We start from the raw sequence: 57,671 nt of genomic DNA, 5'->3' as shown, positions 1-57,671 counted from the left end.
CAAGACCCTGGCCAAGCTGGCCAACCACGCGGCCAAGCGCTGGGCCGTTCACAGCGGCGGGGTGGTCGACCTGCGCGTTGCGTCGCATTGCGAGTGGGTGCTGAAGAAGTGCGACGTGTCCGAAGTCTGGGGCATCGGCAAACGCCTCACCGCGCACCTGCAGGGCATGGGCATCCGCACGGCCTGGGACCTGTCCCGCGCCGCACCGGGCTTGTTGCGCAAGGCGTTCAGCGTGGTGGTGGAAAAGACCGCACGCGAACTGGCGGGTAGCCCGTGCCTGCAACTGCACGACATCGAGCCGCCACGCCAGGAAATCTGCTGCAGCCGTATGTTCGGCAAGCGCCTGACCGAGCAGGCACCGATCAAGGAAGCGGTGGCCACCTACGTGATGCGTGCCGCGGAGAAGCTGCGTGGCCAGCGTTCACTGGCGAGCAAGATGCGTGTCAGCATCCGTACCGGCATGTTCAACCCGGACGAGGTTGCCGAGGGCTGCTTTTCAGCCCATCGCCGACAACCCAGCTCAGGTCCAGCCCGGATTTATCGGCCCTGCAGAACCTCGCGGAATACGTCTGGACGAGACGCTGCGATATGCAGGAGAGATCGGGCGGCGCCAGATGGGATGCGACGGCCTTGTTCCCACTCTTGAAGTGTTCGCACCGAGACGCCCAGCAACTGCGCAAACTTGAGCTGTGACAGCCCGGTTCTGTTCCGGGCTTCGGCTGCTTCGGTCACTTCCACCTGGCGTACAGCGCCGTAGCGGCCAGCCTTCACATCCCGGATGGATTCCAGTAGTTCTTCGCCGATGTTGCGAGTGGCATCGCGCAACATCAGCTCTTTTTCAGTCAGGGGCATAGGTAAGCTCCTTTGCAATCTGCATCCCCACGTCTTTGACGTAGGGATTTTGCTTGGCTTGGTCGAGATGAAGAAGCGTGAGGTTGTATCAGTTGGTTGTTGATGAAGCAGCCCCAAGCATTATCAAATACTCAACCGCACCGCCAAAGCCGCCAACGTCACCAGCAACACCGGCACCGTCAGCAGCACCCCAACCTTGAAGTAGTACCCCCAGCCGATGCTGACCCCTTTACGCGCCAGCACATGCAGCCACAACAGCGTTGCCAGGCTACCGATCGGGGTGATCTTGGGCCCCAGGTCACAGCCAATGACGTTGGCATAGATCATCGCTTCGCGCACTACACCCTGCGCCTCGCTGGCATGAATCGACAGCGCACCGATCAGCACGCTGGGCAGGTTGTTCATCACCGACGACAACAGCGCGGCAATCAGGCCGGTACCCAACGAAGCCGCCCACACGCCATGCCCGGCCAGCCAGTTCAGCACACTGCCGAGCGAGTCGGTCAAGCCGGCATTGCGCAACCCGTAGACCACCAGATACATCCCCAGTGAAAACACCACAATCTGCCACGGCGCTTCACGCAGCACGCGGCGTGTGGAAATCACATGACCACGGGCGGCGACGGCGAACAGAACGGCCGCGCAGGCCGCAGCCACGGCACTGACCGGGATGCCCAAAGGCTCGAGCACGAACAGGCTGGCCAGTAACGCCAGCAGCACAACCCAACCGACACGGAAGGTAGCGCGGTCGCGGATCGCCAGGGCCGGCATCTTGAGCTCGTCAGTGGCGTAGCGCAGCGGGATGTCGCGGCCGAAGTACAGCCGCAAGACCAACAGCGTGGCCGCTACCGCCACCAGGTTCACCGGCACCATGACCGAGGCATAGGCATTGAAACCCAGGTCGAAGTAGTCCGCCGAGACAATGTTCACCAGGTTCGACACCACCAGTGGCAGGCTGGCGGTGTCGGCGATGAAGCCCGCGCCCATGACGAAGGCCAGGGTCGCGGCAGGCGAGAAGCGCAGCGCCAGCAGCATCGACATGACGATCGGAGTGAGGATCAATGCCGCACCGTCATTGGCGAACAGCGCCGACACGGCTGCCCCCAGTAACACCATGAAGGCGAACAGGCGGCGCCCGTCACCCCGCGCCCAGCGCGCCACATGCAGCGCCGCCCACTCGAAGAAGCCGGCCTCGTCCAGCAGCAGGCTGATGATGATGAGGGCTATGAACGTGGCCGTGGCGTTCCAGATGATGGCCCAGACCGTGGGGATGTCGTGCAGCGATACCACCCCGCACAGCAGGGCGAGCACAGCACCGAAAGTGGCGCTCCAGCCAACGCCCAGGCCTTTGGGCTGCCAGATGACCAGGGTGAGGGTAAACAGGAAAATCAATGCGGCTGGGAGCATGAACACAGGGTCTCGAAGTGGCAAACAAGCCGCGACAGAGTAGGGCACGCGCGGGCGTTTCAGCAAAGTTCCGTTACAAACATGTAAGTTTCGTAAATAAGATTTAAACTCATTTGAGAATCACTATATTTACCAACCCTATTGGCCCCACTTTGTGTTTGTGAGGCCGGTGGGCGAGGGCTCTCCGGCTTCCTGGCAGGGATGTGCCTTTTTGCTCATGAATCGCAGGAGATGTACCGATGCAATCCAGAACTTCACCCAACAGCCTGGCCCTGGCGTTCGTCGCGCTGGCGTCGCCGGCCATGGTCGCGACCGCCGCTCAGGCCGAAGAGCCACGCGCGGGTGAAATGCTGGAAGTGGCTGCGCCTGAAAAGGCCCTGGTCATCCAGAACACCCTCGTCACCGCCGAGCGCGAAGCGCGGCAGGCCCTGGGTTCGTCGATCATCACCGAAGAAGACATCAAGCGTCATCCCCCAGCCAATGACCTGTCTGAACTGATCCGTCGCGAGCCCGGGGTCAACCTGACCGGCAACAGTGCCAGCGGCGCACGCGGCAACAACCGGCAGATCGACCTGCGCGGCATGGGGCCGGAAAACACCTTGATCCTCATCGACGGCAAGCCCTCCAGCGCACGTAACGCCGTGCGCTACGGCTGGAACGGCGACCGCGACACCCGTGGTGAAACCAACTGGGTGCCGGCCGAAGCGGTCGAGCGCATCGAGATCCTGCGTGGCCCTGCCGCCGCACGCTACGGCTCAGGTGCCATGGGGGGGGTGGTCAACATCATCACCAAGCGCCCGACCGATGAACTCAAAGGCAGCGTCAGCCTGTACACGCAGATGCCCGAAGACAGCGCCGAGGGCGCCAGCCGCCGTGCCAACTTCAACCTTGGCGGCGGCCTCACCGAAAACCTGGGGTTCCGCTTGTACGGTGGCCTGGCCAAGACCGACGCCGACGACCTGGACATCAACGCCAGCCATGCCAACAGTGCCCTGTCGGCCGGCCGCGAAGGCGTGCGCAACAAGGACATCAACGGCCTGTTGAGCTGGAAGCTCAATGACGAGCACCGCCTCGAAGCCAGCGCCGGCTACAGCCGCCAAGGCAACATTTATGCTGGCGACACCATGAACAGCAACGGTGGCAGCAATGTCGATCTGATCTCCAGCCTGTATGGCCACGAGACCAACGTGATGCAGCGCAACACCTACGACCTGACCCACCTGGGTGATTTCGCCTGGGGCACCAGCAAGACCACGCTGGCCTATGAATACGTGCGCAACTGGCGCCTTAACGAAGGCCTGGCCGGTGGCCCGGAAGGCGCGATCAACGATAGCGGCGCGGCCATGTCGCGGCTGCGCAATACCCGCCTGAGCAGCGAAGTGAACCTGCCATTCGCCATGGGCAGCACCGAACATGTGCTGACCCTGGGCGGTGAATACCTGTACGAGTCGCTCAATGATCAGGGCTCGTTCCGCCCGCAGAGCTTCGACCCGAGCGGCGGTGGCAATGACGCGATCAGTGGCTTTGACCGCAGCAACTCGAAGATGACCGCCAAGAGCTACGCGCTGTTCGTCGAAGACAACATCATTGTCGGTGACACCACTGTCACCCCGGGCCTGCGCTTTGACCACCACGAGACGTTCGGTGACAACTTCAGCCCTAGCTTGAACCTGTCGCACAAGCTGACCGATGCGTTGTCGGTCAAGGGCGGTATCGCTCGGGCCTACAAGGTGCCGAACCTGTACCAGTCCAACCCCAATTACCTGCTCTACAGCCGTGGTAACGGGTGCAGCGTGCAGCAGGGCAACTCCGGTGGTTGCTACCTGCAGGGTAACGCCGACCTCAAGCCTGAAATCAGCGTCAACAAAGAGATCGGGCTGCTGTACGACCGTGGCACCTGGCGTACCAGCGCCACCTACTTCCGCAACGATTACAAGAACAAGATCATCGGCGACACCGATGTGCTCTACACCATCAACAGCGGCCGCCGCGTGACCCAGTGGGAGAACGCTGGCGAAGCACGTGTGGAAGGTATCGAGGGCAACTTCTTCATCGAGCTGACCCCAACCCTGGACTGGAACACCAACCTGACCTGGATGCTCGACAACGACAGCCGCGAGACAGGCGAGCCGCTGTCGGTGATCCCGGAGTACACGGTCAATACCACCCTCGATTGGCGCGCCACCGACAAGCTGTCGTTCCAGGTGGCAGGCACTTATTTCGGCAAGCAGAAGTCGCCGACCTACAACTACCGCACCCAGCAAAACTACGACCAGGATGCGCAGCAGGACGTGGAAGCCTACGGCCTGGTGGACGTGAGCACGGGCTACAAGTTCAACGCCAACTATGACGTGCGGGTGGGTGTGAACAACGTGTTCGACAAGCAGATCCTGCGCGGTGGCAATGCCAGCAGCTCGGGGGCCAACACCTACAACCAGCCGGGTCGTGCGGTGTTTGCTTCCTTGAACATTTCCTTCTGAGTATTGGGGCTGCACAGCAGCCCCAACCATGATCCTTGAGGGATACCCGATGATCCAAGCCCCCGCCTGGCTGCAGATCCTCTCCCGCAGCACGGCCGCACTGCTCGGCGGCTACGCGTTCAGCTACGCCGCCAGTGCCTGCCTGGCGCGGCTGTTGCCGCTGTCGCCCGCCGACGCGGTGATCGTCGCGACCCTGCCAGCCTTCATCTTCTACACCGGCGCAATCCTCTGGGCCTTTGCCAGCCGAGACGCCGTGCGCGCCTGGGCGCCGCTGGCCCTCGCCGCACCGCTGGCATTGATCGGTTTCTGGCCGCAGGCACTGGGGTGGCTGGCATGAAGAACACCTTCACCCAATCGATGTCCTGGCTGCACACCTGGGGCGGGCTGATTTTCGGCTGGCTGCTGTTCGCGATCTTCGTCACCGGTACCCTGGCAGTGTTCGACAAGGAACTCGATCACTGGATGCAGCCGGAGATCCCGGCAACAGAGGTGTCTCAGGCCGATGCCGCGCGCCGGGCCGTTGCCTACCTGCAGGCCCACGAACCGCAGGCCGGCAACTGGGGCATCAGCCTGCCCACCGAGCGCTCGCCAGGCTTGCGCGTGTCCACCGGCGAGCGTCGCCATGGCGGTGGCGTGCAGCTCGACCCACGCACCGGCGAGGCCATCGAGGTGCGTGACAGCGTCGGCGGCAACTTCTTTTTCCGCTTCCATTTCACCCTCGACCTGCCGCGCAACTGGGGCATCTTCGTGGTCGGTGCGCTGGCGCTGGTGATGCTGGCTGCACTGGTCACCGGCATCGTGATTCACAAGAAGATCTTCAAGGAGTTCTTTACCTTCAGGCCCAACAAGGGCCAGCGCTCGTGGCTGGACTTTCACAATGCCAGCGCCGTGCTGTTGCTGCCGTTCCACCTGATGATCACTTACACCGGGCTGGTGATTTTCATGCTCATCTACATCCCGGCAGGGGTCGATGCGTTGTTCGAGGGCGACACCCGCGCTTACTTCCAGGCGCAAGGCAATGCCCGCCTGGAGCAGCCACGGCACCAGGCCAGGCAACCGGGCGAGCTGGTGGATGTGGCACCGCTGCTGGCCCAGGCCGAGGCCCGGCTGGGGCCGCTTGGCGGCCTCAACATCCGCAACCCCAACACGGCCGGTGCGCGCATCGAGATCCGCCCCGAGCTGGGTAACCGTATCGCCCTCGCCAAGGGCCAGGCGATGGTCTTCGACGGCGTCAGCGGTGAGCTGCTCAGCGATGTACCGCAATGGCGTGCGGCCCCTCTGACCCAGCGGGTAATGGTCGGCCTGCACTTTGCCCAGTTCGGCGGTTACCCGATGCGCTGGTTGTACTTCATCTGCGGGCTGGTCAGCTGCGTGATGATTGCCAGCGGGCTGGTGCTGTTTTGCGTCAAGCGCGGGCGCAAGTATGCCAGCGCCACGACCCAGGTTTCGGCGCGGCGGTGGTTCCGGGTGGCCGAAGTGTGCAACGTCGGCTTCATCAGCGGATTGCTGCTGGCCTGCGTAGGCCTGCTGTGGGCCAGCCGCGTGCTGCCGGTTGAACTGGTGCAACGAGAAAGCTGGGAAGTGCGCGCGTTCTTCGGGGTGTGGTTGTTGGCGTTGTTGCACGCTGGCGTCAGGCCGGCGAAGCGGGCCTGGGTCGAGCAACTGGTAATGGCGGCGATGCTGTGCATTGGCTTGGGAGCGCTTGGCAGCGTGGGGGATGCGATGCGCCTGGGGGTTGTGGTCAGCGCCCTGGTACTGGGCATGCTGTTGGGGCTGGTGGCGTGGCGAGTGCACCAAGCGGTGCCGGCGCCCGTCAAGGTCAAGGCGGGGCGTAACCTGGAGGCGGGCGCATGATGATGTGGATGACAGGTGGCGTAGTGTTCGCCTACCTCGGCATGCTCGGCCTGTGCCAGGGGCTGGAAAGGCATTACAAGCAGGTATGGCAGCGGGCCTGTCCACGTGCATTGCGCGTGGGGTTGCGTGGCATGGGGTGGCTCGCGTTGCTGGCCAGCCTGCTGCTGTGCGCGCAAGCCTGGGGTTGGGCCATGGGGCCGGTGGCCTGGTTGGGCGTGATGTCGTTGTCGGGGATGCTATTGGTGATGCTGCTGCCTTACTGGCCGCGGCTGGCGGTCGGATTGGCGACGGCGGTGCCTGTTTGGGGGGTGGTGTACGTCTTTGTGTGATTCGCGGTGCTGATGCGTTGTCAGGCCCAAAAGCCGAACAGCACCAATGCAGCCATGCCAAGGCCCACTGCAATCGAACACCCACCTAACGACAGCGCCGCGCGACCTTGCCGGTACCAACCGTCCTGACCCAGCTGCCGTGCTGGCGCCAGCAGGCTACGCCAAAGCAGTTCGGTGTCGTGAAACGCCAGCAAGTTGGCTTGGTCCGCATCCAGCCAGCGGCGAAAGTCGATGCGCTCGCAGGCGGTCACCTGGGGGCTCTGCAGGCGTACGTACCATTGCCCGGCAATACTCGCCAGCACATCCCGGCGCGAGCGGCCTGCTTGCAGCGCCTGGTTCATATGGCGCTCAATGCTCGCCAATGGCAGGTCGAGCCGGGCAGCGATACCGGCAAAATCCAGTTGGTCGAGGCGATTGAGCAGAAACACTTGCTGGACGCGCCGGGGCAGCCGTTTCAGGTCATGTAACAGGGCGGTGTCAGCATCGTGCTCGGTGGTTGGCGATGGGTGCTCAAGGGGCAGCAGCAGACGTGTCATGGACAGCTCCTTGCTCAAAAGGGGAGGTGTGGGGGCATCTTCCTTGATGCGTCATCAGCGTAGGCGAAACGAGATTGATTCTCAAGTGCTGATTCCGCAAAGTTTTGTAATGAGCGTTCACGGTCTGACACACTTTTGCTATCATGCCGGCCATTCACGATCTTCATTAGCCTGAAGAGCCAAAAAAAAGACCCGGCAAAAAGCCGGGTCAAAAACCGTGATTAGCCTGATGAGGAGATAATCTGAGAGCGACCTAAGCTCCAGGTTATCCAGCAGATCTCGCGATCAGCTGAGTGCAATAATAATCGTTATCATTTGCCAGTCAAATGAATTTTCGCTAATTCGGTAAAAAAGTTCTACCGATGCGCTTCCTTGTCCCGGCAATCGGGGCCTTTGCCGTTACCCGGCCGTCACGTCTCTCCCTTCGTTTTTACCTACACCCCGTCTACACGGGGCGCTTGTGCTCCAGCAGGGCGCGCGCCATGTCCATCATGTGCATCAATGCGAAGGTCAGCTCGCGCTGGGTGCCTTGCTGATGGACGGCGGTTTCCTGTGCGGTGGCGGCGGCGCAGCGGAGCAGGGCGATGGCGTGTTCCTGGGCTTGCTCACCGCTTACGCCTTCGTGGAGGGTCCAGATCTTGTTCTCGATGCTGGGGCGCGGGGGGTTGGGGTTGAGGTAGTAGTCGAGGGCGCGGCGGGCCGCTTCGCTGTCGAGATCTGTTTCGTCATTTGTCGGTGGTTTCATCCTGATACCTGCGAATGCCAATAGGGAAAAGGTTCAGGCCGATACTAATACCTAAAGTATTTTCACGCTTTCTGATAAATAATACAGAATGTTTATTGAGCGCCTGAAGGCAGTCCGTATCGTGCCAGCGATGAATATGGATAAATGGATTGCCCTCGTCCGTGACCGGATGGAGGAGCTTGGGCTCACTCAAGAACAACTTGCCGAACGCGTTGGCGTGTCTCAGGGCAGCGTAGGGCATTGGGTGAACAAGCGGCGTCAGCCGAAGATCGAGTCGATGAACCGCACGTTCGTCGAGCTTGGCATGCCCCACTACAACGTCAGCTTGCAATTGCGCATTCTGGGTCAGGTCGGTGAGGAGCGCGGCAGCTATGAAGTGGATGACACCGATGATGACCTGGACCTCATGCAATACATCGTGTGTTTCCGCTACCCGGTGCTGGGTTGGGGGGAGCTAGAAGCAGCAGAGACTGGCGTATTTGAGCAGACGGACTACATGGCCAAGGGCAAGGCGTTCTGGCTGACTGTTGAAAACGATGCGATGAGTGCAGTCAGTGGCCGCAGTGTGCCGCAGGGTATGCGGATGCTGGTCGACCCAGGCGTGGAGGTTGAGCCGGGGCGTTTGGTTATCGCTCGTCAGCCGGGCAAACCGGCGATTTTCCGTGAGTTGGCTGAGGAAGGTGGGCAGCGGTATCTGAAGGCCTTGAACAGCAACTACCCTGCATTGCTGTGTGAAGACGGCTGCGAATTTCTGGGGGTGGTTGTGCGGGTGCATGGGTCCTTCTAGATTGTTGGGGCCGCAGTGCGGCCCCAGTTACCTCACTCTACCAGCTCGACCAGCACCGTCCCTTCGCTGACCATATCCCCTTCCTGGCAGAACAACACCTTCACCGTCCCGGCATGTGGCGCGCGAATGCTGTGCTCCATCTTCATGGCCTCCAGCACCACCAGCGCCGTACCCGCCTCAACCACCTGGCCCGGCTCGACCAGCACCCGCACGATACTGCCGTTCATGGGCGCGCCCAGGCCACCTTGGTGGCTGTGGCTGGCCTCGGCTTCGGCAATTGGGTCGAAGGCTTGGATGGCGTGCATTTCGCCATCCCAGCGCAGGTACAGCGTGCCGCCGCGGCGTAGCGCCAGGTGCTGACGGCGCACGCCAGCCTGATCGTGCACCAGGTGCTCGCCATCAAGCTGCCAGGTGGACGGCGCGCTGCGTTCGAGGGCCACCGCCTGATCCTGCCCGGCACTGGCCAGATGCAGGCTGCTGCGCGCCGGCAGGCCCAGGCGCAGGCCGTTGCGCTCAGCCCACGGCGAGCGGTTGTCGTCGTCCCGTTGCTGGCCCGCCTGGCCCTGCAGCCAGGCTTCGGCCGCCGCCTCCCAGAAGGGCGCTGGCAGCGGTTGTGAAGCGGGCAGCAAAACGGCCTGATGACGCGGGATGAACCCGGTGTCGAGCTCGGCATCGGCAAACGCGGGGTGGGCGAGGATGCGCCGCAAGAAGCCAATGTTGGTCTTCAAACCGCCGATGGCGAATTCATCGAGCATCGCCAACAGGCGCAGGCGCGCCTGCTCGCGGTCTTCGCCCCAGGCAATCAGCTTGCCCAGCATCGGGTCGTAGAACGGCGACACCACATCCCCCTCGCTGACCCCGCTGTCGACCCGGCGCCCTTCACCCGGCGCCGACTCGCGGTACAGTGTCAGCGTGCCAGTGGCCGGCAGAAACTCGTTGGCCGGGTCTTCGGCATACAGGCGCACTTCGATGGCGTGGCCGATCAGCGGCACCTGCTCTTGCGTGATCGGCAATGCCTCGCCGCAGGCCACACGGATCTGCCAGGCCACCAGGTCGAGGCCGGTGATGGCTTCGGTGACCGGGTGTTCAACCTGTAGGCGGGTGTTCATCTCCATGAAGAAGAACTCGCCACGGGCATCGAGCAGGAATTCCACCGTGCCCGCACCCACATAACCGATGGCCTGGGCGGCGCGCACTGCGGCCTCGCCCATGGCCTGGCGCAGCGCTGGCGACAGACCGGGGGCGGGGGCCTCTTCGACCACTTTCTGGTGGCGGCGCTGGATCGAGCAGTCACGTTCGTTGAGGTACAGGCAATTGCCGTGCTGGTCGGCGAACACCTGGATTTCCACGTGACGCGGCTTGAGTACGTACTTTTCCACCAGCATGCGTGCATCGCCAAACGACGACTGCGCCTCACGCTGCGCCGAGGCCAGCGCGTCGGCCAGCTGGCTTTCGTCCTCGACCACTTTCATGCCCTTACCGCCGCCACCGGCGCTGGCCTTGAGCAGCACCGGGTAGCCGATGCGTTCGGCGGCGGCGCGGAAGGTTTCCAGGTCCTGAGCCTCACCGTGGTAGCCCGGAACCAAGGGCACGCCAGCGGCTTCCATCAGGGCCTTGGCCGCCGACTTGCTGCCCATCGCATCGATGGCGCTGGCCGGTGGGCCGAGGAAGATCAGCCCAGCTTCTTCGATGGCGCGGGCAAAGCCTGCGTTTTCCGAAAGAAAGCCATAGCCTGGGTGGATGGCCTGGGCGCCGCTGGCCTTGGCGGCGGCCAGCAGTTTGTCGACCAGCAGGTAGCTTTCGGCGGCCTTGGTGCCGCCGAGGTCGACGCGGATATCGGCTTCGCGGCTGTGCCGGGCGTCACGGTCGGTGGCGCTGTGCACGGCGACGGTGGTCAGGCCCATGGCCTTGGCGGTGCGCATCACCCGGCAGGCAATTTCACCGCGGTTGGCGACCAGCAGGGTGGTCAACGGGGTGCGGCTCATGGGCGCGGCTCCTTGTTGTCGTCGGTTTGCCAGGCAGGGCGGCGCTTTTCGAGGAAGGCGCGCAGGCCCTCCTGGCCTTCGGCGCTGACGCGGATGCGGGCGATGGTGTTTTCGCAGTAGCGGCGCAGGGCAGGGCTGAGCTCGCCGTCGTCGACCTCGCGCAGCAGGTCTTTGCTGGCGCGCAGGGCTTGCGGGCTGTTGAGCAGCAGGTTAGCCACCCAGGCTTCGACCTGGGCATCCAGGTCCTGGGCGGGGTACACCTCGGCCAGCAGGCCCAGTTCACGAGCACGCACACCGCTGAAGCGCTCGGCGGTCAGGGCATAGCGGCGCGTGGCGCGTTCGCCGATGGCCTTGACCACGAACGGGCTGATGACTGCCGGGGCCAGGCCGATGCGCACTTCCGACAGGCACAGTTGGGCGTCTTCGGCGCCGATGGCCATGTCGCAGCAACTGATCAGGCCCAAGGCGCCGCCAAAGGCTGCGCCTTGCACCACGGCCAGGGTCGGTGCCTTGAGCCGGTGCAGGGCGTACATCAGCTCGCCCAGCTCGTGGGCGTCATCGAGGTTGGTGTTGAAGTCCAGTTGCGCGGACTGTTGCATCCAGGCCAGGTCGGCGCCGGCGCTGAAATGCCGACCCCGGCCACGCAGCACGAGGAAGCGCAGGCTGCTGTCTTCGGCGATCTGGGCAAGGGCAACGATCAGCTCGCGAATCATCTGGGCGTTGAAGGCGTTGTTCTTGTCTTCGCGGCTGAGCCACAAGGTGGCGAAGCCGCGAGGGTCCTTGACCACTTCAAGGGTGCTGAAATCGCTCATGGGTCACATCCGGAAAATGCCGAAGCGGCTCTGTTCGATCGGGGCGTTCAGCGCGGCGGACAACGCCAGGCCGAGCACGTCGCGGGTTTGCGCCGGGTCTATGACGCCGTCGTCCCACAGCCGGGCGCTGGAGTAGTAGGGGTGGCCCTGGTGCTCGTACTGGTCGAGGATCGGCTGCTTGAGCTTGGCTTCGTCTTCGGCGCTGAACGGCTGGCCGCTGCGCTCGCTTTGTTCGCGCTTGACCTGGGCCAGCACGCCAGCGGCTTGCTCGGCACCCATCACGCCGATGCGCGCGTTGGGCCACATCCACAGCAAGCGCGGGTCGTAGGCGCGGCCGCACATGCCATAGTTGCCGGCACCGAAGCTGCCACCGATGATCACCGTGAACTTCGGCACTTGGGCGCAGGCCACTGCAGTCACCAGTTTAGCGCCGTGCTTGGCGATGCCGCCTTCTTCGTACTTTTTGCCGACCATAAAGCCGGTGATGTTCTGCAGGAACAGCAGCGGGATGCCGCGCTGGCAGGCCAGCTCGATGAAGTGCGCGCCTTTTTGCGCGGCCTCGGCGAACAGGATGCCGTTGTTGGCCAGGATCGCGATCGGGTAGCCGTGCAGGTGGGCGAAGCCGCACACCAGGGTGGTACCGAACAGGGCCTTGAATTCATCGAACACCGAGCCATCGACCAGGCGGGCGATGACCTCGCGCACGTCGAACGGTTGCTTGGCGTCGGCTGGCACCACGCCGTACAGCTCATCGGCGGCGTACAGCGGGGCGATGGGCGCCTGGCACTGCAGTTTGCCCAGCTTGTGCCAGTTGAGGTTGGCCACGCTGCGCCGGGCCAGGGCCAGGGCGTGTTCGTCATTGTCGGCGTAATGGTCGGCCACGCCGCTGATGCGGCAGTGCACATCGGCGCCGCCGAGGTCTTCGGCACTCACCACCTCGCCGGTCGCGGCCTTCACCAGCGGCGGGCCAGCCAGGAAGATGGTGGCTTGCTGACGGACCATGATCGCTTCGTCGGCCATGGCGGGTACATAAGCGCCACCGGCGGTGCACGAGCCCATGACCACGGCGATCTGCGGGATGCCCAGCGCGCTCATGTTGGCCTGGTTGAAGAAAATCCGCCCGAAGTGCTCGCGGTCGGGGAACACTTCGTCCTGGCGGGGCAGGTTGGCGCCGCCGGAGTCCACCAAATAGAGGCAGGGCAGGCGGTTCTGCAGGGCGATGGTTTGCGCGCGCAGGTGCTTCTTGACGGTCAGGGGGTAGTAGGAGCCGCCTTTGACCGTGGCATCGTTGGCCACGATCATGCACTCCACGCCTTCGACCCGGCCAATGCCGGCAATCACGCCCGCGGCGGGCACGTCTTCGCCATACACCTCATGGGCGGCCAGTTGGCCGATTTCGAGGAAGGGTGAGCCTGCGTCCAGCAGGCGGTCGATACGCTCACGCGGTAGCAGTTTGCCGCGCGAGGTATGCCGCTCCTGGGCCTTGGGCCCGCCGCCCTGGGCGATGTGCGCAAGCAGGCCACGCAGGGCCTGAACCTGTTCGAGCATGGCCGCGCTGTTGCCGGCGAACTCCGCCGAACGCGGGTTGATCTGGGTATGCAAGGTAGCCATGTGCGCCCGTCCCTTGTGCTCAGCGGGTTTCGTTGAACAGTTCGCGGCCAATCAGCATCCGGCGGATTTCGCTGGTGCCGGCGCCGATTTCGTACAGCTTGGCGTCGCGCAGCAGGCGGCCAGCCGGGAATTCGTTGATGTAGCCGTTGCCGCCCAGAATCTGGATCGCTTCCAGGGCCATTTGCGTGGCGCGTTCGGCGGTGTACAGGATGACCCCGGCGGCGTCTTTGCGGGTGGTCTCGCCACGGTCGCAGGCCTGGGCCACGGCATACAGGTAGGCGCGGCTGGCGTTGAGCTGGGTGTACATGTCGGCGATCTTGCCCTGGATCAGCTGGAACTCGCCGATGCTCTGGCCAAACTGCTTGCGGTCGTGGATGTAGGGCACCACCAGGTCCATACAGCTTTGCATGATGCCGGTCGGGCCGCCGGAGAGCACCACGCGCTCGTAGTCCAGGCCGCTCATCAGTACGCGCACGCCGCCGTTGAGCTGGCCGAGGATGTTCTCTTCGGGCACTTCGACGTCATCGAAGAACAGCTCGCAGGTGTTGGAGCCACGCATGCCCAGCTTGTCGAACTTGTTGCTGCGGCTGAAGCCTTTCCAGTCGCGTTCGACGATGAACGCGGTGATGCCGTGCGCACCCTTGTCCAGGTCGGTCTTGGCGTAGATCACGTAGGTGTTGGCGTCGGGGCCGTTGGTGATCCAGGTCTTGCTGCCGTTGAGCACGTAGTGGTCGCCGCGTTTTTCGGCGCGCAGTTTCATCGAGACCACGTCGGAGCCGGCGTTGGGCTCGCTCATGGCCAGGGCGCCGATGTGTTCGCCGCTGATCAGCTTGGGCAGGTACTTGAGCTTTTGCTCATGGGTGCCGTTGCGGTTGATCTGGTTGACGCAGAGGTTGGAGTGCGCGCCGTAGGAAAGCGCCACCGAGGCCGAGCCGCGGCTGATTTCTTCCATCGACACCACATGGGCGAGGTAGCCCAGGCCGGCGCCGCCGTATTCTTCCGACACGGTGATGCCCAGCAGGCCCATGTCACCGAATTTGCGCCACATGTCGGCGGGGAACAGGTTGTCGTGGTCGATTTGCGCGGCGCGTGGCGCCAGTTCGGCGGCGACGAAGGTGCGCACCTGGTCACGGAGCATGTCGATGGTTTCGCCCAGGGCGAAATTCAGAGAGGGGTAATGCATGTGTGGGCACCTTCTTGTTCTTGAAATGGGGTAACACCGTAGCTCATGGGTTCGCCGCCGACCCCTGTGGGAGCGGGCTTGCCCGCGAATGCGTCAGCAGGACCACCGTCATTGCCTGAGTGATCGCATTCGCGGGCAAGCCCGCTCCCACAGGGGTCGGCTTGAGCCTATGGGCGGTGTCGTTCGTCACCTTTACGTTAACGTAAACCTGCCTTCAGTCACTGTCAATCGCCTCATCACCTTTACGCAAACGTAAATGTGCGCCAGAGTATCCCCCGCTTGCTTCAGTCGTGCCCAGAACAACCACAAGAAGGGACACCCATGAGTCAACCGAGCTATACCCGCGGTCGCCAGGACCGACCCTTGCTGACCCTGACCATCGGCCAGGCCTTCGATGCCACTGTGGCCCGCTACGCCGATAACGAAGCGTTGGTGTCGCGCCACCAGGGCCTGCGCTACAGCTGGCAGCAGTTGGCCGAACAGGTCGATGTGCATGCCCGCGCCTTGATGGCCCTGGGTGTGAACACCGGCGATCGGGTCGGCATCTGGTCGCCCAACTGCGCCCAGTGGTGCATCCTGCAACTGGCCAGCGCCAAGGTCGGCGCGATCTTGGTCAACATTAACCCGGCCTACCGCGTGGGCGAGCTGGAGTATGTGCTGCGCCAGTCCGGTTGCCGCTGGCTGGTGTGCGCCGATGCGTTCAAGACGTCCAATTACCACGCCATGGTCCAGCAGCTGGTGCCAGCGCTGGCAACCGTAGCCCCCGGTGAGCTCGCCAATGAAAACCTGCCCGAACTGCGCGGGGTGATCAGCCTGGCTGCCCAGCCACCGCTTGGCTTCCTGCCCTGGCAGGCGCTGGCCGAGCGGGCTGGGCAGACCACGGTCGAGGCCTACACGGCCCGCCAGCAGAGCCTGCAGTTCGACCAGCCGGTAAATATCCAGTACACCTCTGGCACCACTGGCGCGCCCAAGGGCGCCACGCTCAGCCACTACAACATCCTCAACAACGGTTTCATGGTCGGCGAGAGCCTGGGCCTGACCAGCGCCGACCGCATGGTGATCCCGGTGCCGCTGTACCACTGTTTCGGCATGGTCATGGCCAACCTCGGCTGCATCACCCATGGCAGCACCATGGTCTACCCCAACGACGCTTTTGACCCTGAGCTCACCCTGCGCGCCGTGGCCGAGGAGCGCGCCAGCATCCTGTACGGCGTGCCCACCATGTTCATCGCGATGCTCGACCACCCGTCACGTCAGGGCATGGACCTCTCCACCTTGCGCAGCGGCATCATGGCCGGTGCCACTTGCCCGATCGAAGTGATGCGCCGGGTCATCGACCAGATGCACATGGCCGAAGTGCAGATTGCCTATGGCATGACCGAAACCAGCCCGGTGTCGCTGCAGACCGGCCCGGACGACGAGCTTGAACTGCGCGTGACCACAGTCGGGCGTACCCAGCCGCAGTTGGAGAACAAACTGGTGGATGCCGACGGTTGCATCGTGCCCAGAGGTGAAATCGGCGAGCTGTGCACGCGGGGCTACAGCGTGATGCTCGGCTATTGGGACAACCCGCAGGCCACGGCGGATGCCATCGACCCGGCCGGCTGGATGCACTCGGGCGACCTGGCGGTGATGGACGAGCACGGCCATGTGCGCATTGTCGGGCGCAACAAGGACATGATTATCAGGGGGGGCGAAAACATCTACCCACGCGAGCTGGAGGAGTTTTTCTACACCCACCCGGCGGTGGCCGATGCGCAGGTGGTCGGTATCCCGTGCAACCGTTACGGCGAAGAGATTGTGGCCTGGATCAAACTGCACCCAGGGCACAGCGCCACGGTCGATGAGCTGCACGGCTGGTGCAAGGCGCGCATCGCGCACTACAAGGTGCCGCGGCATTTCCGCTTTGTCGACGAGTTCCCCATGACGGTGACTGGCAAGGTGCAGAAGTTCAGGATGCGCGAGATCAGTGTGGCGGAAATTTCGGCGCTCTCTGCAGGTTGACAGGTCCCGGCTGCCGGCCGCTTCCAGGGTGAACCCTTGAAGCGGCCGGCAGCCACCGCAAAAGCCTCTATCCTTAAGCCTTCACCGGTGGCTCCTGGCTCGGCGGGTCGCCCACCGTCGGCGGCACTGTTGGCTTGATCGGCAGCTCGTCCGGGTCTTGTTCCGGCACGGGCGGCGGTAAGCTGGGGTCGTCGATGTTGGGATCGGGGGTTTCCGGTGGAATGGGAATGTTCATGGCCTGACCTCGCGTGGGTGAATGAAGAGGTGCTGCAGGCTCTGACTGTCAGGGGCTGCCGTTCGCTCAATTTATTTGAACCCCTACGCCCGTGCCCGGCTCTGAATCCTTACCGCCACCAGCCTAAGGGAGCAAGGTCCGATGTCACGAAACGAGCCTTTCGAAAGCGTGCCCATGGCGAACGATCACCCGGACCAGGCCATCAGCCTGTCCCAGGCGCTGCTGGCGCCGCGCATCGTGATCGAGGGTACGCAGCCTGCGCTCGACGGCGGCATGTTCGCCGCCAAGGCCATCAGCGGCCAGCCGGTCGCGGTCAGCAGCAAGGTCTACAGCGACGGCCATGACCGTCTGGCCGTGATGCTCAATTGGCGCCAGGCCCACAGCCGGCGCTGGCACTGCGTGCCCATGCATTCACCGGGCAATGACCTGTGGCTGGCCGCGTTCACGCCGACCGAATTGGGCCCGCACCTGTTCAGCATCGAAGCCTGGATCGACCCGTTCGCCACCTATTGCCACGACCTGGAGAAGAAGTACCACGCTGGCGTCGAGGTCAAATTGGAGCTTGAGGAAGGCCGTCTGCTGCTGGGCAAAGGCGCAGAGCGCAGCGAGGGCTTCTTGCGTGAGCAGATCGAGGGCTTGCAGGCACGGCTGCCGGCACTCTCCCAGGATGACCAGGTGGCGCTGTTGCTGGGCCCCGAAGCCTCTCGGCTGATGACCGAGGCGGAACACCGCAGCTACCTCACCCGCAGCAGCGAATTCCCCGTCGATGTCGACCGCCCGGCCGCGCAGTTCGCCAGTTGGTACGAGCTGTTTCCGCGCTCGATCACCGACCGCCCCGAGCGCCACGGCACGTTCAACGACGTGCACGAACGCCTGCCGATGATCCGCGACATGGGCTTCGACGTGCTGTATTTTCCGCCCATTCATCCGATCGGCAAAAAGCACCGCAAGGGCCGCAACAATGCCTTGCAGGCGGAGCCCACTGACCCCGGCAGCCCTTACGCCATCGGCAGCACCGAGGGCGGGCACGATGCCATTCACCCTGAGCTGGGCACCCGTGAAGACTTCCGCCGGCTGGTGGCCGCCGCCGCCGAGCACGGTCTGGAAATCGCGCTCGATTTCGCTATCCAGTGCTCCCAGGACCACCCGTGGCTCAAGGAACACCCCGGCTGGTTCAGTTGGCGCCCCGACGGCACCGTCCGCTATGCGGAAAACCCGCCGAAGAAGTACCAGGACATCGTCAACGTCGACTTCTACGCCCCTGAAGCCGTGCCTTCGTTGTGGTTGGCGCTGCGCGATGTAGTGGTCGGCTGGGTCGAGGAGGGCGTGAAGACCTTCCGCGTCGACAACCCACACACTAAACCGCTGCCGTTCTGGCAATGGCTGATCGCCAATGTGCGTAGTCGGCACCCGGAGGTGATCTTCCTCGCCGAGGCTTTCACCAAGCCGGCGATGATGGCGCGCTTGGGCAAGGTTGGTTACACGCAGAGCTATACCTACTTCACTTGGCGTAACACCAAGAAGGAATTACGCGAGTATTTCGAAGAACTCAACCAGCCGCCGTGGAGCCAGTGCTACCGCCCCAACTTCTTCGTCAATACCCCGGACATCAACCCGTACTTCCTGCACACATCGGGCCGCGCGGGCTTTCTGATTCGCGCCGCGCTGGCAACCATGGGTTCAGGGTTGTGGGGCATGTATTCGGGCTTCGAGCTGTGCGAAGCCACGCCGCTGCCCGGCAAGGAGGAATACCTGGACTCGGAGAAGTACGAAATCCGCCCGCGTGATTTCAGCCAACCCGGCAACATCATTGCCGAGATCGCCCAGCTCAACCGTATTCGCCGGCAGAACCGCGCCCTGCAAACGCACCTTGGCGTGGCCTTCTTCAACTGCTGGAACGACAACATCCTGTACTTCGCCAAGCGTACGCCCGAGCGCGACAACTTCATCCTGGTGGCGATCAGCCTCGACCCGCACAACGCCCAGGAAGCCAGCTTCGAGCTGCCGTTGTGGGAGCTGGGCCTGGACGACAGCGCCGACACCCTTGGCGAAGACCTGATGAACGGCCACCGCTGGACCTGGCATGGCAAGACCCAGTGGATGCGCATCGAGCCGTGGCATCAGCCGTTTGGCATCTGGCGCATCGAAAAGGCCCGGTAGCACGACATACCCCATTAACGGTGGCAGCGGGCTTGCCCGCGAAGCAGGCACCGCGGTGAATGGCACCGGCTTTGCCGGTGTTCGCGGGCAAGCCCGCTCCCGCAGGAGATCGCGCAAGCTCCAAGCTCAAGAACGATCTGAAAGGAGTCACCCATGGCCAAGCGTTCCCGACCAGCAGCCTTCATCGACGACCCGCTGTGGTACAAGGACGCGGTGATCTATCAGCTGCACATCAAGTCGTTCTTCGACGCCAACAACGACGGCATCGGCGACTTCGCCGGGTTGATCAGCAAACTCGACTACATTGCCGCACTGGGCGTGAACACGCTCTGGCTGCTGCCGTTCTACCCCTCGCCACGGCGCGACGACGGTTATGACATCGCCGAATACAAGGCCGTGCACCCGGACTACGGCAGCATGGCCGATGCCCGGCGCTTCATTGCCGAAGCACACAAACGGGGCCTGCGGGTGATCACCGAGCTGGTCATCAACCACACCAGCGACCAGCACCCCTGGTTCCAGCGCGCCCGCCTGGCCAAGCGTGGCAGCAAGGCGCGCGACTTTTACGTGTGGTCGGATGACGACCAGAAGTACGACGGCACGCGCATCATCTTCCTCGACACCGAAAAGTCCAACTGGACCTGGGACCCGGTCGCCGGCCAGTACTTCTGGCACCGCTTCTATTCGCACCAGCCAGACCTCAACTTCGACAACCCGCAGGTGCTCAAGGCGGTGATCGGGGTGATGCGCTTCTGGCTTGACCTGGGCGTCGATGGCCTGCGCCTGGATGCCATCCCCTACCTGATCGAGCGCGATGGCACTAACAACGAAAACCTGCCCGAGACCCACCGGGTGCTCAAGGCGATCCGTGCCGAGATCGACGCCAACTACCCCGACCGCATGCTGCTGGCCGAGGCCAATCAGTGGCCCGAGGACACCCGCCCTTACTTTGGCGAGGGCGATGGCGACGAATGCCACATGGCCTTCCACTTCCCGCTGATGCCACGGATGTACATGGCCCTGGCCATGGAGGACCGCTTCCCGATCACCGACATCCTGCGCCAGACCCCGGAAATACCCGCCAACTGCCAGTGGGCGATCTTTCTGCGCAACCACGATGAGCTGACCCTGGAGATGGTCACCGACCGTGAGCGCGACTACCTGTGGAACTACTACGCCGAAGACCGCCGCGCCCGCATCAACCTTGGCATCCGCCGCAGACTGGCGCCGCTGCTGCAACGCGACCGTCGGCGCATCGAACTGCTGACCAGCCTGCTGCTGTCGATGCCCGGCACGCCGACCCTGTACTACGGCGATGAGCTGGGCATGGGCGACAACATCTACCTGGGCGACCGCGATGGTGTGCGTACGCCCATGCAATGGTCGCCGGACCGCAACGGCGGGTTCTCCCGCGCCGACCCGCAGCGCCTGGTGCTGCCGCCGATCATGGACCCGCTGTACGGCTACCAGACGGTCAACGTCGAAGCCCAGTCCCACGACCCGCATTCGCTGCTCAACTGGAACCGCCGCCTGCTCGCGGTGCGCAACCAGCAGAAGGCGTTTGGCCGTGGCAGCATTCGTATGCTCACACCGAGCAACCGGCGCATCCTCGCTTACCTGCGCGAGTACACCGACCAGGACGGCAACAGCGAAGTGATTCTCTGCGTGGCCAACGTTTCCCGCGCCGCCCAGGCCGCCGAACTCGAGCTGTCGCAATACGCCGATAAAGTACCGGTGGAGATGCTTGGCGGCAGCGCCTTTCCACCGATTGGCCAGCTGCCGTTTTTGCTGACATTGCCGCCGTATGCTTTTTACTGGTTCCTGCTGGCTTCGCACGACCGCATGCCCAGCTGGCATATCCAGGCCACTGAGGGGTTACCCGAATTGACCACACTGGTGCTGCGCAAGCGCCTGGAAGAGTTGCTCGAAGCGCCTTCCAGCGAAACGCTGGAAAGCGCGATCCTGCCGCAATACTTGCCTAAACGGCGCTGGTTCGCGGGCAAGGAAGGGCCGATCGACCAAGTTCGCCTGCGCTATGGCGTGCGCTTTGGCACGGCCACCACGCCGGTGCTGCTCAGCGAGCTGGAAGTGCTCAGCGAGGGCGTGCTCAACCATTACCAACTGCCGTTCGGCCTGTTGCCCGAAGAGCAGATCAACAGCGCCTTGCCTCAGCAACTGGCGTTATCGCGGGTGCGCCGTGGCCGACAGGTTGGCCTGATCACCGATGCGTTCGTCCTTGAACCGTTCATCCGTGCCGTGCTGCGGGCCTGTCAGGAGCGCCACCAGCTGCCCTGCGGCAATGGCCTGGGCGAGCTGCGTTTCGCGTGCACCGAACAGCTGGCCAGGTTGGGCCTTAGCGAAGACAGCCCAGTGCGCTACTTGAGCGCCGAGCAGTCCAACAGCTCGGTGGTGGTCGCTGACCGCGTGGTGCTCAAATTGATCCGACGGGTCAACCCGGGCATTCACCCCGAGCTTGAGATGAGCGCCTACTTGACAGCCGCAGGCTATACCAACATTTCGCCACTGCTGGCTTGGGTCAGCCGCGTGGATGAGCACGCGACTGAGCACCTGCTGATGATTGCCCAGGGCTACCTGAGCAATCAGGGCGATGCCTGGGCCTGGACCCAGAACACCCTGGAGCGGGCCATCCGCGACGAGATGGAACCGTCCAGCACGGCCAGCGAAGCCCACACCGATGCCCTGGCCGAACTCGACGGTTTCGCCGCCTTGCTCGGCCAGCGCCTGGGCGAGATGCACCTGCTGCTGGCGGCACCGACCGACGATGCCGCCTTCCAGCCGCGCCCAAGCGGTACCCAGGACAGCGAACGCTGGAGCCGCCAGATCAGTGCCGACCTGACCCACGCCCTCGACCTGCTGGCCCAGCACCGCGACAACCTGGACAGCGACAGCCAGGCGCTGGTCGACGACCTGCAGCAACAGCGCGACGGCCTTACCCAGCACATCGACGACCTCGCGCGTCAGGCCCAGGGTGGCCTGTTGATGCGGGTGCATGGCGACCTGCACCTGGGCCAGGTGCTGGTGGTGCAGGGCGATGCCTACCTGATCGATTTCGAGGGCGAACCGGCCCGCCCACTGGAAGAACGTCGGGCCCGTCACAGCCCTTACAAAGATGTCAGCGGCGTGCTGCGATCCTTCGACTATGCTGCTGCGATGATTCTGCGCAGCGCGTCTGCGGTGGACCTTTCGGACCCGGCGCGCAAGGCTCGGCAACGGGTTGCCAGGCAATACCTGCACCAGTCGCGGCATGCCTTTGTCGAAGCCTATGGCCTGGCCACCGCTGCCATGCCCCACGCCTGGCAGCAGGCCGAAGGCGAGCGTGCCGCACTTGAATTGTTCTGCCTGGAAAAAGCCGCGTACGAAATCACGTACGAAGCTGAAAATCGACCGAATTGGCTGGCCGTGCCTTTGCATGGCTTGCATGGACTGATCAGTACCTGGGGAGAGTCATAGATGAATGCAACCACGCGTGAAAACGGCGGCCTTCGGCAACGGGACCTCGACGCCCTGGCCCGCGCCGAGCACGCCGATCCATTTGCGGTACTAGGCCCCCATGGCGATGGTGCGGGCGGGCAGTTCGTCCGTGCGTTCCTGCCCAATGCCCTGAGCGCGCGCGTGCTGGCGCGCCAGGATGGGCGTGTGCTCGCCGAAATGGTGCAAGGCAAGCTGCCTGGGCTGTTCACCGCGCACCTGGATGAAGCACAGCCGTACCTGCTGCACATCGGTTGGGCCGGTGGCGAGCAGGTGACCGAAGACCCGTACAGCTTCGGCCCGCAGCTGGGTGACATGGACCTCTACCTGTTCGCCGAGGGCAACCACCGCGACCTGTCGGGGCGTTTTGGTGCTCAGCCGATGCAGGCCGATGGCATCGACGGTGTGTGCTTCTCGGTGTGGGCGCCAAATGCCCGCCGCGTGTCGGTGGTGGGTGACTTCAACAACTGGGATGGCCGGCGTCATCCCATGCGCCTGCGCCACAGCGCAGGGGTGTGGGAGCTGTTCGTGCCGCGCCTTGGTGTGGGTGAAACGTACAAGTTCGAGGTGCTGGGCAAAGAAGGCGTGTTGCCCCTGAAAGCTGACCCGCTGGCCCGCGCCACCGAGCTGCCGCCGAGCACGGCGTCGAAGGTTGCCAGTGCGCTCAGCCACCCCTGGCAAGACCACGACTGGATGGCGCAGCGTGCGCAACGTCACGCCTACAACGCGCCCCTGTCGATCTACGAACTGCATGTTGGTTCATGGCAATGCGAGCTGGATGACCTGGGCGAGGTGGCGCGTTACTACAACTGGCGCGAGCTGGCCGAGCGCCTGGTGCCCTATGTGCAGGCGCTGGGCTTCACCCACATTGAACTGATGCCGATCATGGAGCACCCGTTCGGCGGCTCCTGGGGCTATCAACCCCTGTCGATGTTCGCGCCGACCTCGCGCTACGGCAGTGCCGAAGATTTCGCCGCCTTCATCGACGCCTGCCACCAGGGCGGCATTGGCGTGATCCTCGACTGGGTACCGGCGCATTTCCCCACCGACGAACACGGCCTGGCACGCTTCGACAGCACGGCACTGTACGAGTACGACAATCCCCTGGAGGGCTACCACCAGGACTGGAACACGCTGATCTACAACCTTGGCCGTAACGAGGTGCGCGGCTTCATGCTGGCCTCGGCCTTGCTCTGGCTCAAGCAGTTCCACATCGACGGCCTGCGCGTCGATGCCGTGGCGTCGATGCTCTACCGCGACTACTCGCGCAAGGCTGGCGAGTGGGTGCCCAACCGCCATGGTGGGCGCGAGAACCTGGAGGCCATCGACTTCATCCGCCACCTCAACGGTGTGGCGGCGCATGAGGCCCCCGGCGCGCTGATCATCGCCGAGGAATCCACCGCCTGGCCAGGTGTCAGCCAGCCAACCCAGCAGGGCGGGCTGGGCTTTGCCTACAAGTGGAACATGGGCTGGATGCACGACACCCTGCACTACATCCAGAACGACCCGATTCACCGCACCTTTCATCACAACGAGATGAGCTTCGGGCTGATCTATGCCTACTCCGAGCATTTCATCCTGCCGATTTCCCACGATGAAGTGGTGCACGGCAAGCATTCGCTGATCGACAAGATGCCGGGCGATCGCTGGCAGAAGTTCGCCAATCTGCGTGCCTACCTGACCTTCATGTGGGCGCACCCGGGCAAGAAGCTGCTGTTCATGGGCTGTGAATTTGGCCAGTGGCGTGAGTGGAACCACGACAGCGAGCTGGACTGGTACCTGTTGCAGTACCCAGAGCACAAGGGCGTGCAGCGGCTGGTCGGGGACCTCAACCGCCTGTACCGCGAGGTGCCGGCGCTGCACGAACAGGATTGCCAGCCCCAGGGCTTCCAGTGGCTGATCGGCGACGATGCGCAAAACAGCGTGTACGCCTGGCTGCGCTGGAGCAGTGAGGGCGAGCCCTTGCTGGTGGTGGCCAACTTCACCCCGGTGCCGCGTGAGGGGTATCGGATTGGCGTGCCGTTTGGCGAGCGTTGGGCAGAACTGCTCAACAGCGATGCCGAACTGTATGCAGGGTCCAACGTGGGCAACCTGGGGGCGGTGGAAAGTGAAGCAATTACTAGCCATGGGCAACCACTGTCGCTGGCCCTCAACTTGCCGCCGCTGGGTGTATTGATCCTCAAACCTGCCTGATTTGGTTTGCCCGATACGCCCTTTTCGCGGGGCTACCCGCGAAAAGGGCACCGCTACATTCAGCCTCTACCACCGCATCCGCACCCCAAGGCTACCGATCAGCCCATTGAGGTCATTGTCATCCACATCGCTGCTGTAATCGGCACTGACAAACAACGCCACGTTCGGTGTCACCCGTGCCACCAGCCCCAAGCCTAATTCCACCGTGGTCGAGTACCGCGAGCTGGAGATCTTGTCGACCTGATCCAGCTTCACCTCGTCGGCATTGCTGAAGTCATACCAGACGTTGGTGCGCACATAGGGTTCGATCGGCATGCCACGCACTTCGTAGCGCCCGGACAACTTGGCACCGACCCGGCCGCTCCAACTGGGCTGGCTGTCGAATGCCTGTAGCGTCTCCTCCTGCACCCGGCTACCGGGGAAAAACTGCTGGTTGATCAACTGGGCTTGGGGTTCGATCACCCAACCGCCCCCCAGGCCGATTGGGTAGCCACCTTCCAGCGAGAAGGTCATGGCATGGCCGCTGTCGTCCAGGCGTTGGCCACTTTCGCCGCGGCCATTGATGTCGATACGCGAGCCCATGGCCACGGCATCCAGGTGCCAGCCCCGTTCATGGGTCATGCTCCAGTACACCCCCAGGCTTTCGCCACTCAGGTTCACGGCATTGCGCTGCTTGTCGCCCAACAGCGGGCGAATGCCGTTGAAGCTGCTCTGCAGGTTGTTGTGGCCAACGAAGATCCCCGCGCGGTGCACATTACCCGCCGAGGTTTCACGCAAGAACAGGTCCGGGCCGATCATCAGTTGCTGGCTGGGCGATTCGAGCTGGTCGGGCGGCTGTGCGCCGGTGCGCGAGGTGCCGGGGAAGAATTGCGCCCACTGGCTGGCGACCAGGTCCGGCGCCGCGAGGCCGTGGCGCTCGTTCATCTTTTCCGAGAAGGCGTTCAGGGTCGCTATGTTCAATCCGCTGGCGCTGACCGGGTCGAGCGATAGCTGCGGGACCGCCGGTTGTTGCAAGAAGCTAGGGGAGGTTGGGTCGTCCTGCAGTTCGAATGCGAAAGTTTCCACCGGGGTTGCCAGAAGCAGCGACGTGGAAACCGCGCAGAAAATGCTGTCGAAGCGCAAAGGATTCGAGGTTCTTTTCATGGCGGATCTCCGTTGTTTTTGTGGTACAGCCCAAGGACCTGGCCTGTTGTCACGAGCTGTACGGCAAAAACAGTGGGCGACCCAAACCAGCACGCCTGCTTTCGCAAACGCGCACGAAGGCGCGAGCTAGAGGCCCGGCGCGAGATCTTTACGACTAGATACTGTTCAGCTAAGGAGAGGTAGGGGCTTGCGTCAAGAAAGCGTGAAGGATCTGTTCATGGCCTGTGAATGGGTTCAAGCAGCTGATTTTCCGAGTTAAATAGTCAGGTATATCGAGGTTCGCTATTTACCGCCCCGTGGCTATGAAGAATGATTGCTAGAGCCGAACCTCAACAGCCAGTTCGATGTCGGCCGGGGTGCTACGTACCGCCTCGCGCAGTGGCGGCAGCATGAAGCGCCGGTGGAAGGCAGTGAAACCCATGTAGGTGTTGCCTCTGTCAAAGCGTCGCGCACGACCCCTGTAGGAGCGCCCCGGCAAGCCCGCTCCTAGGTTTTGTACGAAAGTATGGTTATCCATCGTTGTGGGAGCGGGCTTGCCCCGCGATCTGCCGCAACGCGGCAGCAAAGCCTGAATTCGCGGCGTCTTTGACACTATTTGATATCGGGTACAGGAGCGCTTCGCACTCCATCGGGGGCAAGCCCGCTTGTGTCTTGGAGAGGGAATAGAATCTGAAGTGAGAGCGGTGAATGGCAAGCTGATAGCCCGAGGTGCCCAGAGCACGTGTGGGAGCAAAAGCTGCCATTCACCGTTCCACTTTGGCGAGAGCCCGAACAGTTGGATGAGGGGCGTAATCTCGAATCACAAGCGTGGGCCAAGCCAAAGCGCTCTCACTCCTTGAGTTTAAGAGGGTTTGGCCATGTCTTCCTCTGTCGGCATCGATGTTTCCAGTGCCACACTTGCTGTTCACATCCGCCCTGAGGGGGTGAACTTCAGTGTTTCCAATGACTTGAAGGGATTCCAACTGCTCGTCGAAAAGCTTGGCGGGTATGCAGTTTCAATGGTCTTGCTCGAAGCTACCGGTGGCTACGAGTGCAATGTCCTCAAAGCGCTGCAGGATGCCGATTTTCCGGTTTGCCGGATCAATCCCAGTCGTGCCCGGGACTTTGCCAAGTCGATGGGTAAACGCGCCAAGACCGATCCCATTGACGCAGCTGTTTTGGCTCACCTGGCTGAAGTTATGCCCCCACGGCCTTGCCAGGTGATGACACCCGAGCGGGCCTTGCTGCGCGAACTGCTTATGCAGCGGGATCGCTTCGTCCAACAGCGCGACGATGACAAGCGGCGCCTGAAGCAGGCGCGGGCTCCCAGTGTTTGTTTGCGGTTGGAACAACACATCGCCTATCTGAAGGGTGAAATTCGAGCGCTGGAACAAGAGATCGCACAGCAGGCAGCAGCTTTGCCTGATGACCGGGTTAAACAGCTCACTCAAGTCAAAGGAATTGGTCTGATTACTGCCGGAAAGCTGATGGCCTTGCTGCCAGAGCTGGGCCAGGTGGATAAGAAGGAAATTGCTGCCTTGGTCGGTGTTGCGCCGTTCAACCAGGACAGCGGCAAGCAGTCGGGCAAGCGTTCAATCTGGGGGGGGCGCTCACAAGTCAGGCGGGCGCTCTATATGGCCTGCTGGGTGGTGATACGGCACAACAAGGACTTCTGCGAGCGCTACAAAGCACTGCGAGCCCAGGGGAAGTGCGCGAAAGTATCGGTGGTGGCGTGTATGCGAGTATTGATAGTGAGGCTAAATGCGATGCTCAAGACCGGAACGCCCTGGAAGGAGCAAATAGCTCATTCGTAGGAGCAAGCCTTGCTGGCGATGCCCGGCACAGCCGGGCCTGGGGCGCTACGCGCCCCATCGCCGGCAAGGCCAGCTTCCACAAGAAGACAGTTGCTCCCACAAAACTTTTCGTACAGAGCCTAGACAAAGGACCGATCAGGGCCCCTGAGGTTCACTCTTCCTCGTGCTGCAGCACCATCAACAGCATCGAGCGCCCCTTCACTTCGAACGTGCTCTCGAATGGCAAGTGCTGCCCCTTGCGCAGCTCAGGCCGGTCGGTATCCACCAGGCAGCTCCAGTAATCGCCTTCGGGCACGGTAGGCAGTTGGAACGGCACGGTATCGTGATGGGCATTGACGATCAGCAGCACCGTCGCCTCGGCACCTGGCCGGGCGATGCCGCTGACCTGCGCACGCCCGTCGATCAGCATGCCCAGGCAACGGCCATGGGGGTCTTCCCATTGCTCGACGCTCATCTCGCTGCCATCCGGCGCCAGCCAGGTGACATCCTTGACCCCGATCGCCTCGTTGTAGTCACCCACCAGAAAGCGTGAACGGCGCAGCACCGGGTAGGCCAGGCGCAGCCGGGTCAGGCGTTTGACGAAGGCCAGCAGCGCGGTGCCATCGTCGTCCAGGTCCCAGTTGACCCAACCGATCTCGCTGTCCTGGCAATAGGCGTTGTTGTTGCCATGCTGGGTGCGGCTGAACTCGTCGCCGGCGACGATCATCGGCGTGCCCTGGGCAAACAGTAGGGTGGCGAAGAAGTTGCGCATCTGGCGCATGCGCAGGGCGATGATTTCCGGGTCGTCGGTGGGCCCTTCGGCGCCACAGTTCCATGACAGGTTGTTGTCGGTGCCGTCCTGGTTGTTCTCGTCGTTGTCCTCGTTGTGCTTGCTGTTGTACGACACCAGATCGCGCAGGGTGAAGCCATCGTGGGCGGTGACGAAATTGACCGAGGCATAAGGGCGCCGGCCGCGGTTGTTGAACATGTCGCCCGACGCGGTCATGCGCGAAGCGAAGTCGGCCAACTGGCCTTCATCACCTTTCCAGAACGCCCGCACGGTGTCGCGGAAGCGGTCGTTCCACTCCGCCCAGCCAGGCGCGAAGTTGCCCACCTGATAGCCACCGGGGCCGCAATCCCAAGGCTCGGCAATCAGCTTGACCTGGCTGAGCATCGGGTCCTGGCGGCAGGCGACGAGGAAGCCGTGGCGTTCGCTGTAGCCATCGTGGTAACGACCGAGGATGGTCGCCAGGTCGAAGCGAAAGCCATCCACATGCATCTCGCCGGCCCAATAACGCAGTGAGTCGGTGACCAGTTGCAGCACGCACGGGTGGCTCAGGTCCAGGGTATTGCCGGTGCCGGAATCGTTGATGTAATAACGCTTGTCGTCGGGCATCAGCCGGTAGTAGGAGGCGTTGTCGATGCCGCGCATGGACAGTGTCGGGCCGCGCTCGTTGCCTTCGGCGGTGTGGTTGTAGACCACATCCAGAATCACCTCCAGCCCGGCGTCATGCAGGTGCGCGACCATCTCTTTGAATTCGGCGATCTTGCCGCTGGCCAGGTACCGGGGGTGCGGCGCGAAAAAGGCGATGCTGTTGTAGCCCCAGTAATTGTTCAGGCCCTTGTCCAGCAGGTGCTGGTCGTTGACGAAGGCGTGGATCGGCAGCAGTTCGATACTGGAAACGCCCAGGTCCTTGATGTGCTTGAGCAGCTCGTCATTGGCAAGGCCGGCGAAGGTGCCGCGCAGTGCTTCCGGCACCGCCGGGTGACGCATGCTGATGCCGCGGGTATGCGCTTCGTAGAGGATGGTGCGCTCCCAGGGGATCTGCACGCGCTGATCGCGGCCCCAGGTGAAGGCCGGGTCGATGACTTTGCATTTGGGCACGAAGGGTGCGCTGTCGCGTTCGTCGAACGACAGGTCGCCGTCGGGGTGGCCGATGGTGTAGCCGAACAGTGCCTCGGACCATTTCAGGCTGCCGACCAGTTGCTTGGCGTAAGGGTCGATCAGCAGTTTGTTGGGGTTGAAGCGGTGGCCGTTCTCGGGCTCGTAAGGGCCGTAGACGCGATAGCCGTAGACCAGCCCTGGGTGTGCGTCGGGCAGGTAGCCGTGGTAGATCTCGTCGGTGTATTCGGGCAGCTCGATGCGCTCGATTTCCTGTTCGCCACTGGAGTCGAACAGGCACAGCTCGACCTTGGTGGCGTTGGCCGAGAACAGGGCGAAGTTGACCCCAAGCCCGTCCCAGGTAGCGCCGAGGGGGAAGGGCATGCCTTCGCGAATGCGCGATGGGGCGACTGAGCGGGTTTTCTTCGGGATGCGGGGGCTCATGGCAGTCCTCGAGTGACCGTGGTGGAAGGGGGCTATGTACTCCCGGACGGGCCTTTTCGCGGGGCAAGCCCGCTCCCACAGGCAGTGGGGACTCTGTGGGAGCGGGCTTGCCCGCGAAGAGGCCGGTGCAGGCTTAACCGGCGGCGGGCTTTTTCACCGCCCGTGGCTTCTTCGCCGCCGCAGGCTTGGCAACCGGCTCTGCCGCTACCTTGGGCTTGGCCGCCGCTTTCTTGCGCGGCGCTGCCTTGGGTGCCAAGGCCTCGGCCTCGGCCAGCTTGCGCGCCATCTCCCAGTGGCGCTCCTCCTCACCGACGGGCTTACCTTCCGATTCCCAGATCTGGTAGGCAAATTCACGGATACGCTTCTCATCGACACTCATCATGACGCTCCTGATGCTCAAGATTGTTGTATCAACACATTGACCGGAAATTCCGACAGTACGGCGCTCAACAGCAGCTCCTTTGAAGGGCTGACCGCAGCACTGGGGAAAAGTCCCGTCGAGTTGGCAGGCGACAAGGCAAACGGCAGGATCAGCCGGGTGTCGTCCCAGTTATGTGCCGGGATCAACGGTGTAGTGGCGCCGCCGAGCAGGCCGCTGGCCAGGCGTGGGGCAACGACGATGGCGCGTTCGTCGTCACCCAGGCGGGCGAAGGCCAGCACCTTGTCTGCATGCGGGCCCTGCACCGTCAGCGGCAGGTAGGCGCCCCGCCGGAACAATTCGGCATGCGCCTGGCGGCAGTCCAGCACCCGCGCGATCAGGGCTTGCTTGATGCGGCCGTCGCGCCAGTGTGCAAGCAGCTCGGCTGGCGGCGTGGCGTCGTCCAGGGTGCGGCGCCTGAGCGCGTAGTCGACCGGGCGGCGGTTGTCCGGGTCGACCAGGCTGAAGTCCCAGTACTCGTTACCCTGGTACAGGTCGGGCACGCCGGGCACGGTCATGCGCAACAGTACCTGGACCAGGCCATTGAGTGCGCCAGGGCAGGCGATGAGCTGGGCAGCATCGGCCAACGACTTGCGCAATTGCTGGTTCTCGTCACCCAGCAACAGGCCGTCGATGTAGCTGGCGCAGGCGGCCTCGTAGGCCTCGTTCGGGGCGCTCCAGCTGCTGCGCAACTTGGCTTCGCGCAAGGCCTTCTGCTGCCATTGCCTTAGGCGCTCGGCGTACGGGCGCAGAGCGCCGTCATCGTGTGGGTCAAGGCTCAGCGGCCAACTGCCCAGCAGCGTCTGCAGCAGCATCAGCTCATCGCCAGGGCTGGGAGCCAGGCCGTCGTCCAGTTGCGTGCGCAGCGGCGCCGCCAGCTCGCGCCAATGCTCCACGCGGCTGGCCAGCCACGGGCCGCGTTCGCTGAGCACGGCCAAGCGGGCGCGGGTGTCTTCGCCGCGTTTATGGTCGTGGGTGGCAGTGGCCAACAGGTTGTCGGGGAAGTCGCGCAGGCGCCGCTGGGCCTCGTTGTGAAAAGCGTCGCTGCCGGCGCTGAAACGCTCGGCCTCGAAGCCTACATCGTTGCGCGACAGCAGCCGGGCGCTGCGGTAGAAGGCCGTGTCCTCCACGGCCTTGGCGGCGCTGGGCGCGGTCAGTTGCTGGAAGCGCACACAGGCATGGCGCAGGTGCTTGCGCGGGCGGCCCGGTGGCAGGTGGCGCCAGGGCTGGCCGCCGAGCCAGTGTTCGAGCTGGTCGAGCAGCGGCCAGTCTGCCTCGCCGAGGTCCTGGCGGGCATTGGCCAGGGCCTGCTGGAAGAACGCTTCATCCTCGGCAGGGCGGCCGCAGGCGTTGAAGTAGGTGCGGTACACCGGGTAGTGCGCGACCAGCGCCTGCAGGGCCCGGCGGATCGCGCCAAGGGTCAGGTCGCGGGTCATCAGGTTGTCGCGGGCCACTTGCAGCAAGGCCTGGGCGACCGATTCGCAGTCACCGGCCAGGCTGGCATTGAGCACCAGGTGGCGGGCCAGGCGGACTTCCTCGGGGAAGTCCGGGCGCTCGCTGACGTTGGCCCACAATTCGGTCAGGGGCACTTCGCCTGCTGGGTCGTGTTGCAGCAGCGAGACCTGGTTCATGAACTCGTAGCCGGTGGTGCCATCGGTGAGCCAGTCGCGGTGCAGGTGCTCGTCGGCCCCGAGGATCTTTTCCACGTAGATCGGGAAGTGCTCCAGTGCCGCGCTCAATGGCCGCCGGGCCAACAGGCCATCGACCCGTCGGCGCAGTTTGCGGCAATAGCCACGTGGGTCGGCCAGGCCGTCGATATGGTCGATACGCAGGCCGTCCACCAGGCCGCGTTCAATCAGCTCGAACAGTTTGGCGTGGGTGGCCTCGAACACCACTGCGCGCTCGACCCGCAGGCCGCCCAGCTCGTTGATGTCGAAGAAGCGCCGCCAGTTGATGTCGTCGGCGGCGGTGCGCCAGCTGGCCAGGCGATAGGTTTGGCGTTCGAGCAGCAGGTGCAGGCGTTTGAGACCGGCCTCGCTGCGGCTATCGAATGCGATCAGGGCCGATTCGAGGTCTGCGCCCTCTGCTACCCGCTGCGCCAATTCAGCGTGCAGGGGCTGGGCATCGACCAGCGGTTGAGCACTGTCGCTCAGCGCAGTGAAATGCTCGGCCAACCCTTGCAAAGCGGGTTCGGGGCTTTGCGCGAGGATCCAGCCATAGTCGATCGGGCAGATCGGGAAGCGATGGTCGTAATGGGCTACTTCCAGCACGCCGTGGTGCTTGTCGAAGGTCAGCGGGATCTCGCCTTGCTTCAAGGTTGCGCCGTAGTCGCTGCCAAGGAAGGGCAGCAGTAACTGGCCAGCCAACAGCGGGTCGCTGGAGTGCCATTGGATGTCGAAGAACTCCGCATACGGGCTGCGTCGGCCCCAGGCCAGCAGGCTTTGCCACCAGGGGTTGTCGGCGCCACCCACGGCCATGTGGTTGGACACGGTGTCGAGGATCAACCCCATGCCATGCTGGCGCAGCGCCGTGACCAGGCGCTGCAGGGCGGCCTCGCCGCCAAGCTCCGGGTTGACCTGAGTCGGGTCGACGACGTCGTAGCCGTGGCGTGAGCCAGCGCGCGCCATGAGAATCGGCGAGGCATACAGGTGGCTGATGCCCAACTGGGCAAAATACGGCACCAGCGGCACCGCGTGGTCGAGGGTGAAATCGCTGTGAAATTGCAGGCGCAGGGTCGCGGTCAGTGGCTTCATCGGTCACGCTCCCAGGCTTGCTCGCGGGCCTGGGCCAGTAGCTCCAGGCGCCGTGCGGCGTCTTCATCGTCGAGCAGTTCGCGCACTGGCAGTGCGAAGCGCCGGCGCCAGTTGGGGTGGCCTTGGGTGGTGCCGGGCAGGTTGGGTTGTTCGTCGCAGCCCAGCAGGTCTTCCAGCGGCACCAGCACCAGCGGGGCGCGGGTGTGGCCGACGTAGCGGATGGCGGCGTCGATCACGGCATCGTTGTCTGGCAATGGGCCGTAGTTGGCCTCCAGGGTGCGGCGCAGGCCGGCGTGTTCTTTCTGGCGCTCTTGGCGCCAGTGCAATTCGGTGGCGGCATCGATCAACTGCAGGCGATGGCTCCAGTCGATGTCGCGGTTTTCCAGCCAGCCGGCCAGCGGGGCCAGGTCGTGCGTGCCGGTGGTGGCCAGGGCGCTGTCGGGCCAGTCGAGAATGGCTTTGAAGTGGCCAGGCTGGGTCTGCTCGAAGGGCAGCACGCGCATGCCCAGCACGGCCTTGTCGGCCAGCTGTTCGCGCAGGCCCTCGGGCACGGTGCCGAGGTCTTCGCCGAGGATGATCGCCTGGTGCCGAACCGATTCCAGCGCCAGCAGGCGTAGCAGGTCGTCGAGCGGGTAGTTCAGGTAGGCGCCCTCGCTGGGTTTGGCTCCCCGTGGGATCAACCACAGCCGGCGCAGGCCCATGACGTGGTCGATGCGCAGCCCGCCGGCGTGGGCAAGGTTGGCCCGCAACATCTCGATGAAGGCGCGGTAGCCGTTGCGCTTGAGACCTTCGGGCGAGAACGCACAAATGCCCCAGTCCTGCCCCGAACGGTTGAGAATGTCGGGTGGCGCGCCGACCTTGAGGTTGGCCAGCAACTCGTCCTGGCGGCTCCAGGCCTGGCTGCCGGCACCGTCGGCGCCCACTGCCAGGTCGGCGATCAGGCCAACCGCCATGCCGTTGCCACGGGCTGCTTCCTGTGCGCGTTGCAGGCCTCGCTCGGTCAGCCACTGGCAAAAGGCGTGGAACTCGACCTTGGCCGGGTAGGCACTGGCGAAGGCCTCGACCTCGGGGTGGTAAGGGTCATGCCAGGCGCTGGGCCAGGTACGCCAGTCGGCGCCCAGTCCATGTTCCACCGCCTGGGCCTGCAGCACTTCGAAGCGGCAGTGGTGCTCCAGGGCTTGGCCGCCGGCCTCGCGGTAACTGTCGAAGTCCTTGCGCAGTGGGTGATCGCCCTGGCTGAAGCCCTTGTACAGGGCCTCAAGCAGGCGCAGGCGGGCGCTTGCGGCGCGAGGCCAATCGACCAGGGGGCGCTGCTCTAGCTCTTCGAGCACCTGCTCCAGCCCGCAGGCTTCAATGGCCATGCGCACGTCGCGTTCGCCAAGCAGGGCCGCGGGGCTGGCATAGAGGCTATTGAGCAACAGGCGGCTGGACGGCGAGTAGGGGCTGTAGTGATCCTGGTCGATGGCCGAGAGGGCGTGGAGCGGGCTGATTGCCAAGGCATCGGCGCCGCGCTCGGCGGCTGTGCGCGCCAGTTGCTCCAGCGCCAGGCAGTCGCCGTAGCCACCATCGCCGTTGCGGCGCAGGCTGTACAACTGCACTGCCAGGCCCCAGCAGCGTGGGGGCGGTTGCGCCACGCTGTCGGCCAGGCTGTAGCAGCGCGACGGCGCCACGGCCACGGTGAAGGTGCGGCCGTCGATCGCCAGGGTGTGGTAGCCCAGGGGCAGTTCGGCCGACAGATGGGCTTGGCTGTCCAGGGCCAGGGTGCGCTGGCTGTGGTCTTCCAAGGTGCAATGCACCTCGCTGCCGGCGCTGAAGTAGCGATCCAGGGCCAGCGGTTGGCCAAGCTCGGCGGTCAGTAAGGGCGGCAGGTGTTCGCTGTCCTCGGCGGCCTCCACCGCGCGCAGGCTGGCCTGGATGGCGGATTCGTCGGCGGCGGGGTGGCCCAGGCCTTCGAGGACATTGCGTAGCACGTCGTCACTGACTTGCTGCGGCCGGGCATTGGCATCGATCCAGTCGCGGCTCAGCCCGACGCGGGCCGCCAGACGGTGCAGGGCGGTTTCGCTCATGGGCGCTCCTGGCCAGGGGTAAGCAGGCTGACCACGCAGCTGTACGCGGACAGACAGGTATCGGGGTGTTGGGTGTCACTGCTGTCGAAAAGCCGCGTCGCCGCGGCGGGCAGCTCGACGGGCTGGGGCGTGGCGGCAAGGTTCAAGTCAATCTGCAAGGTGTTGCCATCACCCAGCCGCCAGCGTGCGGTGAGCGCTTTCTCGCCATGCACTTCAGCGCCCAGCGCGCGGCTGCCCGGCAGGTGCGGGATGACGTGGCGACGGCGCAGGTCGAGCAACTGGTGGTAAAGGCCATGCCAACCGGCAATGACGTCCTTGCTTTGCGGGCGCGACGATTCGAAGGTCTGCTCGGCGTTGGGGTCGGGGATCCGTTCACGTTGCACGGGGTCGGCGAACGCGGCGAAGTGGGAGAATTCACCGCGCCGGCCTTCGCGCACAGCATCGGCCAGTGCGTCATGGAAGTCGGTGAAGAACAGGAAAGGGCGGCAACTGCCGTCATCGTCGCCCATGAACAGCAGCGGGATCATCGGAGCCAGCAGCAACAGGCCGGTGGCTGCACGCAGGGCCTGCGGCGGGCAGAGGCGGGTCAGTCGCTCACCCAGGGCGCGGTTGCCGACCTGGTCGTGGTTCTGCAAAAACAGCACGAAGGCGCTGGGCGCCAGGTGCCCGCTGGGCTCGCCACGTGGCGTGCCATGGCGGTTGGCCTGGCCCTGGAACACGAAGCCTTCCGACAGGCAGCGGGCCAATTGGTCGATGGGGCGCTGTTGGTAGTCGGCGTAGTAGCCTTCGGTTTCGCCGGTCAGCAGCACGTGCAGGGCGTTATGGCCGTCGTCGTTCCATTGGGCGTCAAAACCCTGTTCCAGCAGAAAGGCCTGGTTGTGCTCGTTCTCCAGCACCAGCCAGACATGCCGGCCAGGCTCCACCGCAGCGCGTACCCGTTGCGCCAGTTCAACAAGGAAGTCCGGCTGGTCGATGGCATGCACTGCATCCAGGCGCAGGCCGTCGCAGCGGTAGTCGCACAGCCACATCAGGGCGTTCTGGATGAAGTACTCGCGCACCTCGGCGCGACGAAAGTCGATAGCGGCGCCCCATGGGGTTTGCCGGTCTTCGCGGAAGAACGGGCTGGCGTACTGGTGGAGGTAGTTGCCGTCCGGGCCGAAATGGTTGTAGACCACGTCCACCAGCACCATCAACCCATGGCCATGGGCCTGGTCGATCAGCGCGCACAACTGCTGCGGGCTGCCGTAGGTATTGTGCGGCGCATAGGGCAGCACGCCGTCGTAACCCCAGTTGCGCTCACCCGGGAACTGCCCCAGCGGCATCAACTCGATGGCGCTGATGCCGATTTCGGCCAGGCGTGGCAGTTGGCGGGCAACGCCCGCATAACCGTCCAGCACCCCGACGTGCAGTTCCTGGATGACCGCTTCATGCCATGGTCGGCCCTGCCAGGGATGTTGCCAGTCATAACTGGCAACATCCACCACCTGGCTTGGCCCCTGCACGCCATCGGGCTGGTAGCGCGAGGCCGGGTCGGCGACTTGCAGCGTGCCATCGATGCGGTAGTGATACCGATCACCCGCCTGACACGGGGCAACCCCTGTGTACCAGCCGTCATTGTCGGGCAGCAGCTCCACGGGGGGCTGCTGCGCCAGTTCCGCGCTCACGCTGCGCGCATCCGGCGCCCAGAGGGCGAAGCGCGCCGACGTGGCGTCCAACAGGTGTGCGCCATGCCTGTGCATCTTCGAAATCTCCGCTCAGTAGTGGCTCAATTGCGCCTGCTTGACCAGGTCCTCATAGAGGCGAGCATAAGGTTCCACCGCCTGGCACCAGTTGAATGGCTGGGTCATCGACAGGCAGCGCATGGCGTTGAGCAGGTCTTTCTTGCCGTACACATAGAAGGCGCGGCTGAGTGCCTCGCGGTAGCTCTCGACGGTCGATTCGTTGAACAAAAAGCCCGTGACGCCGCACTCGATGGTATCGGCCAGGCCACCGGTATTGCGCGCCACCGGCAATGAGCCGAAGCGCTGGGCGTACATCTGGCTCAGGCCGCACGGCTCATAGCGCGACGGCATCAGCAAAAAATCGCTGCCGGCGAACATGCGCCGGGCATCGGTCTCGTTGAAGCCGATGCGCACGCCGATGCGGCCTGGGTGGCGCAGCGCCAGTTCGCGCATGGCTTGTTCTTCTTCCGGCTCGCCACGGCCGATGATCGCGATCTGCCCACCTTGCTCGACGATGTAGTCGGCCACACCCAGGGTCAGGTCGAGGCCTTTCTGGTAGACCAGGCGCGAGACCACCGCAAACAGCGGCCCCTCGGAAGGTTCAAGCTCGAAGAGCTGACGTACGGCTTCGGCGTTGCGCGCTTTGCCGTCCCAGTCATTGATGCTGAAGTTGTGTTGCAGGTGCTTGTCGGTGGCCGCGTCCCAGCTTTCGTCGATACCGTTGGGGATGCCACCTAGCAGGCCTTGCTGGGCCTTGGCAGAAAGGAAGCCGTCGAGGCCGCAGCCGAATTCCGGGGTGGTGATTTCCCGGGCATAGGTGGCGCTGACCGTGGTGATGTGGCTGGAGTAGGCCAAGCCTGCCTTGAGGAACGACAGCTTGCCGTAGAACTCCATGCCTTCCTGTTGCATGGCATGCTCGGGGATCGCCAGTTCCGGGCTGCAGCCACGGCTGTAGACGCCCTGGTAGGCCAGGTTGTGAATGGTGAACAGGGTTGGCGTGTTCAGCCCGCGCCAATGCATGTAGGCCGGGGCCAGGCCTGCAGGCCAGTCGTGTGCGTGCACCACTTCGGGCTTCCAGTGGATCATGCCTTCGCCTGCGGCAATTTCGGCTGCAGCCAGGCCTAGGCGGGCGAAGCGGATATGGTTGTCGGGCCAGTCACGGCCGTTATTGGCACCATAGGGAGTGCCGTCACGCTGGTACAGCTCAGGGCAGATCAAGACGTAGATGACCAGGCCGTCGGCCAGGTCCATGCGCCCGATCTTGCACGGCGGCAACGCCGCATGGCCGCCCAGTTCGCCGACGATGTGAATCGGGTTATCGCTCTCCATTACCTGGCGATAGCCGGGAATCAGCACCCGTACATCGTGCAGGTGTGCCAGGGCGCGGGGCAGGGCGGCGGAGACATCGCCCAGGCCGCCGGTCTTGACCAGGTCGGCGATTTCCGAGGTCACGAACAGGATCTTGCGTTTGTTCGGGTTGTGCTGGCGCTGCGCGCCGGGTGCCTTGCCTGTCGTGGCGAAATCCGGGGTAAGCGGCTCGCGGTTGTCCGGGTTGAATGAATCTACGTGAGGCTCGACAGCGGCACTGATCATACTTCTCTCCGTCCCTATGCTTGGCCGGGTGCTGGCACCCGTGGCGTTATCTCGTGTTGGTTCTCTCTAATGCAAAACTGTGTAGTGCTATCCATGCCCCTGAGTCGTGCGCGCAGGCACAACGCGATCAGCATTCCGGCCGAAGGCGATTGAACTGATTGGGGGTGGTGGGCTCAAGCTGGGGAAGCCCCCTTGCAACTGGCCTACTTAATTCCTGACCCACCGCCGCTTATGAAAGTTCGACTTTTCTGCGTCACTCTTCCTCTGAGCAAATGGCGGGCCGAAAGCTGAGTGTAGGAGAGAAGAAGTAAAAAAGGTGACCCACTGGTCACTTTCGTTATGGCCGAATTAGACGCAAACGTTGGCGTATGTGACTGGCTATGAACGGAGTGGTCGAGGGTGGGGCAGGCGGTTAGGGTGACGCGCCATCATAGGGCGTGTGCGTGATTGTTCGCCCTCTGATGGGGCGGATTAACACGCACGTTGTAAGACGCCTTGCGAAGGTTGTTTCAGCCTTGTGGCAACAGTGAGGAATGGTGGTGGCTGATAAGCCAGGCCTGCCCGTCCCAGCGGTAGGTGAAGGTGTAACGGGCCGGTACCTGTTTGCCGCTGGCGGCAAAGTCGAAGGTGTACAGCCCTGCGATGGTCACTTTGTTGCAGCCAGGGCTCAGGTGAAGGCTGTCCAGTTTGCCGCTTGGCCGATCAGCAAGAAAGTGTTGAAAGTATTCGATTCGCTCGTCCGGGGTCAGCCGAGGTAATTTCGACAGCGTGGGCAGCAACACCGCATCGTCGCTGTAAAGTTTGGCGACGGCCACCGGGTCGCCAGCCTGCAGGCTGGCATTCCATTGCGCGAACAAGGCGCGAGACTGGGCCTCGGAAAGCATTTGACAGTGCTGTGGAGGGGTTGCCTGAGCGTGTAGGCAAACCGTGAGCAGGGTAGCTGGCAGGCAGTACGAAAGGAGCTTCATGCACGCATCCATCGGGTGCAGGCTCCGGGGCGGGCCTGCGGCGCGCTCTACGGTAAAGAGGACGCCGCGTGTCAGCGAGTGGCCAGGTTCGTCAGTGGCTGACAGATTTTTCGCGTTTGGCGGCTTGTTCGAGCATCTGGTTGAGTCGAGCAACCTGTTGACGCAACTGATCGCGCTCTTGTTTCAGCTGGGACAGTTCATCACGGCGCACCGAGACGTAGAGTGTCTGGATGGGAGTCGCTGGCATCAAAGTACCCATTGCTCACCTCGCAATTGGTGGAGACATTTTCAAGCGTAGTCGCTTCACGCGGGGCGCATTCTGAATTCTTTCGCCGCCCGTGGGAACTTTTTTGTTTATCGTGGTCTTGCCGTTCGTCGCTGAACCCTTCGGCGGTACGCTGGACTAATCTGAAACGCTGAACTGTGTCGTCATCTATTTAGAAAGGGGAGCATCGGCTCATGCAACTGGGAATCGTCGGGCTGGGCCGCATGGGCGGCAATATCGCAAGGCGCCTGATGCGCGCCGGCCATCGCACCGTGGTGCACGACCGCAACCGTGACACCGTCGTTGGGCTGGAGGGCGAGGGTGCCCAGGGTGCTCACGACCTTGGTGCCCTGGTACAAAAACTAAAGGCACCGCGCGCAGTGTGGGTGATGCTGCCGGCCGGGGAGCCTACCGAGCAGACCATCGCCCAGCTCGCCGAGCTGCTGGAACCGGGCGATGCAATCATCGACGGCGGCAACACCTTCTATAAAGACGACATGCGCCGTGCGGGCGAATTGGCCAAACGTGGCCTGCATTATCTGGACGTAGGTACCTCAGGGGGTGTGTGGGGCCTGGAGCGTGGCTACTGCATGATGATCGGTGGCGAAAAGGACGTGTTCGAACGCCTCGAACCGCTGTTCAAAGCGTTGGCGCCCGGTGTTGGCGACATCCCGCGCACCCATGGCCTTACGGGTGAGCACCAACGCGCCGAGCATGGCTACATCCACGCCGGCCCGCCAGGCGCCGGGCACTACGTGAAAATGGTCCACAACGGCATCGAGTATGGCCTGATGCAGGCCTATGCCGAAGGGTTCGACTTGCTGCGCAGCAAGGGTGGCAACGAGCTGCCCGAAGAGCAGCGTTTTGACCTCGACGTGGCCGAAATCGCTGAAGTCTGGCGGCGCGGCAGCGTGGTGACCTCGTGGCTGCTCGACCTCACCGCCGACGCCTTGGTGGCCGACCCGCAGTTGGCACAGTTCAGTGGCTCGGTGTCCGACAGTGGCGAAGGCCGCTGGACCATCGACGCTGCCGTCGAACAAGCCGTGCCGGTGCCGGTACTGTCCAGCGCGCTGTTCGCACGCTTCCGCTCGCGTCAGCAGCAGGGTACCTATGGCGACAAGATTCTCTCGGCCATGCGCCTGGGCTTTGGTGGCCATGTCGAGAAGAAAGGCGAATGACTAAACAGACGATCCCAGCCGCGCCCCCCTGCACCCTGTTTCTGTTCGGCGCCAATGGCGACCTGGTCAAGCGCCTGTTGATGCCGGCGCTGTACAACCTCAGCCGCGACGGCTTGCTGGACCGCAACCTGCGCATCGTTGGCGTCGATCACAATGCCGCCACCGCCGAGGCGTTTGCCGAACGCCTGCACGCGTTCATGCTGGAGCGAGACAAGGGCAGTGAAGGGGGCGCCAAATGCCTGGACGACAAGCTCTGGGCGCGCCTGGCCAAACGGCTGGACTACCAGACCGGCGACTTCCTTGACCCGGCCACGTACCAGGCGATTGCCAAGCGCATTGAGGCAACGCGTCATGGCAACGCGATTTTCTACCTGGCGACGTCGCCGCGCTTCTTCCCCGAAGTGGCCCAGCGCCTGGGCCAGGCCGGCCTGCTCGACGAATCTGGCGGGGGCTTTCGTCGCGTCGTCGTGGAGAAGCCTTTCGGTACCGACCTTGCCAGCGCCGAGGCACTCAACGCCTGTTTGCTCAAGGTGATGGGCGAGCGGCAGATCTACCGCATCGACCATTACCTGGGCAAAGAGACGGTGCAGAACATCCTGGTCAGCCGCTTCTCCAACGGCCTGTTCGAGTCGTTCTGGAACAACCACTACATCGATCACGTGCAGATCACCGCCGCCGAGACTGTTGGCGTCGAGACCCGTGGCGCGTTCTATGACAACACCGGGGCCCTGCGCGACATGGTCCCCAACCACTTGTTCCAGTTGCTGGCGATGGTTGCCATGGAACCGCCAGCGGCCTTTGGCGCCGATGCGGTGCGTGGTGAAAAGGCCAAGGTGATCGGTGCCATTCGCCCGTGGTCGACGAAAATGGCGCTGAAAAACTCCGTGCGCGGTCAGTACAGCGCTGGCAAGCAGGGGCGCAAGCGCTTGGCCGGTTATCGGCAGGAGACCAACGTCGCCGAAAACAGCCAGACCGAAACTTATGTAGCGCTGAAGGTGATGATCGACAACTGGCGCTGGGCCGGCGTGCCGTTCTACCTGCGTACCGGCAAGCGCATGAGTGTGCGCGATACCGAAATCGCCATCTGCTTCAAGCCCGCGCCTTATGCGCAGTTTCGCGAATCGGAGCTGGAACGGCCCAAGCCTAATTACCTGAAAATCCAGATCCAACCCAATGAGGGCATGTGGTTTGACTTGCAGGCCAAGCGCCCGGGGCCAGAACTGGTGATGGAGAACGTCGAGCTGGGCTTTGCCTACAAGGACTTCTTCAAGATGACCCCGGCGACGGGGTACGAGACGCTGATCTACGACTGCCTGACCGGTGACCAGACCCTGTTCCAGCGCGCCGACAACATCGAGAACGGCTGGCGCGCGGTGCAGCCGTTTCTCGATGCCTGGGCCAAGGAAGGGGAGGTGCATGAGTACCCGGCGGGTGAGGATGGGCCCGAGGCGGGCAATGAACTGCTGACCCGGGACAAGCGGGAGTGGCACCGCCTGGGGTGACCTGATCAAGCGGTGTTGCCTGTACTGGCCTTTTCGCGGGCAAGCCCGCTCCCTCAGGTATCACGCCAGTCTTGAGCACTGAGCAGAACCTGTGGGAGCGGGCTTGCCCGCGAAAAGGCCAGTACAGGCAACAGACCCGGCTCAACTGAAAGGAGATCCAATGCCCGCAGCTATCGAAGACTACGCCCTGCTCGGCAATTGCCGCAGCGCCGCCCTGGTCAGCCGCGATGGCTCGCTCGACTGGCTGTGCCTACCGCGCTTCGACGCCCCAGCGGTATTCGCAGCGCTCCTGGGCAACGAAGAAAACGGCCGTTGGCGCCTGGCCCCCTGCGACCCGGTCGAGCACACCCGCCGGCAATACCTGGACGACACCCTGGTACTGGAAACCACCTGGGTCACTGCCTCGGGCCGGGCCCGCGTGCTAGACCTGATGCCCCTGGGCGAGGTCAACTCGGTCATCCGTATCGTCGAAGGCCTTGCTGGCGAAACCAACTTCGAAATGGACCTGGTGATGCGTTTCGACTACGGCCGCAGCGTGCCGTGGGTGGAGCGGCTCGACCCGTTGACCCTCAGTGCCGTCGCCGGCCCAGACCGGTTGATCCTGTGCGGCACCGTGCCCCCGCATGCCCGCGACCACCACACCGTCGCACGTTTTCGCGTGGGTGCTGGTGAGCGCCACGTATTCAGCTTGCGCCACCAACCCTCGCACCTACCCGTACAGCCTGACTGTGATGTCGAGGCTGCCCTGGGGCGCACCATCGACCAATGGCAGGCCTTTGCCGCCCGCTGCCCGGAGGTCGGTCCGTATACCGCCCTGGTGCGTCGTTCGCTGCTCACCCTCAAGGCGATGACCTACGCGCCCACCGGCGGGATCGTTGCCGCGGTTACCACGTCGTTGCCCGAACGTATCGGCGGTGAACGCAACTGGGACTACCGCTTCTGCTGGCTGCGCGACGCCACCATGACCTTGTTGGCGTTCATGAACCTAGGCTATTTCGACGAAGCCCAGGCCTGGCGTGAATGGCTGCTGCGTTCGGTCGCCGGCAACCCCGAGCAGATGCAGATCATGTACGGCCTGGCCGGCGAGCGCGACCTGCAGGAATACACCTTGCCATGGTTGGCCGGCTACGAGCACTCGCAGCCGGTGCGGGTGGGCAATGCGGCGTCGGGGCAGCGGCAACTGGATATCTACGGCGAGCTGGCCGATGCCATGAGCCAGGCAATCAAAGGCGGTTTGCCCCGCCACCCGCGCAGCGCCGCGATTGCCCGGTTGATCCTGCCGTATGTCGAGCGCATCTGGCGCGAGCCCGATGAAGGCATTTGGGAAGTACGCGGCCCCAGGCAGCATTTCGTGCACTCCAAGGTAATGGCCTGGGTGGCATTCGACCGCGCCGCAGGGTTGGCCGACACCACCGAAGAGGATCGCGCGCGCGGGCGACATTACCGCCAGGTGGCGGATGAGATCCATCGGGAAGTGTGTGAAAACGGGCTGGATCCCAGCGGCACCTTTTTCGTGCAGGCCTATGGCGCCAATGAGCTGGACGCCAGCCTGCTGCACATCGCCTTGACCGGTTTTTTGCCAGCGGATGACCCTCGTTTTCTGCGCACCCTGCAAGAAATCGAGCAGCGCCTGCTGAAAAATGGCTTGCTGTTGCGCTATGACACTGACAGCTGCAGCGATGGCCTGACCCCGGGCGAGGGCACCTTCCTGGTGTGTTCGTTCTGGCTCGCCGACGTCTATGTATTGCTGGGCCGGCAAGCCCAGGCGCAGGCCCTGTACGAACGGCTGAGCGGCCTGTGCAACGACCTGGGGTTGCTGGCTGAACAATACGACCCGGCCGGCAAGCGAATGCTGGGCAACTTCCCACAGGCGTTCAGCCATATCGGCATCATCAACACGGCACTGAACCTGCACCGTGCGCAATGCCCGGCCCGCGATCGGGCGCGTTGTGGATAGCTCTGCTTATGCGCAGCGACTGAAGTAGACTGGGGCATACCCCTCGGCAAGGAGCACGCATGAGCGTTCGTGGCCACGATCGGCAGATCGACAATATCGAATTCAACGTCGGCGATATCGCACGGAGCAAGGCCTTTTATGGCAGCGTTTTCGGCTGGCGCTTCACGGATTACGGCCCCAGTTATACAGAGTTCAGCGATGGCCGCCTGACCGGTGGCTTCACCACGGGTGAGCCAGTACGCCCGGGTGGCCCGCTGGTGATCCTTTATGCGGACGATCTGGACGCCACGCAGCGGCGGATCGAAGCGGCCGGTGCGGTGATCAGCCGGGCGACGTTTTCGTTCCCGGGCGGGCGACGGTTCCACTTCGTCGACCCGGACGGCTACGAACTGGCGGTGTGGACGGCCCAACCTTAATGGCCAACCACAAGATCGAGATCCGTCGGCGCAACATCGAGAAAATTCTCCAGGCCGCGGAAAAGGTGTTCGCCGAGAAGGGCTACGGTGCCACCTCGATGGGCGATATCGCCGAACAGGCCGAGTTGCCGCGCTCTAACCTGCATTACTACTTCAGCACCAAGGACGACCTGTTCCGCGCAGTGCTGCAGGACTTGCTGGATGTGTGGAAGCAGGATGCGCTGTGCTTCGAGAACTTCGATGACCCGCGGGTGGTGCTCACCAGTTACATCCGCGCCAAGATGGGCCACTCACGTTCACGGTCGCTGGGCTCCAAGATCTGGGCGGAAGAAATGCTGCACGGGGCGCCCGTGCTGGGCGTGAGCCTCGATGAAAGCCTGGTGCCGTGGGCGAAGCTGAAGGAGGCCAAGATCCGCCGTTGGGTGGAAGAGGGGCGCATCCTGCCGGTGGAGCCGTCCGCCTTGCTGTACATGATCTGGGCATCGACCCAGCATTATGCGGATTTCGGTTATCAAGTGGCGTTGCTCAATGGGGGCGAGCCCTTGTCGGACATGGCGTTTGAAAACGCGGTGCAGACGGTGACCCGTGTCATCCTGCGTGGTATTGGCCTGGAGCCTTGAGCATGACGGTGAGTGAACGTGCGGTACGCAGCATCCATGATGTACATGATCTGATTCATGCGGTATTTACCCGGCCCCCGGCACAGACCGAGGCGCTTCGGGGTGAGTTGATGGCGGCGTTTGCCGACGGTTTCAGCATGGTGACCACGGCGGGCGCGATTGTTGGCCGCCAGCAGGTGGGGCAGTTGTTCGAGCGGGCGGCAGGGGCTCGGCCAGGGCTGGAAATCGACGTCAGCGAGGAGCAGGTGGTGTGGCAGGCGGGGGCGAGTGTGGCGGTGCGCTACAAGGAGACCCACCGCTTGCAGGGGCAGGAGACTGCGCGGTATTCGCTGGCGATTGTCGAGTGTGACGAGCAGCGGGTGGTGTGGGTGTACCTGCATGAGACAGCGGTGGTTTGACCAGAGTTGGGGCCGCTTCGCAGCTCTTCGCGGGGCAAGCCCGCTCCCACAGGATTGCACCGCTCTTGAGGGCTGTACTTTTCCTGTGGGAGCGGGCTTGCCCCGGCATTTTCAGCCTCAGCTGGCCTCGCGATAGGGGTTACGCGGATCCTGTGTCCAGTTCAGATAAGGCTTGCCGGTCTCCTGCGCCACCATGTCGATGCAGTTCTCCACCGGGCAGGTAATCTGGCACAGGTTGCACCCCACGCATTCCTCCTCGATCACGCTGTAGAGGTGGGTACCGTCGGCCTTGGCCGTGCTGGCAATGGCCTGGTGCGATGTATCCTCGCAGGCGATATGGCACCGCCCGCAACCAATGCACGCGTCCTGGTCGATGTGCGCCACCGACTTGTAGTTGATGTCCAGGTACTTCCAGTCGGTGGTGTGCCCCACCGCCTGCCCTCTGAACGCCTCCAGGTTGCGGTGCCCGTGCTGGTCCATCCAGCGGGCCAGGCCATCTTTCATGTCTTCGACAATGCGGAACCCGTGCAGCATCGCCGCCGTGCACACCTGCACGGCGCCACTGCCCAGGGCGATGAACTCGGCAGCGTCTCGCCAGTTGCCAATGCCACCGATGCCGCAGATGGGCAAGCCACGTGTCTCCGGATCGCGGGCAATCTCCGCGACCATGTTGAGCGCGATCGGCTTGACCGCCGAACCGCAGTAGCCGCCATGGGTGCTCTGATCGCCAACAATGGGGTGGGCCACCATGCGGTCCAGGTCGACGCTGGTGATCGAGTTGATGGTGTTGATCAACGACACCGCATCCGCCCCGCCACGGTGCGCCGCGCGGGCTGACTGGCGAATGTCGGTGATGTTGGGCGTGAGCTTGACGATCACCGGCAGGGTGCAATAGGTCTTGCACCAGCGGGTGACCCGCTCCACATACTCCGGCACCTGGCCGACTGCCGCGCCCATGCCGCGCTCAGGCATGCCGTGAGGGCAGCCGAAGTTCAGCTCGATACCATCGGCACCCGTGGCCTCCACCAAGGGCAGGATGAACTTCCAGGACTCTTCCACGCACGGCACCATCAACGACACGATCAACGCGCGGTCGGGCCAGTCCTTCTTCACCTGGGTGATCTCGCGCAGGTTGATCTCCAACGAGCGGTCAGTAATCAGTTCGATGTTGTTGATGCCCTGCACCTGGCGGTTGGGGCCGTAGTGCGCCGAGTAGCGCGACGACACGTTGACCGCCGCCGGGTCCTCGCCCAGGGTTTTCCAGACTACCCCACCCCAGCCAGCCTCGAAGGCGCGGACCACGTTGTAGGCCTTGTCGGTGGGTGGCGCCGAGGCCAGCCAGAACGGGTTGGGAGCCTTGATACCGGCAAATTCGATAGACAAGTCGGCCATTTACGCTGCCTCCACGTTGAGCATGAGTTGGGCATGGATGGCTTCAGCGGCCAGCTTGCCGTGCTGCACGGCCTGGACAGTAAGGTCCTGGCCAAGGGCGGTGCAGTCGCCGCCCGCGTAGACACCCGCAAGGCTGGTGCGCAGGTGCGCATCGACGCGGATGCGTTCACCGTCGCGGGCCAGTTGCGCGGCCACGGGGTCACCCAGGCTTGCGTCGTCGAAGCGCTGGCCGATGGCCTTGAAGATCGCATCGGCGGCCAGCTCGAAGGTTTCGCCGGTGTCGCGCAAGCGCCCATCAGCAAGCTCGGTACGGGCGAAGCGCATGCCGCGCACTTTGCCGGCGTCGTCCAGCAATACGGCGTCGGGGCGTGCCCAGGTGTGCAGGCGCACCTGGTTGGCCTTGGCGATGTCCTGTTCGTGGCCGGTGGCGCCCATGTCGGCGTGGCCGCGGCGGTACACCAGGTTGACGTCACGGGCGCCCAGGCGGCTCATCTGCACGGCCATGTCGATGGCGGTGTTGCCGGCGCCGATCACCACGCAGCGGTCTGCCAGCGGCAATTGGCTCAGGTCATCGGCCTGGCGCAGTTCGCGAATGTACTGCGTGGCGGCGAGCACCCCAGGTGCCTCTTCATCGGCCAGGCCGAGCTGGCGCACCGCATTCAGGCCAAGGCCAAGGAACACCGCATCGTACTGATCGCGCAGCTCGCCCAGGCCCAGGTTGTCACCCAGGCGTTGACCGTGGCGGATTTCAATGCCGCCGATACCCAGCAGGAACGCCACTTCGCGCTGGGCGTAGTCGTCCACCAGCTTGTAGCGGGCAATGCCGTATTCGTTGAGGCCACCGGCTTTTTCGCAGGCTTCGAACACCACCACATCGTGCCCATGCATGGCCAGGCGGTGCGCGCAGGACAACCCCGCTGGGCCTGCGCCGACCACGGCGATGCGCTTGCCGGTGGCGGGTGAGCGGGTGAAGGGGTGTTCGGCGAAGTGCGCGTTGTCCAGGGCGTAGCGTTGCAGCTGGCCGATCAGCACCGGTGCGCACTCCTGGGCGTTGTTGCGCACGCAGGCTTGCTGGCAGAGGATTTCAGTCGGACAGACACGGGCACAGCTGCCGCCGAGGATATTGGCCGACAAAATGCGTTCGGCGGCGCCTTGCAGGTTCTCGTCACTGATGCGGTGGATGAACGAGGGGATGTCGATCTCGCTCGGGCAGGCATTGACGCAGGGGGCGTCGTAGCAATACAGGCAGCGTGCGCTTTCCACGGCGGCCTGGCGGGCGGTGAGGGGAGGGGCGAGATCGCCGAAGCGCTCTGCCAACTGGTCGGCGCCGGCCCGGGGGCGCGGCAAGTGGTTAAGGGCATCGATCACGGTTGTAGCCTCTCTATTATTATGTCGGGCTTGGAGTGGGGCGCTGTGCGCCCAATCCCCGGCAAGCCGGCTCCCACAGGGACAGTGATGTCCTGAAGTGTGGTGCTACCTCTGTGGGAGCTGGCTTGCCTGCGATGGGCTGCGCAGCAACCCCAATGGCTTCAGCGCTGAACGGGTGTCGGGCGCTGCTGCTCGGCGCGTCGGCCCAATACCTCGTACACCGAGGGGTAGGCCGGGCGCTCCACGTAACGACCGGCGCCAGGTTCGGCGCGCAGATCGCCATCGGCCCACAGCACACGGCCCTGGCTGATGGTGTGGCTGGGGATGCCGCGAACGGTGCGGCCTTCGAAAATGTTGAAGTCCACGCGCTGGTGGTGGGTCTGCGCCGAGATCGTCCGCGTGCCCTGCGGGTCCCACAGCACCAGGTCGGCATCGGCACCGACGCGGATGGCGCCCTTGCGCGGGAACAGGTTGAAGATCTTCGCGGTGTTGGTGGAGGTGAGTGCGACGAACTCCTGCATCGACAGGCGCCCACTGTTGACCCCGGCATCCCACAGTACCGCCATGCGATCCTCGATACCGGCGGTGCCATTGGGGATGCGGCTGAAGTCATCCCGGCCCATGGCCTTTTGTTCGGCGCAGAAACAGCAGTGGTCAGTGGCGGTGGTGTGCAGGTTGCCCGATTGCAGGCCGCGCCACAGGGCTTCCTGGTGTTCCCGTGGGCGGAAGGGTGGGCTCATCACGTAGCCGGCGGCAGTGGCCCAGTCTGGGTTGCGGTAGACGCTGTCGTCGAGCAGCAGGTGGCCGGGCAGTACTTCACCGTACACCGGCTGGCCTTTGGCCCGGGCGTAGGTGATCTCGTCCAGCGCTTCGCGGCTTGAGATGTGCACCACATACAGTGGCGTGCCGATGGTTTCGGCAATGCGGATGGCGCGGCTGGCGGCTTCGCCTTCGACCTGCGAGGGGCGCGACAAGGGGTGCGCCTCGGGGCCCGTCATGCCCTGGGCCAGCAGTTTTTTCTGCAGGTGGTAGACCAGCTCGCCGTTCTCGGCATGCACGGTGGGCACCGCGCCCAGTTGCAGGCAGCGCTCGAAGCTGGCCACCAGGGTGTCGTCGGCCGCCATGATGGCGTTCTTGTAAGCCATGAAGTGCTTGAAACTGTTGACCCCGTGATTGGCCACCAGCTCGCCCATTTCTTCAGCGACCTGCTCGCTCCACCAGGTGATGGCGACGTGGAAGCCGTAGTCGCAGGCGCTTTTTTGCGCCCAGCCACGCCAGGTGTGGAAGGCCTCCAGCAAGGACTGCTGCGGGTTGGGGATGACGAAGTCGATGATCGAGGTGGTACCACCGGCCAGGCCTGCGGCGGTGCCGCTGAAGAAGTCCTCGCTGGCCACGGTGCCCATGAACGGCAGTTGCATGTGGGTGTGCGGGTCGATGCCGCCAGGCATCAGGTACTGGCCACTGCCGTCGAGGATTTCGCAGTCGGTAGGCGGTTCGATGTTTGCGCCAATGGCCGCTATCAGGCCATCGAGACACAGCACATCGGCGGTGTAGCGCTCTTCGTGGGTAATAACGGTGGCACCACGGATCAACAGGGACATGCCGTCTTCCTCGCAGGCTGACCGGTCTGAGCCGGTTCTTGAATTGTTATATGCCAGTGACTGCCAGTGGTTGAAGGGTAGCCTACAATCCTGTCAGACCTGACAAGAATGGAATCTAGATGGTGATTTAGGATTGTTCAAGAAAATAATTTATGAGCTTATATCTTTCGTAAATTATTGATATTTAACTAATTATTGTTCGAATCACCAAAATGGTGAGGCCTTTCACCATTTTGACGCACTTGACAAGAAGCCAAATTGGTCAAGATTTTCCATGCAAAATCAGCTGCTTGACAGCGGGCCAGAAGACGCCTGCCGCACGGCTGAAAAACCAGGGTGCACCGGTTTGAAACACGCACCGGGCGCAGGTTTGGCTTAAGTGGGCGCAACAGGCAGGCGAAGGGATAACCGTGCTTTCGCTTTGCGCCGATAAATGCCTTGCAGTTCAGTCGATTACCTCCGGTCGGCGGCAGCCACCCGGGACGGCGCAGGCCAACCCGGCACGTAATTTGAGTACGGCCACAACCGCCAGGTCGGACCGGAGGAGCAGTACGGGTGGTGTGTGTACTCCGGCCATCGCTTTAGCCCGATGAGCAAACAATTAGAAAAACCTGGAGAAGGCCCCATGCAACAGAGCAGATCGCAAGTGATCGAGCAGGATGGCCTGTTCGAGCTGGAGGCAGGCACTGACGTGCTCGACAGCTCGCGCTACAACCACGACATCGCGCCCACCAAGGTACACCAGCGCACCTGGAACAAATGGCACATCACCGCCCTGTGGGTGGGCATGTCCATCTGCGTGCCCACCTACACCCTCGGCGGCGTGCTTACGGCCTACTTTGGCCTGAGCGTGGGCGAGGCGCTGCTGGCGATCCTGCTGGCCAACCTCATCGTACTGATTCCACTGACCCTCAACGCCTTCCCTGGCACCAAGTACGGCATCCCCTTCCCGGTGCTGCTGCGCTCGTCGTTCGGCATTCTTGGCTCCAACGTGCCGTGCCTGATCCGCGCGGTGGTCGCCTGCGGCTGGTTCGGTATCCAGACGATGTTCGGCGGCCTGGCCATTCACCTGTTCCTCGGCTCGATGTTCGATAGCTGGAAGGCCCTGGAGGGCACCGGAGAGGTGATTGGCTTCATGATCTTCTGGGCCCTCAACCTGTGGGTGGTGCTGCGCGGGGCGGAGTCGATCAAGTGGCTCGAAACGCTTTCGGCACCGCTGCTGGTGGCGGTGGGCGTGGGCCTGCTGTTCTGGGCGCTGCCGCACATGTCGATGACCGAGTTGTTGGCGCAGCCGCCCAAGCGGCCAGAGGGCGCCAGCGTGGTCAGCTACTTCTGCGCCGGGCTCACGGCCATGGTCGGCTTCTGGGCCACGCTGTCGCTGAATATTCCCGACTTCAGCCGCTATGCCAAAAGCCAGAAGGACCAGATTCTCGGGCAGATCTTCGGCCTGCCGCTGACCATGTTCCTGTTCGCCGCCCTGGGTGTGGTGCTGACCGCAGCTTCCGCTTCGCTGGTAGGTGAGACGGTCTCCGACCCGGTCAGCCTGATTGGCAAGATCCAGAGCCCAGGCTGGGTTGCGCTGGCCATGGCACTGATCGTGATCGCCACGCTGTCGACCAACACGGCGGCGAACATCGTGTCGCCCACCAACGACTTCCAGAACATCGCGCCGCGCCTGATCGGGCGTAGCCGTGCGGTGTGGCTGACCGGTTTTATCGGTTTGGCGCTGATGGGCCATGAATTGCTCAAGAAGCTGGGTTTGATCGTCTCGGACCTGAGCCTTGAGAGTGTCTATTCCAACTGGTTGCTGGGGTATTCGAGCCTGCTCGGGCCGATTGCCGGGATCATGGTGGTGGACTACTTCCTGATCCGCCGCCAGCGCCTGGACCTGGCCGGGCTGTACCGCGACGACGTGTACCCGGCCTGGAACTGGGCGGGGTTCGCCGCGTTCGGGGTGCCGGTGGCGCTGACCGTGATGTCGATCGGCAACAGCAGCTTCAGCTGGTTCTACGACTATGGCTGGTTCACCGGTTCGCTGCTGGGTGGGGCGCTGTACTACGTCCTGGGTGGCTTGGCGGCGCGCAGCCCCGCGCGGCTGGCCAAGCCGTTGCCTTGAAACCGAGTTTGCCTCTTCGCGGGCAAGCCCGCTCCCACTGGTCACCGCAGGTTCAATGTGGGAGCAGGCTTGCCCGAAGAGGCCTTGATAAACAACAAAAAAGCCTGAGGGGAAAACCCATGACTGCAGTCAAAGATGTCCTGAAGACTACCGCCCGCCACGTCGACAGCGCGCGCCTGTGGCAATCGCTGATGGACCTTGCCCGCCTCGGCGCCACGGCCAAAGGCGGGGTCTGCCGGCTGGCGCTGACCGACCTCGACCGCCAGGCCCGCGACCTGTTTGTCGCGTGGTGCGAGGCGGCCGGTTGCACCGTCAGTGTCGATGCAGTCGGCAATATTTTCGCCCGTCGCCCGGGGCGCAACCCCAAGTTGCCACCGGTGATGACCGGCAGCCATATCGATACCCAGCCCACCGGCGGCAAGTTCGATGGCTGCTACGGGGTGATGGCCGGGCTGGAGGTGATCCGCACCCTCAACGACCTGGGCGTGGACACCGAAGCGCCGTTGGAAGTGGTGGTGTGGACCAACGAGGAAGGCTCGCGGTTTGCCCCCTGCATGATGGGGTCTGGGGTGTTCGCCGGTAAGTTCACGCTGGAGGAGACCCTGGCCAAGCGTGATGCACAGGGTGTCAGTGTTGGCGAGGCGCTCGATGCCATCGGCTACGCTGGCCAGCGCGCGGTGCTTGGGCACCCGGTGGGGGCTTATTTTGAAGCGCATATTGAGCAGGGGCCTATTCTCGAAGACCAGGCCAAGACCATCGGCGTGGTGCTCGGTGCCCTCGGCCAGAAGTGGTTCGACCTGACCCTGCGCGGCGTCGAAGCCCATGCCGGCCCGACGCCCATGCACCTGCGCAAGGATGCCCTGGTGGGCGCGGCGGCGGTGGTCGAGGCGGTCAACCGCACCGCTCATGCTCACCAGCCGCATGCCTGTGGTACGGTCGGGTGCCTGCAAGCTTACCCAGGGTCGCGCAACGTGATTCCGGGTGAGGTGCGCATGACCCTGGACTTCCGTCACCTTGAAGGCGAGCAATTGGATGCGATGATTGCCGAGGTGCGAGGGGTGATCGAAAGCACCTGCGCCAAGCATGGCCTGACGCATGAGCTGACCCCCACGGCGGATTTCCCGGCGTTGTACTTCGACAAAGGCTGCGTCGATGCCGTGCGCGATTCGGCAAGTAATCTTAGCCTGCCGCACATGGATATCGTCAGTGGTGCCGGGCATGACGCGATCTTCCTGGCCGAGTTGGGGCCAGCGGGGATGATTTTCGTGCCTTGCGAGAATGGCATCAGCCATAACGAAATCGAGAACGCCACACCGGAGGACCTGGCGGCGGGTTGTGCGGTGTTGTTGCGGGCGATGCTGGCGGCTTCGGAAGCGATTGCCAATGGGCGGTTGGCGGCGTAGGGGTATGTATTGATCGCAGGCAAGCCAGCTCCCACAGGTACCTGGGAGCTGGCTTGCCCCGCGAACACCGGCGAAACCGGTGCCATGCACCGCGTAGCCCCATTCGCGGGATACGTCGGACCGCCGCATCGCCGCTACCACCATGCCCCCTGCTATCTGTGCGACAGCGCATCCACCACAACAAGACACCCATCCCGCCCAATGTGATACCGCTGCAGGTCCTGCGCCAAGGTCAGATGCCCGCTGTAGTGCGCCAGGGCCTCTACTCGTACATCGTCGATGCACGGGCTGCGTCGTGGATCAGCCTGGTAACGCGCACTAAAATGCGTCAGCACCAGGTTGCGCACACCCGCCACCTCGGCGAACCGCGCCACTTGCGCCGCCGTGCTGTGGCCGAAGGTAGCCCCAGTGCGCTCGACGACCGCCTGGGTAAAGGTCGCTTCGTGCACCATCACATCTGCGCCCTTGGCGACCTCCGCCAGCAGCTCGGGGCTGTCGTTGTCACCGCACACGATCACCCGCCGCGCCGGCCGCGATGCGCGCAAATAGTCCTGGCCGTGCAGGGTTCGCCCCTCATGCTCGACCGGCAGCCCTTTGGCCAGGTCGCCCCACAACGGCCCGCGTGGAATGCCTTCGGCATCCAGGCGCTGCACGTCCAGGCGCGGTTCGGGGTTGAGCTCGGTGAACACGAAGCCCACGCTCGGCACCCGGTGCGACAGCTGCACGGTGCTGACCTGCAGCGTCTCGCTACGCCAGTCAGTCAGGCTTTCAACGGCCAGCAGGCGCACCTCGAAAGGCAGGTAAGTGTCGCTGGCGGTCAGGCCCAGTCGCACCCAGTCATGCAGGGCGGCGGGCAGGATGATATCCAGCGGCTGGGTCCGCCCGCTCATTCCGGCGCTGGCCAGCAGGCCGGGCAGGCCGAAGCAGTGGTCGCCGTGCACATGGGTGATGAAGATGCCGCGCAAGTCGCGTATCGACAGCGGCGTCTGCAGCAGCCGATGCTGCGTGCCTTCGCCGCAATCGATCAAGTACCAGTGGCGGCCGCTGGCCTCGATCACGGCCGTGGCACTGACGTTGCGGGCCTTGGTCGGCACGCCGGCACTGGTGCCTAGAAACAGCAGGTCCATGATCAGGCTCCTTTGCTTCAGCCCAGCAGCGACAGGTCACGCAACAACGCTTGCAGGCCCTGGGGCACGAGCGGGCCGATGCGGTCGAAGTCGGCGCTGTCGCACCACCGGGCGCGGAAGGGGCTGCCATTGGACTCCCGCCCCTCCAGCCACGGCTGCTGGTACAGGCTGGTGTCATCGAAGCGTGCATCGAATACCTGCACGATCTCATGCCCTGGCGTACCGGCATAGGTGAACAGGCTCTCCAGCGTGCCAAGCAAGCGAACATCGCTGATCGACTGCCCCAGTTCTTCTTCGATTTCGCGGGCGACGGCTTCGCTGCCCCGTTCACCAAACTCGATGCCACCACCGAGTGGTCGGCACAGCGTCTGTTGCGTCACAGGGTCATCGAACACGTTCACCAGAATTTTCCCCTGATGATGGAACACACACAGGGCCAGCGAGCGAATGCGCGGTTCAAGCAGTGGCTTGAGGAAGCTGCGCTCATAGCTGAGGATAAACCGTTGTTCAGTGGCCAGGGCCACTGCAGCAATGCATTCCGGGTCGGTCTCTGCCTGTTTGCGATACTGCTCGTAGGCCGCCAGGCTGGAAAAGCTGAACAGGCAATAGGCAATGTTGTTGGCGCCTTCGGCGGGCAGGAAGTAGCCATGGTGCTTGCCGCCCATGCTCGTGACCAGGCCCATCCACAGGCGTGAATACGCCTCGAAGGCCGGCAGCTGGTAAGGGTCGACGGTGTATTTGACGTGGCAGGTGATCAACGGCTCGTTCCTTCGAGGGGAGGCGGGGCGCACACCTTAGCCTGATTGCCCCGCGTCGTCGACGGCCAGCCGCGCGGCGCGCTAGCCCTCCTGGCGCCAGATCAACTTGCGGGTGTCGTAGCCTTGCTTGCGGGCAATCGACAGCAGTTGCTCACGCGCCTGGTCGGTGACTACCGGCGTGCGCGAGAGCAGCCACAGGTACTCCCGATTCGGGTGCCCGACCAGGGCCACGCGGTAGTCCTTGTCGTGGTAAAGCACCCAGTACTCACCCTTGGTCAGCCCCGGTGCCAGCCGGCTGAACCAGTTGTCGAACTGCACCCAAAGCTTATCGGTCTTGCCCGGCTGCTGGGCTTCGGCAATGCCTTTGGCTTCATTCCACTGGCCGTCCTGTTCCTTGCAGCGGTTGTTGACGTCGATGCGCCCGTCCTCGCGCAGACCGTAATGCGCTTCGGACTGCACGCAGTTGCGCTGGAAGAACATCGGCAAGCGCGCCAGCTCATACCAGGTGCCCTGATAGCGTTGCAGGTCGACCTGCTGGGTCGTTGGCGGTGCGCGGTGTTCATCGTTGGAGCCGGCGCAGCCGATCAGGGCTAGGGTCATGCAGGAAAGCATCAGTGCCGTGCGCATCGCCATGGCAAACCTCCTTGAAGCGGATGGGGACTTACCTGTGCTTCGATGCGGGCGCGGGGCAAAAGTTGTATTCGATTGCCCCACGCCGCCACCTTTACAACCAGTAGGTCACCGCCCACCAGCCCAGCCCACCCATGACCACGGTATAGGGCAACGCCATCCACACCATGCGCCCATACGAAAGCCGGATCAGCGGCGCAATCGCCGAGGTCAGCAGGAACAGGAACGCCGCTTGCCCATTTGGCGTCGCCACGCTCGGCAGGTTGGTGCCGGTATTGATCGCCACTGCCAGCGTCTCGAAATGCTCGCGGCTCATGCCACCGTTGAGGAAGGCCTGCTTGACCTCGGTAATGTAGATGGTGGCGACGAACACGTTGTCGCTGATCGCCGACAGCACACCGTTGGCCAGGTACAGCATGCCCGGTTGTTGTTCGGCGGGCAGCGCCAGTACCCAGGCAATCAGCGGGCTGAACAACTGCTGTTGATGGATCACCGCGACCACGGCGAAGAACACCACCAGCAGCGCAGTGAACGGCATGGCGTCCTGGAAGGCACGGCCCAGGCGGTGTTCGTCGGTGATGCCGGTGAACGCGGTGATCAGCACGATCACCAGCAGGCCGATCAGGCCGACCTCGGCAATGTGCAGGCCCAGGCAGATGATCAGGATCAGCGCCGCGCAGCCTTGCACCCACAGCGCGGCACGTTGAGCTGCGGTGCGTGCGGCATCGTCCTCGGCAGCGTAGGCGGCCAGCACCTGACGCACCCGCTCGGGCATCAGCGTGCCGTAGCCGAACAGGCGCAGTTTTTCCAGTACGACGCAGGTCAGCAGCCCGGCACCAAGCACCGGCAACGACACAGGCGCGACCTTGAAGAAGAAATCGGCGAAGTGCCAGCCCATCTCATGGCCGATCAGCAGGTTCTGCGGTTCGCCCACCAGCGTGCACACGCCGCCCAGCGCAGTGCCGACCGCACCGTGCATCAACAGGCTGCGCAGGAAGGCGCGGAACTGGTCGAGGTCTTCTCGGTGCAGTTGCGGGATCTGCTGGTCGCTGTCGAGCGCGCTCTCCTCACGCGGGTTGGCGCCAGAGGCCACGCGGTGAAAGACCGCGTAGAAACCTACCGCAGCGCTGATGATCACCGCCGTGACCGTCAGGGCATCGAGAAAGGCCGAAAGGAACGCCGACAGCACGCAAAACAGCAGCGACAGGGCCGCTTTCGAGCGCACACCGAGCAAGATCCGCGAGAACAGGAACAGCAGCAGCTCCTTCATGAAGTGAATGCCGGCGACCATGAACATCAGCAGCAGGATCACCGGGAAGTTGTGCAGCAGCTCTTCGTACAGGGCCTGAGGGGTGGTCATACCGAGCAGCAGGGCTTCGACCAGCAGCAAGCCGCCAGGCATCAGCGGGTAGCACTTGAGCGCCATGCCCAAGGTGAAGATGAATTCGATCACCAGCACCCAGCCCGCCGTGACCGGGCCTGCGGTCAGCAACAACAACGGGTTGAGCACCAGGAACA

The 57,671-nt window shown here is 63.6% G+C and carries 43 protein-coding genes and 2 pseudogenes (2 of these 45 running past the window's edge); 19 read left to right on the top strand and 26 right to left on the bottom strand.

Features of this window, described 5'->3' with window-relative positions; translation table 11 throughout:
* Positions 1 to 646: pseudogene (locus OGV19_RS14540) on the top strand (hypothetical protein); its annotated part reaches 71 nt to the left of the window's first position; the annotation flags it as partial.
* Here the strand turns inward: OGV19_RS14540 and OGV19_RS14535 are convergent.
* On the bottom strand, positions 538 to 852 hold the full coding sequence (locus tag OGV19_RS14535) for a type II toxin-antitoxin system RelB family anti-toxin transcriptional regulator (RefSeq protein WP_264309417.1): 315 nt from the start codon (positions 850 to 852) through the stop codon (positions 538 to 540). The pseudogene OGV19_RS14540 and the gene OGV19_RS14535 overlap by 109 nt on opposite strands.
* Positions 853 to 975: 123 nt before the next feature.
* Positions 976 to 2,259, bottom strand: a complete 1,284-nt coding sequence (locus tag OGV19_RS14530; protein WP_264309416.1) for an arsenic transporter — start codon at positions 2,257 to 2,259, stop codon at positions 976 to 978.
* Positions 2,260 to 2,498: 239 nt separating this feature from the next.
* Here OGV19_RS14530 and OGV19_RS14525 point away from each other — a divergent pair, with 239 nt between their 5' ends.
* Genes OGV19_RS14525 through OGV19_RS14510 form a run of 4 tightly spaced genes read left to right on the top strand, consistent with a single transcriptional unit; the run spans position 2,499 to position 6,922 of the window.
* A complete protein-coding gene (locus OGV19_RS14525) occupies positions 2,499 to 4,739 on the top strand; it encodes a TonB-dependent siderophore receptor (RefSeq protein ID WP_264309415.1) in 2,241 nt (746 codons plus the stop codon).
* A 49-nt stretch (positions 4,740 to 4,788) separates the two neighbouring features.
* On the top strand, positions 4,789 to 5,076 hold the full coding sequence (locus tag OGV19_RS14520) for an iron transporter (RefSeq protein WP_264309414.1): 288 nt from the start codon (positions 4,789 to 4,791) through the stop codon (positions 5,074 to 5,076).
* Entirely contained in the window at positions 5,073 to 6,593 is a 1,521-nt protein-coding gene (locus OGV19_RS14515) for a PepSY-associated TM helix domain-containing protein (RefSeq protein ID WP_264309413.1), read from the top strand. Before OGV19_RS14520 ends, OGV19_RS14515 begins: the two co-directional genes overlap by 4 nt.
* Positions 6,590 to 6,922, top strand: coding sequence for a DUF3325 domain-containing protein (locus tag OGV19_RS14510; RefSeq protein WP_264309412.1), 333 nt, complete (start codon positions 6,590 to 6,592; stop codon positions 6,920 to 6,922). The genes OGV19_RS14515 and OGV19_RS14510 overlap by 4 nt, the downstream gene beginning before the upstream one ends.
* Positions 6,923 to 6,942: 20 nt before the next feature.
* On the opposite strand, the gene OGV19_RS14505 is transcribed toward OGV19_RS14510, so the two are convergent.
* Together OGV19_RS14505 and OGV19_RS14500 are read right to left on the bottom strand one after the other, a co-directional pair.
* Complete coding sequence (locus OGV19_RS14505; protein WP_264309411.1) at positions 6,943 to 7,458, bottom strand: DUF4880 domain-containing protein; 516 nt, start codon at positions 7,456 to 7,458, stop codon at positions 6,943 to 6,945.
* A 445-nt stretch (positions 7,459 to 7,903) separates the two neighbouring features.
* Positions 7,904 to 8,203: a DUF6124 family protein gene (locus tag OGV19_RS14500; protein WP_264309410.1), complete on the bottom strand. Its 300-nt coding sequence runs from the start codon at positions 8,201 to 8,203 to the stop codon at positions 7,904 to 7,906.
* 88 nt (positions 8,204 to 8,291) lie between these two features.
* Here OGV19_RS14500 and OGV19_RS14495 point away from each other — a divergent pair, with 88 nt between their 5' ends.
* Positions 8,292 to 8,990 carry a LexA family transcriptional regulator gene (locus tag OGV19_RS14495; protein ID WP_264309409.1) on the top strand — a complete coding sequence of 233 codons (699 nt, stop codon included), beginning with the start codon at positions 8,292 to 8,294 and terminating at the stop codon, positions 8,988 to 8,990.
* Positions 8,991 to 9,022: 32 nt separating this feature from the next.
* Here OGV19_RS14495 and OGV19_RS14490 read toward each other — a convergent pair whose 3' ends face one another.
* Genes OGV19_RS14490 through OGV19_RS14475 form a run of 4 tightly spaced genes read right to left on the bottom strand, consistent with a single transcriptional unit; the run spans position 9,023 to position 14,581 of the window.
* Entirely contained in the window at positions 9,023 to 10,975 is a 1,953-nt protein-coding gene (locus OGV19_RS14490; RefSeq protein WP_264309408.1) for an acetyl/propionyl/methylcrotonyl-CoA carboxylase subunit alpha, read from the bottom strand.
* The gene (locus tag OGV19_RS14485) at positions 10,972 to 11,787 is read right to left on the bottom strand and encodes a gamma-carboxygeranoyl-CoA hydratase (RefSeq protein WP_264309407.1); all 816 of its coding nucleotides are present in this window, start codon (positions 11,785 to 11,787) and stop codon (positions 10,972 to 10,974) included. Before OGV19_RS14485 ends, OGV19_RS14490 begins: the two co-directional genes overlap by 4 nt.
* Before the next feature lie 3 nt (positions 11,788 to 11,790).
* Positions 11,791 to 13,398, bottom strand: a complete 1,608-nt coding sequence (locus tag OGV19_RS14480) for a carboxyl transferase domain-containing protein (RefSeq protein WP_264309406.1) — start codon at positions 13,396 to 13,398, stop codon at positions 11,791 to 11,793.
* 19 nt (positions 13,399 to 13,417) lie between these two features.
* Positions 13,418 to 14,581, bottom strand: a complete 1,164-nt coding sequence (locus tag OGV19_RS14475) for an isovaleryl-CoA dehydrogenase (protein WP_264309405.1) — start codon at positions 14,579 to 14,581, stop codon at positions 13,418 to 13,420.
* Between the two features lie 321 nt (positions 14,582 to 14,902).
* On the opposite strand from OGV19_RS14475, the gene OGV19_RS14470 reads away from it, so the two are divergent.
* Positions 14,903 to 16,585 (top strand): AMP-binding protein, encoded by a 1,683-nt coding sequence (locus OGV19_RS14470; RefSeq protein ID WP_264309404.1) that lies wholly within the window; start codon positions 14,903 to 14,905, stop codon positions 16,583 to 16,585.
* A 73-nt stretch (positions 16,586 to 16,658) separates the two neighbouring features.
* Here OGV19_RS14470 and OGV19_RS14465 read toward each other — a convergent pair whose 3' ends face one another.
* On the bottom strand, positions 16,659 to 16,820 hold the full coding sequence (locus OGV19_RS14465) for a hypothetical protein (RefSeq protein WP_172228164.1): 162 nt from the start codon (positions 16,818 to 16,820) through the stop codon (positions 16,659 to 16,661).
* A gap of 141 nt (positions 16,821 to 16,961) precedes the next feature.
* On the opposite strand from OGV19_RS14465, the gene OGV19_RS14460 reads away from it, so the two are divergent.
* The 3 genes from OGV19_RS14460 (at position 16,962) to glgB (ending at position 24,662) form a co-directional block, all read left to right on the top strand.
* Positions 16,962 to 18,980 (top strand): alpha-1,4-glucan--maltose-1-phosphate maltosyltransferase, encoded by a 2,019-nt coding sequence (locus tag OGV19_RS14460; RefSeq protein WP_264309403.1) that lies wholly within the window; start codon positions 16,962 to 16,964, stop codon positions 18,978 to 18,980.
* Positions 18,981 to 19,133: 153 nt separating this feature from the next.
* Positions 19,134 to 22,451 (top strand): maltose alpha-D-glucosyltransferase, encoded by a 3,318-nt coding sequence (treS, locus tag OGV19_RS14455; RefSeq protein ID WP_264309402.1) that lies wholly within the window; start codon positions 19,134 to 19,136, stop codon positions 22,449 to 22,451.
* Entirely contained in the window at positions 22,452 to 24,662 is a 2,211-nt protein-coding gene (gene glgB, locus OGV19_RS14450) for a 1,4-alpha-glucan branching protein GlgB (RefSeq protein ID WP_264309401.1), read from the top strand. It abuts the gene before it with no gap.
* Positions 24,663 to 24,728: 66 nt separating this feature from the next.
* Here the strand turns inward: glgB and OGV19_RS14445 are convergent, their stop codons facing one another.
* A complete protein-coding gene (locus tag OGV19_RS14445; RefSeq protein WP_264309400.1) occupies positions 24,729 to 25,805 on the bottom strand; it encodes an autotransporter domain-containing protein in 1,077 nt (358 codons plus the stop codon).
* A gap of 857 nt (positions 25,806 to 26,662) precedes the next feature.
* On the opposite strand from OGV19_RS14445, the gene OGV19_RS14435 reads away from it, so the two are divergent.
* Positions 26,663 to 27,598, top strand: coding sequence for an IS110 family transposase (locus OGV19_RS14435; RefSeq protein ID WP_264309399.1), 936 nt, complete (start codon positions 26,663 to 26,665; stop codon positions 27,596 to 27,598).
* A 151-nt stretch (positions 27,599 to 27,749) separates the two neighbouring features.
* Here OGV19_RS14435 and glgX read toward each other — a convergent pair whose 3' ends face one another.
* From glgX to OGV19_RS14395, 8 genes are all read right to left on the bottom strand, one after another.
* On the bottom strand, positions 27,750 to 29,903 hold the full coding sequence (gene glgX / locus OGV19_RS14430; protein ID WP_264309398.1) for a glycogen debranching protein GlgX: 2,154 nt from the start codon (positions 29,901 to 29,903) through the stop codon (positions 27,750 to 27,752).
* A 133-nt stretch (positions 29,904 to 30,036) separates the two neighbouring features.
* Positions 30,037 to 30,285, bottom strand: coding sequence for a DUF2934 domain-containing protein (locus OGV19_RS14425; protein WP_264309397.1), 249 nt, complete (start codon positions 30,283 to 30,285; stop codon positions 30,037 to 30,039).
* 14 nt (positions 30,286 to 30,299) lie between these two features.
* On the bottom strand, positions 30,300 to 33,074 hold the full coding sequence (locus tag OGV19_RS14420; RefSeq protein ID WP_264309396.1) for a malto-oligosyltrehalose synthase: 2,775 nt from the start codon (positions 33,072 to 33,074) through the stop codon (positions 30,300 to 30,302).
* The gene (gene malQ, locus OGV19_RS14415; RefSeq protein WP_264309395.1) at positions 33,071 to 35,140 is read right to left on the bottom strand and encodes a 4-alpha-glucanotransferase; all 2,070 of its coding nucleotides are present in this window, start codon (positions 35,138 to 35,140) and stop codon (positions 33,071 to 33,073) included. The genes OGV19_RS14420 and malQ overlap by 4 nt, the downstream gene beginning before the upstream one ends.
* A complete protein-coding gene (gene treZ, locus OGV19_RS14410) occupies positions 35,137 to 36,879 on the bottom strand; it encodes a malto-oligosyltrehalose trehalohydrolase (protein ID WP_264309394.1) in 1,743 nt (580 codons plus the stop codon). The genes malQ and treZ overlap by 4 nt, the downstream gene beginning before the upstream one ends.
* 15 nt (positions 36,880 to 36,894) lie before the next feature.
* Positions 36,895 to 38,454: a glycogen synthase GlgA gene (gene glgA, locus OGV19_RS14405; RefSeq protein WP_264309393.1), complete on the bottom strand. Its 1,560-nt coding sequence runs from the start codon at positions 38,452 to 38,454 to the stop codon at positions 36,895 to 36,897.
* Between the two features lie 509 nt (positions 38,455 to 38,963).
* Positions 38,964 to 39,338, bottom strand: coding sequence for a DUF4440 domain-containing protein (locus OGV19_RS14400; RefSeq protein WP_264309392.1), 375 nt, complete (start codon positions 39,336 to 39,338; stop codon positions 38,964 to 38,966).
* A gap of 175 nt (positions 39,339 to 39,513) precedes the next feature.
* Positions 39,514 to 39,681, bottom strand: coding sequence for a DUF6026 family protein (locus tag OGV19_RS14395; RefSeq protein ID WP_264309391.1), 168 nt, complete (start codon positions 39,679 to 39,681; stop codon positions 39,514 to 39,516).
* A 200-nt stretch (positions 39,682 to 39,881) separates the two neighbouring features.
* Between OGV19_RS14395 and gnd the strand changes: the two genes are divergently transcribed.
* The 6 genes from gnd (at position 39,882) to OGV19_RS14365 (ending at position 45,758) form a co-directional block, all read left to right on the top strand.
* Positions 39,882 to 40,865, top strand: a complete 984-nt coding sequence (gene gnd, locus OGV19_RS14390; RefSeq protein WP_264309390.1) for a phosphogluconate dehydrogenase (NAD(+)-dependent, decarboxylating) — start codon at positions 39,882 to 39,884, stop codon at positions 40,863 to 40,865.
* A complete protein-coding gene (gene zwf, locus OGV19_RS14385) occupies positions 40,862 to 42,367 on the top strand; it encodes a glucose-6-phosphate dehydrogenase (RefSeq protein WP_264309389.1) in 1,506 nt (501 codons plus the stop codon). Before gnd ends, zwf begins: the two co-directional genes overlap by 4 nt.
* 160 nt (positions 42,368 to 42,527) lie before the next feature.
* Positions 42,528 to 44,324 (top strand): glycoside hydrolase family 15 protein, encoded by a 1,797-nt coding sequence (locus OGV19_RS14380; RefSeq protein ID WP_264309388.1) that lies wholly within the window; start codon positions 42,528 to 42,530, stop codon positions 44,322 to 44,324.
* Positions 44,325 to 44,383: 59 nt separating this feature from the next.
* Positions 44,384 to 44,740, top strand: coding sequence for a VOC family protein (locus OGV19_RS14375; protein ID WP_264309387.1), 357 nt, complete (start codon positions 44,384 to 44,386; stop codon positions 44,738 to 44,740).
* Positions 44,740 to 45,360 carry a TetR/AcrR family transcriptional regulator gene (locus OGV19_RS14370; RefSeq protein ID WP_264309386.1) on the top strand — a complete coding sequence of 207 codons (621 nt, stop codon included), beginning with the start codon at positions 44,740 to 44,742 and terminating at the stop codon, positions 45,358 to 45,360. Before OGV19_RS14375 ends, OGV19_RS14370 begins: the two co-directional genes overlap by 1 nt.
* A gap of 2 nt (positions 45,361 to 45,362) precedes the next feature.
* A complete protein-coding gene (locus OGV19_RS14365) occupies positions 45,363 to 45,758 on the top strand; it encodes a DUF4440 domain-containing protein (protein WP_264309385.1) in 396 nt (131 codons plus the stop codon).
* A gap of 117 nt (positions 45,759 to 45,875) precedes the next feature.
* Here the strand turns inward: OGV19_RS14365 and preA are convergent, their stop codons facing one another.
* The 3 genes from preA to hydA form a co-directional block, all read right to left on the bottom strand.
* Positions 45,876 to 47,150: an NAD-dependent dihydropyrimidine dehydrogenase subunit PreA gene (gene preA / locus OGV19_RS14360; protein ID WP_264309384.1), complete on the bottom strand. Its 1,275-nt coding sequence runs from the start codon at positions 47,148 to 47,150 to the stop codon at positions 45,876 to 45,878.
* Complete coding sequence (locus OGV19_RS14355) at positions 47,151 to 48,518, bottom strand: NAD(P)-dependent oxidoreductase (protein WP_264309383.1); 1,368 nt, start codon at positions 48,516 to 48,518, stop codon at positions 47,151 to 47,153. It abuts the gene before it with no gap.
* 161 nt (positions 48,519 to 48,679) lie between these two features.
* Positions 48,680 to 50,119 (bottom strand): dihydropyrimidinase, encoded by a 1,440-nt coding sequence (gene hydA / locus OGV19_RS14350; protein ID WP_264309382.1) that lies wholly within the window; start codon positions 50,117 to 50,119, stop codon positions 48,680 to 48,682.
* Positions 50,120 to 50,744: 625 nt separating this feature from the next.
* Between hydA and OGV19_RS14345 the strand changes: the two genes are divergently transcribed.
* Both OGV19_RS14345 and OGV19_RS14340 read left to right on the top strand, forming a co-directional pair.
* The gene (locus OGV19_RS14345; protein ID WP_264309381.1) at positions 50,745 to 52,235 is read left to right on the top strand and encodes an NCS1 family nucleobase:cation symporter-1; all 1,491 of its coding nucleotides are present in this window, start codon (positions 50,745 to 50,747) and stop codon (positions 52,233 to 52,235) included.
* Between the two features lie 119 nt (positions 52,236 to 52,354).
* On the top strand, positions 52,355 to 53,638 hold the full coding sequence (locus OGV19_RS14340; protein WP_264309380.1) for a Zn-dependent hydrolase: 1,284 nt from the start codon (positions 52,355 to 52,357) through the stop codon (positions 53,636 to 53,638).
* Positions 53,639 to 53,790: 152 nt separating this feature from the next.
* On the opposite strand, the gene OGV19_RS14335 is transcribed toward OGV19_RS14340, so the two are convergent.
* From OGV19_RS14335 to nhaB, 5 genes and pseudogenes are all read right to left on the bottom strand, one after another.
* Positions 53,791 to 54,765 (bottom strand): MBL fold metallo-hydrolase, encoded by a 975-nt coding sequence (locus OGV19_RS14335; protein ID WP_264309379.1) that lies wholly within the window; start codon positions 54,763 to 54,765, stop codon positions 53,791 to 53,793.
* A gap of 17 nt (positions 54,766 to 54,782) precedes the next feature.
* Positions 54,783 to 55,229: an NUDIX hydrolase gene (locus tag OGV19_RS27825; RefSeq protein ID WP_413470135.1), complete on the bottom strand. Its 447-nt coding sequence runs from the start codon at positions 55,227 to 55,229 to the stop codon at positions 54,783 to 54,785.
* Positions 55,224 to 55,523 (bottom strand): annotated as a pseudogene (locus OGV19_RS27820) (NIPSNAP family protein); the annotation flags it as partial. The pseudogene OGV19_RS27820 and the gene OGV19_RS27825, both read right to left, overlap by 6 nt.
* 81 nt (positions 55,524 to 55,604) lie before the next feature.
* Positions 55,605 to 56,156 (bottom strand): lipocalin family protein, encoded by a 552-nt coding sequence (locus OGV19_RS14325; protein WP_264309377.1) that lies wholly within the window; start codon positions 56,154 to 56,156, stop codon positions 55,605 to 55,607.
* Positions 56,157 to 56,247: 91 nt separating this feature from the next.
* Positions 56,248 to 57,671, bottom strand: the 3' portion of a protein-coding gene (gene nhaB / locus OGV19_RS14320; protein WP_264309376.1) for a sodium/proton antiporter NhaB. Its footprint extends 79 nt past the window's final position; the window shows 1,424 of its 1,503 coding nt (coding positions 80-1,503); its start codon lies off the right edge, out of view; it ends in the stop codon at positions 56,248 to 56,250.

Origin of the sequence: Pseudomonas putida, from assembly GCF_025905425.1 — a bacterium.
Lineage (GTDB): Bacteria > Pseudomonadota > Gammaproteobacteria > Pseudomonadales > Pseudomonadaceae > Aquipseudomonas > Aquipseudomonas putida_AF.
This window is presented reverse-complemented; position numbering and strand designations above follow the sequence as displayed.

Bases quoted from the DNA above. Each gene is read 5' to 3' on its own strand.
- OGV19_RS14535 (WP_264309417.1), bottom strand. From the start codon at position 852: ATGCCCCTGACTGAAAAAGAGCTGATGTTGCGCGATGCCACTCGCAAC.
- OGV19_RS14530 (WP_264309416.1), bottom strand. From the start codon at position 2,259: ATGCTCCCAGCCGCATTGATTTTCCTGTTTACCCTCACCCTGGTCATC.
- OGV19_RS14525 (WP_264309415.1), top strand. From the start codon at position 2,499: ATGCAATCCAGAACTTCACCCAACAGCCTGGCCCTGGCGTTCGTCGCG.
- OGV19_RS14520 (WP_264309414.1), top strand. From the start codon at position 4,789: ATGATCCAAGCCCCCGCCTGGCTGCAGATCCTCTCCCGCAGCACGGCC.
- OGV19_RS14515 (WP_264309413.1), top strand. From the start codon at position 5,073: ATGAAGAACACCTTCACCCAATCGATGTCCTGGCTGCACACCTGGGGC.
- OGV19_RS14510 (WP_264309412.1), top strand. From the start codon at position 6,590: ATGATGATGTGGATGACAGGTGGCGTAGTGTTCGCCTACCTCGGCATG.
- OGV19_RS14505 (WP_264309411.1), bottom strand. From the start codon at position 7,458: ATGACACGTCTGCTGCTGCCCCTTGAGCACCCATCGCCAACCACCGAG.
- OGV19_RS14500 (WP_264309410.1), bottom strand. From the start codon at position 8,203: ATGAAACCACCGACAAATGACGAAACAGATCTCGACAGCGAAGCGGCC.
- OGV19_RS14495 (WP_264309409.1), top strand. From the start codon at position 8,292: ATGTTTATTGAGCGCCTGAAGGCAGTCCGTATCGTGCCAGCGATGAAT.
- OGV19_RS14490 (WP_264309408.1), bottom strand. From the start codon at position 10,975: ATGAGCCGCACCCCGTTGACCACCCTGCTGGTCGCCAACCGCGGTGAA.
- OGV19_RS14485 (WP_264309407.1), bottom strand. From the start codon at position 11,787: ATGAGCGATTTCAGCACCCTTGAAGTGGTCAAGGACCCTCGCGGCTTC.
- OGV19_RS14480 (WP_264309406.1), bottom strand. From the start codon at position 13,398: ATGGCTACCTTGCATACCCAGATCAACCCGCGTTCGGCGGAGTTCGCC.
- OGV19_RS14475 (WP_264309405.1), bottom strand. From the start codon at position 14,581: ATGCATTACCCCTCTCTGAATTTCGCCCTGGGCGAAACCATCGACATG.
- OGV19_RS14470 (WP_264309404.1), top strand. From the start codon at position 14,903: ATGAGTCAACCGAGCTATACCCGCGGTCGCCAGGACCGACCCTTGCTG.
- OGV19_RS14465 (WP_172228164.1), bottom strand. From the start codon at position 16,820: ATGAACATTCCCATTCCACCGGAAACCCCCGATCCCAACATCGACGAC.
- OGV19_RS14460 (WP_264309403.1), top strand. From the start codon at position 16,962: ATGTCACGAAACGAGCCTTTCGAAAGCGTGCCCATGGCGAACGATCAC.
- treS (WP_264309402.1), top strand. From the start codon at position 19,134: ATGGCCAAGCGTTCCCGACCAGCAGCCTTCATCGACGACCCGCTGTGG.
- glgB (WP_264309401.1), top strand. From the start codon at position 22,452: ATGAATGCAACCACGCGTGAAAACGGCGGCCTTCGGCAACGGGACCTC.
- OGV19_RS14445 (WP_264309400.1), bottom strand. From the start codon at position 25,805: ATGAAAAGAACCTCGAATCCTTTGCGCTTCGACAGCATTTTCTGCGCG.
- OGV19_RS14435 (WP_264309399.1), top strand. From the start codon at position 26,663: ATGTCTTCCTCTGTCGGCATCGATGTTTCCAGTGCCACACTTGCTGTT.
- glgX (WP_264309398.1), bottom strand. From the start codon at position 29,903: ATGAGCCCCCGCATCCCGAAGAAAACCCGCTCAGTCGCCCCATCGCGC.
- OGV19_RS14425 (WP_264309397.1), bottom strand. From the start codon at position 30,285: ATGATGAGTGTCGATGAGAAGCGTATCCGTGAATTTGCCTACCAGATC.
- OGV19_RS14420 (WP_264309396.1), bottom strand. From the start codon at position 33,074: ATGAAGCCACTGACCGCGACCCTGCGCCTGCAATTTCACAGCGATTTC.
- malQ (WP_264309395.1), bottom strand. From the start codon at position 35,140: ATGAGCGAAACCGCCCTGCACCGTCTGGCGGCCCGCGTCGGGCTGAGC.
- treZ (WP_264309394.1), bottom strand. From the start codon at position 36,879: ATGCACAGGCATGGCGCACACCTGTTGGACGCCACGTCGGCGCGCTTC.
- glgA (WP_264309393.1), bottom strand. From the start codon at position 38,454: ATGATCAGTGCCGCTGTCGAGCCTCACGTAGATTCATTCAACCCGGAC.
- OGV19_RS14400 (WP_264309392.1), bottom strand. From the start codon at position 39,338: ATGCTTTCCGAGGCCCAGTCTCGCGCCTTGTTCGCGCAATGGAATGCC.
- OGV19_RS14395 (WP_264309391.1), bottom strand. From the start codon at position 39,681: ATGGGTACTTTGATGCCAGCGACTCCCATCCAGACACTCTACGTCTCG.
- gnd (WP_264309390.1), top strand. From the start codon at position 39,882: ATGCAACTGGGAATCGTCGGGCTGGGCCGCATGGGCGGCAATATCGCA.
- zwf (WP_264309389.1), top strand. From the start codon at position 40,862: ATGACTAAACAGACGATCCCAGCCGCGCCCCCCTGCACCCTGTTTCTG.
- OGV19_RS14380 (WP_264309388.1), top strand. From the start codon at position 42,528: ATGCCCGCAGCTATCGAAGACTACGCCCTGCTCGGCAATTGCCGCAGC.
- OGV19_RS14375 (WP_264309387.1), top strand. From the start codon at position 44,384: ATGAGCGTTCGTGGCCACGATCGGCAGATCGACAATATCGAATTCAAC.
- OGV19_RS14370 (WP_264309386.1), top strand. From the start codon at position 44,740: ATGGCCAACCACAAGATCGAGATCCGTCGGCGCAACATCGAGAAAATT.
- OGV19_RS14365 (WP_264309385.1), top strand. From the start codon at position 45,363: ATGACGGTGAGTGAACGTGCGGTACGCAGCATCCATGATGTACATGAT.
- preA (WP_264309384.1), bottom strand. From the start codon at position 47,150: ATGGCCGACTTGTCTATCGAATTTGCCGGTATCAAGGCTCCCAACCCG.
- hydA (WP_264309382.1), bottom strand. From the start codon at position 50,119: ATGTCCCTGTTGATCCGTGGTGCCACCGTTATTACCCACGAAGAGCGC.
- OGV19_RS14345 (WP_264309381.1), top strand. From the start codon at position 50,745: ATGCAACAGAGCAGATCGCAAGTGATCGAGCAGGATGGCCTGTTCGAG.
- OGV19_RS14340 (WP_264309380.1), top strand. From the start codon at position 52,355: ATGACTGCAGTCAAAGATGTCCTGAAGACTACCGCCCGCCACGTCGAC.
- OGV19_RS14335 (WP_264309379.1), bottom strand. From the start codon at position 54,765: ATGGACCTGCTGTTTCTAGGCACCAGTGCCGGCGTGCCGACCAAGGCC.
- OGV19_RS14325 (WP_264309377.1), bottom strand. From the start codon at position 56,156: ATGGCGATGCGCACGGCACTGATGCTTTCCTGCATGACCCTAGCCCTG.